59 protein-coding genes, 1 pseudogene and 2 riboswitches (2 of these 62 cut by a window edge) are annotated in these 57,671 nt (G+C 32.4%); of the genes and pseudogenes, 15 read left to right on the top strand and 45 right to left on the bottom strand.

The features are described from left to right. The 5 genes in view from OWK30_RS04375 to mraZ are tightly spaced (at most 2 nt apart) and all read right to left on the bottom strand, a layout consistent with a single transcriptional unit that may run on beyond the window. Window positions 1–901: the 5' portion of a UDP-N-acetylmuramoyl-L-alanyl-D-glutamate--2,6-diaminopimelate ligase gene (locus tag OWK30_RS04375; RefSeq protein ID WP_423323941.1), read on the bottom strand. 551 nt of this gene lie to the left of the window's left edge; only the first 901 of its 1,452 coding nucleotides appear in the window; its start codon is at window positions 899–901; its stop codon lies off the left edge, out of view. After that, on the bottom strand, window positions 879–2,555 hold the full coding sequence (locus OWK30_RS04370; protein WP_423323939.1) for a peptidoglycan D,D-transpeptidase FtsI family protein: 1,677 nt from the start codon (window positions 2,553–2,555) through the stop codon (window positions 879–881). The genes OWK30_RS04375 and OWK30_RS04370 overlap by 23 nt, the downstream gene beginning before the upstream one ends. After that, on the bottom strand, window positions 2,545–2,841 hold the full coding sequence (locus tag OWK30_RS04365; RefSeq protein ID WP_423323937.1) for a hypothetical protein: 297 nt from the start codon (window positions 2,839–2,841) through the stop codon (window positions 2,545–2,547). The genes OWK30_RS04370 and OWK30_RS04365 overlap by 11 nt, the downstream gene beginning before the upstream one ends. Continuing rightward, entirely contained in the window at window positions 2,838–3,758 is a 921-nt protein-coding gene (rsmH, locus tag OWK30_RS04360) for a 16S rRNA (cytosine(1402)-N(4))-methyltransferase RsmH (protein WP_423323935.1), read from the bottom strand. Before rsmH ends, OWK30_RS04365 begins: the two co-directional genes overlap by 4 nt. 2 nt (window positions 3,759–3,760) lie before the next feature. Continuing rightward, window positions 3,761–4,225, bottom strand: coding sequence for a division/cell wall cluster transcriptional repressor MraZ (gene mraZ, locus OWK30_RS04355; protein WP_423323933.1), 465 nt, complete (start codon window positions 4,223–4,225; stop codon window positions 3,761–3,763). 190 nt (window positions 4,226–4,415) lie between these two features. On the opposite strand from mraZ, the gene OWK30_RS04350 reads away from it, so the two are divergent. Continuing rightward, entirely contained in the window at window positions 4,416–6,584 is a 2,169-nt protein-coding gene (locus tag OWK30_RS04350; RefSeq protein WP_423323931.1) for a transporter substrate-binding domain-containing protein, read from the top strand. A 214-nt stretch (window positions 6,585–6,798) separates the two neighbouring features. Here OWK30_RS04350 and cobJ read toward each other — a convergent pair whose 3' ends face one another. The 27 genes and pseudogenes from cobJ to OWK30_RS04215 form a co-directional block, all read right to left on the bottom strand. After that, the gene (cobJ, locus tag OWK30_RS04345) at window positions 6,799–7,560 is read right to left on the bottom strand and encodes a precorrin-3B C(17)-methyltransferase (protein ID WP_423323929.1); all 762 of its coding nucleotides are present in this window, start codon (window positions 7,558–7,560) and stop codon (window positions 6,799–6,801) included. Continuing rightward, on the bottom strand, window positions 7,553–8,356 hold the full coding sequence (locus OWK30_RS04340) for a cobalamin biosynthesis protein (RefSeq protein WP_423323927.1): 804 nt from the start codon (window positions 8,354–8,356) through the stop codon (window positions 7,553–7,555). Before OWK30_RS04340 ends, cobJ begins: the two co-directional genes overlap by 8 nt. Next, entirely contained in the window at window positions 8,298–9,086 is a 789-nt protein-coding gene (cobM, locus tag OWK30_RS04335; protein ID WP_423323926.1) for a precorrin-4 C(11)-methyltransferase, read from the bottom strand. The genes OWK30_RS04340 and cobM overlap by 59 nt, the downstream gene beginning before the upstream one ends. Beyond that, window positions 9,083–9,721 (bottom strand): precorrin-6y C5,15-methyltransferase (decarboxylating) subunit CbiE, encoded by a 639-nt coding sequence (gene cbiE, locus OWK30_RS04330; RefSeq protein WP_423323925.1) that lies wholly within the window; start codon window positions 9,719–9,721, stop codon window positions 9,083–9,085. The genes cobM and cbiE overlap by 4 nt, the downstream gene beginning before the upstream one ends. Beyond that, entirely contained in the window at window positions 9,714–10,709 is a 996-nt protein-coding gene (gene cbiD / locus OWK30_RS04325; protein ID WP_423323923.1) for a cobalt-precorrin-5B (C(1))-methyltransferase CbiD, read from the bottom strand. The genes cbiE and cbiD overlap by 8 nt, the downstream gene beginning before the upstream one ends. Then, entirely contained in the window at window positions 10,688–11,131 is a 444-nt protein-coding gene (locus tag OWK30_RS04320) for a precorrin-2 dehydrogenase/sirohydrochlorin ferrochelatase family protein (RefSeq protein WP_423323921.1), read from the bottom strand. The genes cbiD and OWK30_RS04320 overlap by 22 nt, the downstream gene beginning before the upstream one ends. A gap of 57 nt (window positions 11,132–11,188) precedes the next feature. After that, window positions 11,189–12,118: an adenosylcobinamide-phosphate synthase CbiB gene (gene cbiB / locus OWK30_RS04315; protein WP_423323919.1), complete on the bottom strand. Its 930-nt coding sequence runs from the start codon at window positions 12,116–12,118 to the stop codon at window positions 11,189–11,191. Next, window positions 12,111–13,553 (bottom strand): cobyric acid synthase, encoded by a 1,443-nt coding sequence (locus OWK30_RS04310; protein WP_423323917.1) that lies wholly within the window; start codon window positions 13,551–13,553, stop codon window positions 12,111–12,113. Before OWK30_RS04310 ends, cbiB begins: the two co-directional genes overlap by 8 nt. Next, the gene (locus OWK30_RS04305) at window positions 13,546–14,601 is read right to left on the bottom strand and encodes a pyridoxal phosphate-dependent aminotransferase (RefSeq protein WP_423323915.1); all 1,056 of its coding nucleotides are present in this window, start codon (window positions 14,599–14,601) and stop codon (window positions 13,546–13,548) included. Before OWK30_RS04305 ends, OWK30_RS04310 begins: the two co-directional genes overlap by 8 nt. Further along, the gene (gene cobS, locus OWK30_RS04300; protein WP_423323913.1) at window positions 14,594–15,292 is read right to left on the bottom strand and encodes an adenosylcobinamide-GDP ribazoletransferase; all 699 of its coding nucleotides are present in this window, start codon (window positions 15,290–15,292) and stop codon (window positions 14,594–14,596) included. Before cobS ends, OWK30_RS04305 begins: the two co-directional genes overlap by 8 nt. A gap of 198 nt (window positions 15,293–15,490) precedes the next feature. Beyond that, window positions 15,491–16,564, bottom strand: coding sequence for a nicotinate-nucleotide--dimethylbenzimidazole phosphoribosyltransferase (gene cobT, locus OWK30_RS04295; protein ID WP_423323911.1), 1,074 nt, complete (start codon window positions 16,562–16,564; stop codon window positions 15,491–15,493). After that, on the bottom strand, window positions 16,561–17,067 hold the full coding sequence (gene cobU, locus OWK30_RS04290; RefSeq protein WP_423323909.1) for a bifunctional adenosylcobinamide kinase/adenosylcobinamide-phosphate guanylyltransferase: 507 nt from the start codon (window positions 17,065–17,067) through the stop codon (window positions 16,561–16,563). Before cobU ends, cobT begins: the two co-directional genes overlap by 4 nt. Further along, entirely contained in the window at window positions 17,030–17,743 is a 714-nt protein-coding gene (gene cbiR, locus OWK30_RS04285) for a cobamide remodeling phosphodiesterase CbiR (protein WP_423323907.1), read from the bottom strand. The genes cobU and cbiR overlap by 38 nt, the downstream gene beginning before the upstream one ends. Continuing rightward, entirely contained in the window at window positions 17,740–18,420 is a 681-nt protein-coding gene (locus tag OWK30_RS04280; RefSeq protein ID WP_423323905.1) for an anaerobic ribonucleoside-triphosphate reductase activating protein, read from the bottom strand. Before OWK30_RS04280 ends, cbiR begins: the two co-directional genes overlap by 4 nt. Before the next feature lie 2 nt (window positions 18,421–18,422). Next, a pseudogene (locus OWK30_RS04275) lies at window positions 18,423–20,652 on the bottom strand (ribonucleoside triphosphate reductase). A 74-nt stretch (window positions 20,653–20,726) separates the two neighbouring features. After that, a riboswitch (cobalamin riboswitch) is annotated at window positions 20,727–20,933 on the bottom strand. Between the two features lie 145 nt (window positions 20,934–21,078). Continuing rightward, window positions 21,079–22,386: an ammonium transporter gene (locus OWK30_RS04270; RefSeq protein WP_423323903.1), complete on the bottom strand. Its 1,308-nt coding sequence runs from the start codon at window positions 22,384–22,386 to the stop codon at window positions 21,079–21,081. A 9-nt stretch (window positions 22,387–22,395) separates the two neighbouring features. Continuing rightward, window positions 22,396–22,734 carry a P-II family nitrogen regulator gene (locus tag OWK30_RS04265; RefSeq protein WP_423323901.1) on the bottom strand — a complete coding sequence of 113 codons (339 nt, stop codon included), beginning with the start codon at window positions 22,732–22,734 and terminating at the stop codon, window positions 22,396–22,398. A 247-nt stretch (window positions 22,735–22,981) separates the two neighbouring features. Next, window positions 22,982–23,716, bottom strand: coding sequence for an ATP-dependent sacrificial sulfur transferase LarE (gene larE, locus OWK30_RS04260; RefSeq protein ID WP_423323899.1), 735 nt, complete (start codon window positions 23,714–23,716; stop codon window positions 22,982–22,984). Next, window positions 23,709–24,404, bottom strand: a complete 696-nt coding sequence (cobK, locus tag OWK30_RS04255; RefSeq protein WP_423323897.1) for a precorrin-6A reductase — start codon at window positions 24,402–24,404, stop codon at window positions 23,709–23,711. The genes larE and cobK overlap by 8 nt, the downstream gene beginning before the upstream one ends. Next, window positions 24,397–25,014, bottom strand: coding sequence for a precorrin-8X methylmutase (locus OWK30_RS04250; RefSeq protein ID WP_423323895.1), 618 nt, complete (start codon window positions 25,012–25,014; stop codon window positions 24,397–24,399). Before OWK30_RS04250 ends, cobK begins: the two co-directional genes overlap by 8 nt. Further along, window positions 25,011–25,712, bottom strand: a complete 702-nt coding sequence (gene cobI / locus OWK30_RS04245) for a precorrin-2 C(20)-methyltransferase (RefSeq protein WP_423323893.1) — start codon at window positions 25,710–25,712, stop codon at window positions 25,011–25,013. Before cobI ends, OWK30_RS04250 begins: the two co-directional genes overlap by 4 nt. After that, on the bottom strand, window positions 25,688–26,461 hold the full coding sequence (cobA, locus tag OWK30_RS04240; RefSeq protein ID WP_423323891.1) for a uroporphyrinogen-III C-methyltransferase: 774 nt from the start codon (window positions 26,459–26,461) through the stop codon (window positions 25,688–25,690). The genes cobI and cobA overlap by 25 nt, the downstream gene beginning before the upstream one ends. After that, window positions 26,458–27,255, bottom strand: a complete 798-nt coding sequence (locus tag OWK30_RS04235) for an ABC transporter substrate-binding protein (protein ID WP_423323889.1) — start codon at window positions 27,253–27,255, stop codon at window positions 26,458–26,460. Before OWK30_RS04235 ends, cobA begins: the two co-directional genes overlap by 4 nt. Further along, window positions 27,200–27,931 carry an ABC transporter ATP-binding protein gene (locus tag OWK30_RS04230; RefSeq protein WP_423323887.1) on the bottom strand — a complete coding sequence of 244 codons (732 nt, stop codon included), beginning with the start codon at window positions 27,929–27,931 and terminating at the stop codon, window positions 27,200–27,202. Before OWK30_RS04230 ends, OWK30_RS04235 begins: the two co-directional genes overlap by 56 nt. 16 nt (window positions 27,932–27,947) lie before the next feature. Continuing rightward, window positions 27,948–28,886, bottom strand: a complete 939-nt coding sequence (locus tag OWK30_RS04225; RefSeq protein ID WP_423323885.1) for a FecCD family ABC transporter permease — start codon at window positions 28,884–28,886, stop codon at window positions 27,948–27,950. Continuing rightward, entirely contained in the window at window positions 28,883–29,851 is a 969-nt protein-coding gene (locus OWK30_RS04220) for a sirohydrochlorin cobaltochelatase (RefSeq protein WP_423323883.1), read from the bottom strand. The genes OWK30_RS04225 and OWK30_RS04220 overlap by 4 nt, the downstream gene beginning before the upstream one ends. Before the next feature lie 4 nt (window positions 29,852–29,855). Continuing rightward, window positions 29,856–31,190, bottom strand: coding sequence for a cobyrinic acid a,c-diamide synthase CobB (locus tag OWK30_RS04215; RefSeq protein ID WP_423323881.1), 1,335 nt, complete (start codon window positions 31,188–31,190; stop codon window positions 29,856–29,858). A 90-nt stretch (window positions 31,191–31,280) separates the two neighbouring features. Continuing rightward, window positions 31,281–31,450: riboswitch (cobalamin riboswitch) on the bottom strand. Window positions 31,451–31,514: 64 nt separating this feature from the next. Here OWK30_RS04215 and OWK30_RS04210 point away from each other — a divergent pair. From OWK30_RS04210 to OWK30_RS04200, 3 genes are all read left to right on the top strand, one after another. Further along, a complete protein-coding gene (locus OWK30_RS04210) occupies window positions 31,515–32,366 on the top strand; it encodes an ABC transporter ATP-binding protein (RefSeq protein WP_423323879.1) in 852 nt (283 codons plus the stop codon). Continuing rightward, window positions 32,363–33,103, top strand: coding sequence for an ABC transporter permease (locus OWK30_RS04205; protein ID WP_423323877.1), 741 nt, complete (start codon window positions 32,363–32,365; stop codon window positions 33,101–33,103). Before OWK30_RS04210 ends, OWK30_RS04205 begins: the two co-directional genes overlap by 4 nt. Window positions 33,104–33,364: 261 nt before the next feature. Continuing rightward, window positions 33,365–35,287 (top strand): cytochrome c3 family protein, encoded by a 1,923-nt coding sequence (locus OWK30_RS04200; protein ID WP_423323875.1) that lies wholly within the window; start codon window positions 33,365–33,367, stop codon window positions 35,285–35,287. Window positions 35,288–35,311: 24 nt separating this feature from the next. Here OWK30_RS04200 and hcp read toward each other — a convergent pair whose 3' ends face one another. The 3 genes from hcp to OWK30_RS04185 all read right to left on the bottom strand — a co-directional run bounded on the left by hcp (window position 35,312) and on the right by OWK30_RS04185 (window position 39,235). Then, complete coding sequence (gene hcp, locus OWK30_RS04195) at window positions 35,312–36,943, bottom strand: hydroxylamine reductase (RefSeq protein ID WP_423323873.1); 1,632 nt, start codon at window positions 36,941–36,943, stop codon at window positions 35,312–35,314. A 132-nt stretch (window positions 36,944–37,075) separates the two neighbouring features. Then, entirely contained in the window at window positions 37,076–37,579 is a 504-nt protein-coding gene (locus tag OWK30_RS04190) for a hypothetical protein (RefSeq protein ID WP_423323871.1), read from the bottom strand. 60 nt (window positions 37,580–37,639) lie between these two features. Then, a complete protein-coding gene (locus OWK30_RS04185) occupies window positions 37,640–39,235 on the bottom strand; it encodes a multiheme c-type cytochrome (RefSeq protein WP_423323869.1) in 1,596 nt (531 codons plus the stop codon). A gap of 187 nt (window positions 39,236–39,422) precedes the next feature. On the opposite strand from OWK30_RS04185, the gene OWK30_RS04180 reads away from it, so the two are divergent. The 9 genes from OWK30_RS04180 to OWK30_RS04140 all read left to right on the top strand — a co-directional run bounded on the left by OWK30_RS04180 (window position 39,423) and on the right by OWK30_RS04140 (window position 48,133). Then, entirely contained in the window at window positions 39,423–39,776 is a 354-nt protein-coding gene (locus tag OWK30_RS04180) for a cytochrome c3 family protein (RefSeq protein ID WP_423323867.1), read from the top strand. Window positions 39,777–39,786: 10 nt separating this feature from the next. Continuing rightward, window positions 39,787–42,174, top strand: coding sequence for a molybdopterin oxidoreductase family protein (locus tag OWK30_RS04175; RefSeq protein ID WP_423323865.1), 2,388 nt, complete (start codon window positions 39,787–39,789; stop codon window positions 42,172–42,174). 51 nt (window positions 42,175–42,225) lie between these two features. After that, complete coding sequence (locus tag OWK30_RS04170) at window positions 42,226–42,546, top strand: chaperone NapD (RefSeq protein ID WP_423323863.1); 321 nt, start codon at window positions 42,226–42,228, stop codon at window positions 42,544–42,546. Next, on the top strand, window positions 42,536–43,300 hold the full coding sequence (locus tag OWK30_RS04165) for a 4Fe-4S dicluster domain-containing protein (RefSeq protein ID WP_423323861.1): 765 nt from the start codon (window positions 42,536–42,538) through the stop codon (window positions 43,298–43,300). Before OWK30_RS04170 ends, OWK30_RS04165 begins: the two co-directional genes overlap by 11 nt. Further along, window positions 43,297–44,100: a 4Fe-4S binding protein gene (locus OWK30_RS04160; RefSeq protein ID WP_423323859.1), complete on the top strand. Its 804-nt coding sequence runs from the start codon at window positions 43,297–43,299 to the stop codon at window positions 44,098–44,100. The genes OWK30_RS04165 and OWK30_RS04160 overlap by 4 nt, the downstream gene beginning before the upstream one ends. A 44-nt stretch (window positions 44,101–44,144) precedes the next feature. Further along, window positions 44,145–44,828, top strand: a complete 684-nt coding sequence (locus tag OWK30_RS04155; protein WP_423323857.1) for a response regulator transcription factor — start codon at window positions 44,145–44,147, stop codon at window positions 44,826–44,828. Window positions 44,829–44,840: 12 nt separating this feature from the next. After that, the gene (locus OWK30_RS04150; protein WP_423323855.1) at window positions 44,841–46,361 is read left to right on the top strand and encodes an ATP-binding protein; all 1,521 of its coding nucleotides are present in this window, start codon (window positions 44,841–44,843) and stop codon (window positions 46,359–46,361) included. 255 nt (window positions 46,362–46,616) lie between these two features. After that, on the top strand, window positions 46,617–47,414 hold the full coding sequence (locus tag OWK30_RS04145) for an enoyl-CoA hydratase-related protein (RefSeq protein WP_423323853.1): 798 nt from the start codon (window positions 46,617–46,619) through the stop codon (window positions 47,412–47,414). A gap of 2 nt (window positions 47,415–47,416) precedes the next feature. After that, window positions 47,417–48,133 (top strand): enoyl-CoA hydratase/isomerase family protein, encoded by a 717-nt coding sequence (locus OWK30_RS04140; protein WP_423323851.1) that lies wholly within the window; start codon window positions 47,417–47,419, stop codon window positions 48,131–48,133. Between the two features lie 320 nt (window positions 48,134–48,453). Here OWK30_RS04140 and OWK30_RS04135 read toward each other — a convergent pair whose 3' ends face one another. The 10 genes from OWK30_RS04135 to OWK30_RS04090 all read right to left on the bottom strand — a co-directional run bounded on the left by OWK30_RS04135 (window position 48,454) and on the right by OWK30_RS04090 (window position 57,020). Continuing rightward, on the bottom strand, window positions 48,454–48,897 hold the full coding sequence (locus tag OWK30_RS04135) for a hypothetical protein (RefSeq protein WP_423323849.1): 444 nt from the start codon (window positions 48,895–48,897) through the stop codon (window positions 48,454–48,456). Next, a complete protein-coding gene (locus OWK30_RS04130; protein ID WP_423323847.1) occupies window positions 48,894–49,730 on the bottom strand; it encodes an HDOD domain-containing protein in 837 nt (278 codons plus the stop codon). Before OWK30_RS04130 ends, OWK30_RS04135 begins: the two co-directional genes overlap by 4 nt. Beyond that, window positions 49,723–50,199 (bottom strand): hypothetical protein, encoded by a 477-nt coding sequence (locus tag OWK30_RS04125; protein ID WP_423323845.1) that lies wholly within the window; start codon window positions 50,197–50,199, stop codon window positions 49,723–49,725. The genes OWK30_RS04130 and OWK30_RS04125 overlap by 8 nt, the downstream gene beginning before the upstream one ends. Window positions 50,200–50,208: 9 nt before the next feature. After that, entirely contained in the window at window positions 50,209–50,610 is a 402-nt protein-coding gene (locus OWK30_RS04120; protein ID WP_423323843.1) for a hypothetical protein, read from the bottom strand. A 14-nt stretch (window positions 50,611–50,624) separates the two neighbouring features. Beyond that, on the bottom strand, window positions 50,625–51,206 hold the full coding sequence (locus OWK30_RS04115) for a UbiX family flavin prenyltransferase (protein WP_423323841.1): 582 nt from the start codon (window positions 51,204–51,206) through the stop codon (window positions 50,625–50,627). Continuing rightward, window positions 51,206–52,048, bottom strand: a complete 843-nt coding sequence (locus OWK30_RS04110; protein WP_423323980.1) for a UbiA-like polyprenyltransferase — start codon at window positions 52,046–52,048, stop codon at window positions 51,206–51,208. The genes OWK30_RS04115 and OWK30_RS04110 overlap by 1 nt, the downstream gene beginning before the upstream one ends. Before the next feature lie 11 nt (window positions 52,049–52,059). Continuing rightward, window positions 52,060–53,007, bottom strand: a complete 948-nt coding sequence (gene hemH / locus OWK30_RS04105) for a ferrochelatase (RefSeq protein WP_423323839.1) — start codon at window positions 53,005–53,007, stop codon at window positions 52,060–52,062. Next, window positions 53,007–54,014, bottom strand: a complete 1,008-nt coding sequence (hemE, locus tag OWK30_RS04100; protein WP_423323837.1) for a uroporphyrinogen decarboxylase — start codon at window positions 54,012–54,014, stop codon at window positions 53,007–53,009. Before hemE ends, hemH begins: the two co-directional genes overlap by 1 nt. 371 nt (window positions 54,015–54,385) lie before the next feature. Next, window positions 54,386–54,592: a copper chaperone CopZ gene (copZ, locus tag OWK30_RS04095; RefSeq protein WP_423323835.1), complete on the bottom strand. Its 207-nt coding sequence runs from the start codon at window positions 54,590–54,592 to the stop codon at window positions 54,386–54,388. 46 nt (window positions 54,593–54,638) lie between these two features. Continuing rightward, window positions 54,639–57,020, bottom strand: coding sequence for a heavy metal translocating P-type ATPase (locus OWK30_RS04090; protein WP_423323833.1), 2,382 nt, complete (start codon window positions 57,018–57,020; stop codon window positions 54,639–54,641). Between the two features lie 134 nt (window positions 57,021–57,154). Between OWK30_RS04090 and OWK30_RS04085 the strand changes: the two genes are divergently transcribed. Further along, complete coding sequence (locus OWK30_RS04085) at window positions 57,155–57,451, top strand: ArsR/SmtB family transcription factor (RefSeq protein ID WP_423323832.1); 297 nt, start codon at window positions 57,155–57,157, stop codon at window positions 57,449–57,451. Window positions 57,452–57,458: 7 nt separating this feature from the next. Then, window positions 57,459–57,671, top strand: the 5' portion of a protein-coding gene (locus OWK30_RS04080) for a heavy metal translocating P-type ATPase (protein ID WP_423323830.1). It continues 1,875 nt past the right edge of the window; only the first 213 of its 2,088 coding nucleotides appear in the window; its start codon is at window positions 57,459–57,461; its stop codon lies off the right edge, out of view.

Here is a 57,671-nt window from a genome sequence, read left to right as displayed (position 1 = left end):
CCAGTATATTGTAAATATTATGCTTACCTACCAACATTGATTTAAAAGCCAATGTTTTACCAAACAGATTTACTGTAAATACCGAACCACTAAGGCTTGATTCATAGCTCTCTATGTGAACATCCGCTTTCTTATTTTCAATAGCATAACTAATATGATCAAACTGCTCATTTATTAACTTTTTACTGTGATCATCATCAAAATTGACTACAGAAACCCCTTTCAAATATTTTTCAGTAAAAAGCTTTCTTTTGGAAGCAAAATAACTTTCCAGATCCTGATGATAATCAAGATGATCACCACTTAAATTCGTAAAAACTGCATAATCGAATTTTAATCCGTAAATTCTATCCTGATCAAGAGCATGAGAAGATACTTCTGTAACAACGCATTTACAACCTCTATTCAATCCCATTCCAATATATTTATAAAAATCATAAGGATTCGGAGTAGTATTGTCTGCCTCAAATAACTCATCATCAACTTTGTAATTTACTGTCCCAATCCTTATTGTTTTCAAACCAACATAATTCAATATATGATCGATAAGATATAAAGTGGTCGTTTTACCATTTGTTCCTGTAATACCAATAACTTTAAACTCACAATTTGAAACAAAAAAGTTTTTACATATTAGAGATAAAGATTTCCTTCCATCTTCTACTACAATAGAATCAACACCTTCTATCTTTCTTTCAGTAATAAATAATTTGATTTTTTCTTCTTGACTCAACTTTTGCACATCTTTGTGGCTATCATAATAGGTCCCCTTATATGCAATAAAGGCTGAATCATCTTTTATATTACGACTATCAAAAGATATATCTCTTACTTCAATATCAAGTAGTTTTTTATTTTCACACTTAAAGCTGATACCTTTAAGCAGCTCTTTTACTTTCATTACTCACCTTATAAATTCTTATTTTTTCACCAGTTAACAACATAATTTGTTCAGCAATTTTTCTAAAAGTTAAAGCAGCTGTCGAACCCCCATAAATACTTTTTTTTGGACTATCATAAATCACTATCATTGCATACTTTGGATTATTATAAGGGAAAAAACCTGCAAAACTTGCCACATAATTTTTTGTTGAATACCTACCTGTAAACTTATCAAATTTTTGAGCAGTACCAGTTTTGCCAGCTATAGCCACATATTCACTATTTGCATTACTTCCTGTTCCATCAGTTACAACCAACCTTAAAAGGTACTGTAGCTTTTTTGCAACTTTCTCGTCAAAAACTCTTACACTGTCATAATCCACTTTTAAAAATTTATCTCCATCATAAATTTCTTTGATAAATGAAGGTTTTATATAATATCCACCATTAGCTACTGCAGCATAAAATCTAAGCATCTGCATAGGTGTAACGTAAATTTCTTGTCCTATAGAGATTGAATATTTTGAAAGCTTAGACCATTTCTTATAATTTCTCAAAATTCCTTGTTCTTCAAGAGCTCCAACAACCCTAATTTTTTTACCAAAACCAAGTTTTCTTAAATAATTATAGAAATGTAAATCATTCACTTTTTCCATTAGCTTTATAGTTCCAATATTGCTAGAATGAATCATAACTTCTTGAATCTTAATTTTACCATATCTATGTACATCATTAAATACATGACCATAAACTCTATATTTCCCATTCTCACAATCAATTATATCATTCATATCTACCTTATAATTACTCAATAAATATGAAAAAGTAACAGGCTTGAAAATTGAACCAGGTTCAAAAGTGTATTGAGTTGCATAATTCTTCCATTCAACCTTGTCGTATTTTTTAAATTCATTTGGATCAAAATCAGGTTTAGAAACAGACACTACTATTTCACCACTTTGAACATCAATCACTAAAACAATACCTCTTTTTGCTCTAAATTTCTCTAAATCTTGAATAAGTATAGCTTCGCTAAGTCTCTGTAATTTTGAATTAACTGTAAGTTTAATATATCGGTTATTTTGAATATCACTTTTATAATCACTATTCATTATAACTCTATTTCTACTATCTTTTAAAAAGGTAAACGAAATATCCTTCCCTCTCAAATAGTTCTCGTAAATACCTTCTATGCCGACTAACCCCTGATTATCTACGCCAGTAAAACCTATAAGTTGTGAAAAACTTGAACCGTAAGGATAAAATCTATGCTTTGTTATCACATAATTAATATTTTTCGAAATTGCACTAATTTTTTTAGCAGTATCTACCCTGATATTTCTGGCTAACCAATGGAAATTTCCACTGATTACCTTCTTTTTAATCCCATATTTTTTCAATTTTCTTTTAACATATCTTTCCTCTTTTTTACTCAAACCATAAACGAAAACTGAAGCTACATTATTCTCTTTTGTTAATAACACACCATTTGCATCAAAAATCTTACCCCTTTCCGTTTTTATCTTAATCTCTTTAAAGGATTGTTTTTTTACAATATTATCATAATAATGGTGTTTATACACCTGCAAATAAATTAAACGCACAACAATTACTCCACTTAATAACACTATGACAAAACTAACAAATCCAATCTTACCTCTTTCACTCAACATAAAAAACCCTGTTAAATTCTGGCAATTTCAAATTTAACTCTTTACTCTTATTTAACAAATTATCCGTACTTTTAATTTTTGATAACTTTCTTTCAAGGCTCTCAATTCTTATTTCTTTTTCTAAACTTTCTTTTTTTAATCGATTTATCTCATAACCAAGCTCTATGTTTTTTACTTTTACTGTAATAACAGCAAACACAAGACTTATCACAAATACCCCTATCAAATACTTTTTCAAAAAAATCTCTTCAAATGCTTTATATGTTAGTACTATAATTTTACTCATACCCTTTCAGCCACTCTCAATTTTGCACTTCTACTTAAAGAGTTTTCTCCAACCTCCTTAACAGAAGGAATTATTGGTTTTTTTGTTAAGATTTTGAATTCTTTTATTTTATCGCATCTACAAACCGGATATTCTGAGGGGCATACACAATCTTTTTCATAATATTGCAAATACTCCTTAACCAACCTGTCTTCTAAAGAGTGAAAAGAAATAAAAGCAACTCTACCACCTTTTAATACAATTTTTGGTAATTTTTTCATCAATCCTTCTATAGATCCCAATTCATTGTTAACAAAAATACGAAGTGCCATAAAAGTCTTTGTTGCTGGATGAATGCCGCTTTTATGAAATTTTTTAGGTATAGCATCTTTAACTATTTCAGCTAATTCTAAAGTTCTTGTAATTTTTTTTATTGCTCTCTTTTGAACTATTAAGCTAGCAATTCTTTTCGCAAACCTTTCTTCACCATATTTTTGAAAAATATTTTTTAAAGTTTCCTGTGAATACTCATTAATAATCTTTTCAGCAGTAATTGGATTATCTTTATCCATTCTCATATCTAGAGGACCATCTTTCCTAAAAGAAAATCCTCTTGATGCATCAAAAACATGATAAAATGAAATACCAAAGTCAGCATACAAACCATCCACGCCATCTATACCGAGATTTAACAACACATCATCAATATCAGCAAAATCACTTTTCACAACTATAACTCTGTTATCATTTTTAAATTTTTCTTGTAGTCTCAAAACAGCATCCTTATCTTTATCCAAAATTATAAGTTTTTTTGGTTTAACTATATTTAAAATACCTGAGGCGTGTCCACCTCCACCACCAGTACAATCCACAAAAATTTTCCCCTCAAAACCTTTAAAAAAATCAATCAACTCGTTGTATAAAACAGGCCTATGCATATCTATAACGTTATTTCCGGATAAATATCACCCATTTCATCCATAAGAGAGCTCATATCCACATCTTCAACTTCTTTCTCCCATATCTCTTTTGGCCAAATCTCTATTTTATTCATCATTCCCACAATTACGCATTCCCCATTCAAACCTATGTTTTCTCTCAAATGGGGTGGTATTAATATCCTACCTAGTTTATCAAGAACACAATCTTCAGCTGTGGAAAAAAGTTTTCTCATCAATTTAGAAGCTTGTTTATTTTTAGGAGGATTTTCTTCAAACTTTTCTTCTACTTTCACCCATTCTTTTAAAGGATACACCGCTAAGTACTTTCCTAGATTAACTAAAACTAAAGAATCATCATTATATTTTAATTTCAAAACATCTCGAAACTTCGCAGGAATACTAACTCTCCCTGAGTTGTTTATAGTATGAACCGATTTTCCTTTGAAGCTACTAGCAACCTTCATAACATTTTATTCCAATATATACCATTTCATAACAAATAATACACGACCTATACCATAACTGTCAAGGAAATTTCATGGAAAAAGTTTTTAGAGATTTCATTGAAGTTATATTTATATTTGTTATATTTTATATATGAATATCAAACTGCTTTACTACTTAATCTCCTTGATAATTTTTTTCCCTTCCTTTGTGTTATCTAAAGAATTAAAAATATATTATGCAGATTATAAGCCTTTTATATTTAGAGATTATACAGGTGAGTTACGCGGACTAGAGTATGATATTATTTCAAATTTTTGCAAAACAAATAACTTTAATTGCACATTCATAGAAACCACCTTTACAGGATTAATTAACGCCGTAAAATACGGTTATTGTGATTTATCCGTAGGAGCACTTTACAAAACAAAAGAAAGAGAAAAAATTGGACTATTTACAATCCCCTATTTAAAAACAGGATTAGTAGCCGTTGTACCATACAATTTTGAAGGTAACATCAATGAATTATATAATAAAAAAGTGGGAGTTAAAAGAAATGCAACCGGGCATAAGTTTGTGTTAGAACTTTCCAAAAAACACCCTTTTCTTGAAATAAATATTTATGACAGTACAATTAAGTCATTTAAAGCACTTGAATATAGGCACATAGACTGGCTTCTTAATGACTATTTTAATTCTCTTGACCTAATATATACTCATTTCAGGGGGAAGTTTAAAATTATATCAATAAAGAATAAACCTTTATTCTTTCAAAATGCAGAAATAGCATTTCTAATCCCTAAAAACAACAAAAGTTTAAAGAAATTATTAGATTTATATATTATAAAACTTAAAACCTCTAAGGAATTAGATAATTTAATTGACAAATGGTTCTACATAACAAAACCTGTATCATTATCAGACTACATAAGTATTATCATAATAATAACAGTATTAATTACAGCAATTATCTTCTTGGTATTATTATTCTTTATAACTATCAAAACAAACAAAAAACTCAGAGGTTACAACTCACTATTAAAGGCAATGATAGATATTCCATCCTTTTTAATCTTTACAGTAAACAAAAACAAAGAAATTAAATTTTGGAATAAAGGTGCTGAAATTATCACAGGATTTAGTAAGTCAGATATCAACCACTTAAAATCTTTTATTAGTAATGATATTGAATCTATTTTAGACTTTTGCATAAAACACTTAAAACCCAAAGAAGATAATATTATTAACATAAAAACAAAACATGGGGAAAAAATTGTGCTCTTTAACATTTACCCCATTTTCAATCCAGAAACACAATGTCTATTTTTTGGTCTAGATCTTACAGAAACAATTCAGTCAATAAACTCTAAACTACTCTATGAAAATTTATACTTTACTGTAGTGGAACACTCTCCAAACGGTATACTTATGGTTGATGATAAAACTGTTTTTTTAAATAAAACACTTCAAAATTGGTTAATGTATAACTCTAAAGTCATACACATAAATGAATTAAATCCTAAAATAAAAGATTTAATAGTTAGTTTTATGCAAAGTACAAATATGTCAGAATCGTTTTTAGATGAAGAAAATCTGATTGAAAATAAAATCCTGGATGTTCACTTAAAAAAAATTATGTTAACTAACAAAACTTGTCATGTAGCAATATTTTTAGATAATACACTAAAAATTAAACAGCAAAAAGTCATCAATGAAATCCAAAGAGATGAAATTGTTTCAAATATTGTAAATAGTGTTGTTCATGATATGAACAATATTCTTAGTGTAATTATTAATTATGCTTCTATTCTGGAAATAGACAACACTTTAAAAGAGAACCACAAAGATATTATAAAAAAGATCATTAAAGTATCTGAAGAATCCTCTATATTTTTAAAATCGTTATTAAATATTTCCAAAACCTCAAGCGAAAAAAAGCTAGTCTTTATTGACAATTTCTTATTAAGTAAGAGAGAGTTTTTTTCTCAAATAATAGGAAAAAACATTAAATTCAACATGGTGCTAAATGATAAAGGTGTGGCAATAGAGTTAAATGAAGAAAGATTTACTCAAACTTTACTAAATCTCATTTTAAACGCAAAAGATGCCATAGAAGATAATGGTGAAATCATACTAAAAAAATATTTAGAGAATGATAATCTTATCATTGAAATATCAGATACAGGTAAAGGTATTCCTGAAGAAATACAGAGAAAAATTTTTGAGCCCTTTTTCACTACAAAGGGTGAAAAAGGGACTGGTTTAGGGCTCTATGCAGTAAAAATTTTTATGAATGAAATTGGCAGAAAAATCACTTTTAAATCAAAACTAGGTTTAGGAACTACGTTTAGATTATCATTTCCTATCAAAAAATTATAGATAGAGGGTGTTATATAATTTCATTTTAGTAAAACACAACTAATTCTTCGCTAACCCTCAGAATGATTAAAAGGTTGTTACTCTGAAGGTGCAAAAATTGAAAGTCTATTATCTATCAGTAAGTTTAAATTTAACAATCTCATTGTGCAACAACCTCAAGACGTGTAGATGTGGATGCAAGCTCACTTTCACCTACACCTCCACTTACACGAAATTAAACTTTGAACCCTGAACTTTGAACATTGAACTTTTTGTATTTATCCAAATAACCTCTGGAAGTGATCATTTTGTCGTTTTTAAGATAAGTTTTAGTGTTACCTACAATAATGATAGTTGACATATCGACAAAATCGTATTCAAATTCACTAATACGCCAAATTTTAACTTCTTCATCTTCTCTTTCACAATTTCTTATCACTCCACAAATCAAATCTCCTCTCTCTTGATAAAACTTTTCCAATACAAATTTTAAATAATCTTTTCGTTTTTTACTTCTGGGGTTGTAAATGGCAGTAACAAAGTCTCCAAAATTGATTGCATCCACTCTTCTTTCTATTACCTTCCAGGGGGTTAAGAGATCTGAAAGGGATAAAAACACAATATCTTCACAAATGGGTGCACCAAGCTTCGCACTGGCTGCCATTGCAGCAGTTATCCCCGGTATAACCTCAATATTTTCAAAATCATCACTCATCTCAAAAACAAGAGAAGCCAAAGAATACAAAGATGCATCACCACCACAAACAAGAGAAACGGTATCACCCCTTTTCGCTCTATTTATGGCAAATTTTACTCTTTCCATTTCACCTTTCATAATATTTGTGAAAATTTCCTTCCCATTAATTAAATCTGTAATCAACTCCACATATCTTTTGTAGCCACAAATCAAATTACTTTTCTTTATTGCAAGAACACCTCTTTCACTTATCAAATCAATACCGCCTGGTCCTATACCTACCACAAACAGCTTACCCATTTATCAACCTCTCTTTCACAATGGCCACTGTGACCTTATCAAAAATGGTCTTTCTCAAAACAAGCTCCGGATTTCTTGCTGATAGTAGTGCAGAAGGCTCTGCCACACCTTTTATCCCCAGATATTTATTTGCACTACTCTCTTTAAAATTGTATAGATCGTTCTCATATAAATGTTTAGGTAGAAAACGGATATAACACCCAAGCTCCTCTGCAGCTTCTAATAATCCCTCCTCATTTATCTTATACCAGCAGGATGCTATAACCCTTAAATCACTCAAGTTTATATTGGCAAGCTTTGCCGCTTCTTTAATGGAATCTATCACTTTTTCTTTGGATACCCCTTTTCTACACCCCACACCTGCCACATAAATCTTATTAGCCTCACTGGCTGTTGTTATCACAGGCTCAGCTCCCGTTATGGAACTAACCAGAAAAGTGAGTTCATTTGCTCCACCCTCATGTCCTGATAACATGCTGATAGCAAACCTGCCAACCTCATCACAAACAACCACCGCAGGATCACTGAATTTATCTTTTAATAAACCATCTATCATCCTGGAAACAATCCCCTGTGCCATAACAGCCACGACTCCCTCATAATAACTAAAACAGTGTGCAAATACCTCTTTTAGAGAATCAAAAGATTTATCACCAAATTCAGGGAAGAATTTTTCAGGCACAAAAAAATCTGCTTTAAGTTGTAAACTAATCAACCTTCCAAGAATACACCCTTTTTTAGTTATCGCTATTACGGCTACCTTTTTTTCTGTATTCATGTTCAAAATCCTTATCATAAAGTCTTGAATATTGTTTAATCAAAGATTTATCCAAAACATTTCCCACAATTATTAAGGCATGCTTACGAATACCTTCTTTATCCATTTTGTCAGGCAAATTCTCTATCGTGCAATTTATTATTTTTTCATCATTCCAGCTTACCTTGTAGCATATGGCCACAGGTGTATCATTACTCCACCCTTTTTCCAAAAACTTATTTTTAATCTTTTCCACATTTTTAGCTGAAAGATAAAACACAAAAGTTCCACCGTGAGAAAGAAGCCTGTCAAGAGCTTCATTTTCCGGTACTCCAGTTCTTCCTTCCACTCTACTAATAACAATAGTCTGAGATATATCTGGTGCTGTTAATTCGACTTTCAACTTAGCCGCAGCAGCAAAAAGAGAAGTAACTCCGGGTACTACTTCATACGGTACCCCCAATTTATCAAGCTCTATCATTTGCTCGTAAGTAGCACCATATATGGATGGATCACCGGTATGCAAACGAACAACAATTTTACCGGTTTTAAAAGATTTATACATTTTATCCACAATTTCATCCAGATTCATGGATGAAGAGTCAAAAAACTCGGCATTAGCAGGGGCATATTTCAAAATCTCTTTATTCACAAGAGAACCTGCATAAATCACAACATCTACATGTTTCAATATATTATACCCCTTTAATGTAATCAGCTCTGCATCCCCCGGGCCTGCTCCGATGAAATATACCTTTTTATCTATCATTTTACCTCCAAATATAGTGCATGAAGATTCAAGGATTCTTGTTCAATTCTCTCCAAAGAAACCACTTCTACAATCTTCTCCGTATCCATCCCTACATCATTAACAACAAATACTCTAAATTTATCAATAAGATATATATTTTTCTTCAATATTTCCAAAGCGGAATTGCTGTTATCACAAAGGATGTAAAGGTTGTGATTAAAATTTAGGCAAAATGATATTTTCTCCTTCAACAATTCTAGGGTATCATTGTCTCTCCCATGTATAGAAAAAAACTCCATATTCTCATAGGATTTGCAAAGTTTTGCCATGGCTGCTTGCATACTGGATATCCCAGGCACTACCTCAGCAATACGTCCACTAAATTTTTTATATAAAATTTTTGCTAAGGAAAAAAAACCTGCATCACCAGACACTATTACACCAATAAGGTTTTCTACATCATTTTCTATAATTTTAACAGTATGTTCCACAACTTTTTTGGTAATAATATATTTTTTCTGTGGAAAAAAATCTTTAAACCTTTCAGGCCCTATAAGATAATCCATTTTTTCTACAGTTCTAACCGCCTTCAAAGTAAGATATTCCTTATTTCCACATCCGGCAGAAATGATATAAATATTTTTTTTAATCATAGAATTTCCCTACCAACCTACATTTCATATCAAAAAGTATCACATTCACTTTTGAAAACCCATAACGCTCTTTCACTTTTTTACTAACTTCTTCAGCTATTTTATCAAAACAGTACTTGTCACAAATCTCTTCCACAGTATTAAAATCGTCGTCTACATTTAAAACATTTTTTATATAACTATTTGCCTGAGGAGAATTTTTTGAATGAGTATTGAAATAACCCATGGCAAGTTTTGCAATTTTCCCTGGATGACCTGCTATACCAACTTTTTCAACCTGCCTCTCTCTTAAATAACTTAATGCATCCTCAAAATAATTGCTTACAATAACTGTCTCTATATCCATAAAAACTTTTAAACACTTTTCCCCAATATTTCCAGGCACCAACCAGATATCCTTTACTTTTGAGGCAAGCAAAACATCTATCTCGCATTTTATTGTCTGGATTAAAGCTTCTAAACTCATAGGTTTTACAATACCTGTAGTACCTATTATCGAAATCCCACCCACAATTCCCAGTCTGCTATTAAATGTCTTCTCTGCTATTTTGAGACCATCAGGTACTATGATGGTTACTTTTACCCCAACCCCTTCTGGTAAAAGAGGCTTCAAATTTTCTTCAATCATTCGCCTAGGTGCAGGGTTTATGGCAGCCTCTCCAACTTTTATCTGCAAACCCGGTTTAGTTGCCACCCCTACACCTTCTCCACCTTTTATCTGAACCACACCATCATCTTTAGTGAAATCCACCTTTGCAAATATTTCAATTCCATCCGTCACATCAGGATCATCCCCACTCCACTTCTTTACACCTACCATATCATTCTTCAAAATCAACGGAATTTCCAAAATTCTTTTATCAGGCAAAACAACATCCACCTTATCAGGAATCACACCTTTCAAAATTTTTATTAAAGCTCCTTTTGCTGCTGCTGTGGCAGCCGTGCCTGTTGTAATCCCAGTTTTCAACTTCTTTTCTTCAGACAATTTTTTAATAGCTCCTTTACTTCTTTAGAATCAGTAGGGGATTTACCTTTTGTAGAAATCGCAACTACAAAATCTTTCTCTTCAAACACTGCAGGCATGAAAAATGTTGAAAGTTCCTTATCATCACAGACATTTACAGGAATTCCTTTTTTTATAAAAAAATCAGCTGCCCTTTCATTAGTCTCTTTATCATTTGTACAAATAAAGGCAAAATCAAATTTTTCATCTATAACATTTTCATCAAATTTCGACCTAATCCAGTAAATCTTACCTTCATCACAGAGTTTTTTTAAACTATCATCAATCCTATCAGAAACAACCGTAATTGCAGGCATTGAGAGTGTAAGCAGAGATCTGATTTTTCTACTGGCCACCTTTCCCCCGCCCACAGAAACCACTTTTTTCCCAGTTAATTTAAACATCAACGGATACATACAAGCACATACCTACATATTTAATTCAGAATGCAACTTTTTCCATCAAATATACAGTAATTTGATGGCTTCATAAAATATTAAAGTCAATATTGCAGCGGAAAAATACAATTCAGTAGCATCTAAAATTTTAAAAGGAATTATTTTCTCATCTCCTCCTGCAATATTAGGCTTTTTAACGAGTTTTCCAAAATAACGTGTATCTCCACCTAAGGTTATGTTTAGAGCACCGGCAAATATGGAAATACCACACCCTGCATTTGGACTTGATAACGTATTCTTAAATTTTAAAAAAGTACCAAACGCCTCCTTACCCCTTTTAAAAAGTAATTCTGCCGATAAAATGAGTGGTACAATCTGCATTCTTGCCGGAATATAATTTAAGATATCATCTGCTTTTGCTGAAAATTTACCGAATTTTTCATACTTTTCATTTCTATATCCTACCATCGCATCAAGTGTATTGGCTACTCTATAAAATGCAATGCCATAAACTCCAAAAACAGCTGCATATATAATTGGAGCAAAAAAGGCATCATTAAAATTTTCACCAACAGATTCCACCACTGATTTTACTATCTTTTCCTCGTCCATCCCATCCACATCCCTGCTCACAATATATTTCAATCTCTTTTTTGCTTCTTCTACATCATGAAACAAGAGATAAAAAATTTCCATTGCATGATCTTTCATCCCCTTTATTGATAAAAATGAGTAAAAAACAAATGTCTTGAAAGAAAAAAGAAGAAACTGATTCCCTTTAAACATCTTTGAAAGCAAATATATCACTGACAAAACGGTTAATTGGGATGCAATGAAAAGAAAAACACCGCCAAAAACTTTATTTCCTACTTTATAAAAAATCTTTTCATAATATGAGATCATTTTTCCGATTAAAGCCACAGGGTGAAACCTGTTTGGTAATTCTCCGAAAATAATATCTATTAATACTGCTAAAGTTAAAGGTTCAATCATTTTTTATATTGTTCCATAGCGTTTCTTCTAATATTGATGCGAGCCTCTCAAGAGACTCCTCTTTCATCTCAAAATATGTTTTGGAAATTTCCACATTTTTGTTTAAAAGCTTAAAAAAGAACTTTATAAAATCTGCATTTTCAAAAATCCCATGCAGATAAGTGCCGATAACTCTATTTTCCCTATCATAAATAAGCAACCCATTTTCGATTAATAAATTTTCCACACGATCATCATGTATTATACTTCTACCATGGTGAATTTCATAACCCGAAATCTTCCCAGTGAAATAATCACCTGATGCTATATACTCTTTTCTTCTCAAAATCTTTTCTCTATCAAATAAAGTTTTCATATGCACGAATCCGAAACCATCCATATTCCCAGAATCTTCTACACCATCTTCATCAATAATCTCATCTCCCAACATCTGAAATCCACCACAAATCCCCATAATCAGTTTCTTCCCGTATAATGATTTTATCTTCTCAAAAAGCCCTTTTTCTTTTAAAAAGCTCATATCAAGGATACTATTTTTCGAGCCAGGAATTATGATGGCATCGAAGCTGTCAAGCTCATCAGGATCATCCGTATATTTCAACATTACGTTATCTACAATTTGTAAAGGTAAAAAATCAGTGAAATTTGATAAATATTTCAATTTTATGACACCAATCTTTATTTCGGCACTTTTCTTATCAACACTATTTTTCAACCCTTGAGAATCTTCATCCTCTAAACAATGCTCAAAATAAGGAATTACCCCTTTAATCGGTATGGGACAATATGATTTAAAAAGCTCAAATGCTGGCGCAAGAAGGGACAAATCTCCTCTAAATTTATTGATAATAAATCCTTTAACATAACTTTTATACTTTTCTTCAATTAAATCATAAGTACCTTTGAGAGAAGCAAAAACCCCTCCTCTATCAATGTCACCCACAATATAAACCTTTGCATCAGCAATCTCTGCCATTTTCATATTCACAATATCATATTTTTGAAGATTTATTTCAGCAGGTGAACCTGCCCCTTCAATGATTAAAAAGTCGTTTTCACTTTCCAATGATTCAAATGCTTCTTTTACAACCTGCAAATTCTCATTATGAAATTTGTAATAATCCCTATAAGAAACAGTTTTGTAAGGTTTACCTAATCTAATGATCTGAGACATTCCAATACCTGTTGGCTTCAAAAGGATAGGATTCATTCTAACATCAGGCAACATTTTACACGCTTCAGCCTGCAAAATTTGTGCTCTTCCCATTTCAAGCCCGTCAAAAGTTACTCCAGAATTGAGCGCCATATTTTGAGCTTTAAAAGGTGCTGTCTTGTACCCTTTATTTGTAAGCAGTCTGCAAAGCCCTGCGACCAAAACAGTTTTACCTACTCCAGAGCCTGTCCCTTGAATCATTATATGCTTCTTCTTACCCATTTAAAATCCTTTCAAAAACCTTGATAAAATAATCCATCTTTTTCTTTTCCTTTATCGATATGCGGATAAAAGTATTATTAAGTCCTCTGATATTTTTACAGTTTCTAACAAGAATTTTTTCCTTTAATAATTCATTGACAACATAATCGCTATCTTTTTCTAACAGTTTAATAAGTAAAAAATTTGTATCTGAAGGATAAACTTTGATACCATCAATCTGCATCAATCTCTCAAAAGATTTACATTTTATCTCATCTATCTGTTTAGCAATCTTTTTTGTATCTATCGACAAAAGCTTTACCCCTATCTGTTCTGAAATGGAGCTTATCCCCCACTCAAGATTATATCGCTCAATATTTTTAATTAACCTGGTGTTTTTAGAATACGCAAATCCCAATCGAATTCCTGCCATACCATAAATCTTTGAAAAAGACCTTAGAACTAACAAATTGTTATATTCCATGCCCAACAGAGTCATTTCATCTTCATTCATCAAAAAAGGAAGATAAGACTCATCTACCACAAACAAAGTATCAGGATACAAACTCACTACTTTAATTAGCTCATCTTTGCGAATAACTTTTCCTGTGGGATTGTTAGGATTACATATAAAAACTATTTCATATTTTGAAAAATCTATTTTCTCCCAATGTAATTCAAATTCATCCTCTTCTTTCTGATAATAAAAATTAACATCCAAGGAATAAATGGTAGCGTACTTTTCATAATCGATGTAAGTGGGTGGGAATATCAAGCATTTCCTGTTTTTATACAGAAAACAAATATTTTTTATTAACTCACTCGTTCCAACTCCTAAAACCACCTGGCTCAATGATATGCCATATCGCCTTGCCACTTCTTTTTTTAGTAAATATCCGTGAGAACTTGGAAGGAGCTTGAAAAATTTAAGATAGCTTTGAGCTTCCTTTAAAATAATTTCATCGATAAAAGGTGAAATATTACTACTTAAATCAATTATATCTTCAGGCTTACATCCTAATTTTTCTGCAAAAAGATACACATTTCCACCATGAGAAAAATCAAGCAATGAGCACTCCTGTTAAAAGTAAAACCGTTTCAATTACTTCACATGATGCTCCGATAATATCACCGGTTGCACCACCTATTTTTTTCAAGTGATAACTCTTCAGCAGAGTAAGCAATATAAAATAAACAGTGTTGAAGATAATGAAAAATCCAAATCCTCCAAAAATTGATAGAAAATAAATAATGTATGCTAAAGTGAAATCTTTTGTTTCTAACCTGCCAAAAAAGGTTTTTCCTGTACCATCATCTCTTAAATATTTTAAATCACGAATAAGATAAAGCATACTAATTCTTGAGTAGGCAAAAGGTAGTATGATAGCCATACTCTCTTTAATATTTTCAAAAGCATACAGTTTTGATATTAATATGAGTATTAAAGCAAGCACTCCCATCGTTCCAATTCTGCTATCTTTCATAATTTCAAGCATTACATCTTTGGAGCGTCCTGAAAAATAGGCATCAGCTGTATCAGCAACCCCATCCAGATGAAGTCCACCTGTGATAATCACACTAAATATCAGCATTAACAACGGAGTAATAGCGGTATCAAGTAAGCTTATTAAAAACACAAAAGAGCCAATCAAAAGACCAACAACAGGGAAAAAGCGCAAAGCTTCTTTTGCATCGAAATTATCACTTTTCAATCTTACAATTGTCAAAAAGGATATTGCATTTTTAAAACCAGTTAGCATTATCTTTCATAACCTCTCTCGTTATACATATGGAATCACCCTATCTTTTTAAAATCTGTTTTATTAAATTTGTGGAAAAATATTTTCTACAAACAAACCAAAATAACCCATTAACACATAAATAATATTCAAATCGGCACTCATTTTTACTACCTGTTACTCATCACTTGTTACTTGTCACTTAACACTTGTTTACTATTACACTTTGCCTTCACTTACCCCTGCCTCACTAAAAGTTGCCACCTCTTTTATAATTCTTGCTGCAGCATCAAGAATATGTATAGCAAGAACTGCTCCAGTCCCTTCACCTAATCTCATATTTAGTTGTAATAACGGTTTCAAACCTAAATAATCAAGCATTTTTATATGGCCAGGTTCCTCCGATTTATGCCCTGCAAACATATATTCTATTACGGTAGGACAAAGTTTGTAAGCAATTAGAGCACCGGCTGTAGATATAATACCATCGATTATAACAGGGATTTTGTGGTATGCTGCAGCAAGTATAACTCCTGCTATTGCCCCAATCTCAATACCGCCTACTTTTGAGAGCACATCTATCGGATCTTCTGGGTTCGGTTTGTTAAACTCAATACCCTTTTTTATTACTCCTATTTTCTTTTTTAACATTTCAGAAGGGATACCTGTACCTTTACCTGTCATTATCTCCACACTGTTTCCCGTTATCACAGATCCAATTGCTGAAGATGGAGTAGTGTTGCCAATACCCATATCGCCAGTTGCAACTAAGTTAAGCTTTTGTTCTTTAATTTCTTTAGATGCAATTTCAAAGCCAGCTAAAATTGATTGAATAGCTTCATCCCTTGTCATAGCAGGCTCTTTTGCAAAATTGTTTGTGCCATATTTTACTTTCTTCACAATAAACTTATTTTTTCCGGATAGTTCTTTTTCATCTATCTCACACTTAGACCCCACATCAGCCACAACCACAGCACAGTTGTTTTGTCTTGCAAGAACAGTTATTGTAGCAATGCCATTTACAAAAGCCTTGATCATCTCACAGGTAACCTGCTGTGGAAATGCACTTACCCCTTCCTCTACAACTCCATGGTCACCTGCCATTACAAATACAGCTCTTTTGTCCACTTCTGGTTTCATATTTGATGTTATAGCACAAAGCCTCTCAGAAATATCGTTCAACATCCCCATTGCCCTTGGCGGCATAATTAACTGTGAAGTTCTCTCTTTTGCTTTCTCGAAAGTTTCCTTATCAATCGGTTCGATTTTTGAAATAATTTCTTGTAGTGTCATTTCTCCTCCTTTATCTTTACTGGAATTCCTGATACCATCAAAAGACAACTGTTTGCAGCAGCTGCCACTTTTTGATTAATAACGCCTAAAAAATTTACATATTTTCTTGTTTCATAATTAACAGGCACAATTCCCAACCCTACTTCATTTGTAATTATTATTAAATTATAAGAAACTTTAGGCAGTAAGTTTGTTAATTCTTCAAAATAGCTATCAAGATCTTTCTTGTAGTACATTAAATTGTTAACCCAAGTTGTTATACAATCTAAAACAACTACATCATAATTTTTAATATTTTTAAGCACCCTTACAATCTCAACAGGCTCTTCAATTGTATAAAATCTGTTTTCCCTTTCTGCCCTATGTCTTTCAATCTTCTTCTTCATCTCCTCATCAAAGGGCTCTGCCGTGGCAAGATAAATCCTCTTCTCATGAGTCAATGCGAGCTTTATTGCATAAGAAGTTTTACCACTTTTGATACCACCTGTAATAAGAGTAACCATACTTTTCAAAAACCTCCAATAAATAGTTTAAGCTTCTAAGTAGCTTTTTAAAACCAAAGAGTTCTATGCTGAGGCCAATCTTTTTTTCTATGGCAAAATCGATAATATACAGTAGTAATTTTTTATCTAAGTGATAAAGCTCTAAATGATCAATTCCATTTTTAACTCCATGTAAATGGATATACTTAATTTTCTTCTCATACTTTTTGAGAATTTCAAAGGGGTTTTCACCATTTGTAAGTAAATGTCCAATATCTACACAGTAATTAACTTTAGTTTCAAACAAATCATCAAACACCTTACTGCTTTTAATATTTTCAACCAATACTGATGGAAATTTTTCCACTAAACATTCAATTTTTTGATAATCCCTTTCGTTCGAGTGCAAAAAGAAAAAAGAAGTTGGTAGTTTTGTAAGATTTGATACAAAGTTACTCATTATTTTATAATCTTTTTTTATATTTAAATCTCTATCGTAGGGAAGGTGAGGACAATATTTAATGTTCAACTTACTTAGCAGTAAGAGCTCGTTTTCAGCGACTTTATCATATATCCTTCTGCTTTCAAAATATAATAGCTCTATTTCATCAAAGAGATGCATTAGTCTTAACACGTTCATCACTCTTGTATCGTAATAAATAAATGAGGTTGTTGCCAAAATCGGTATTTCTTTCACAACATGTTTCTCACTTTCGTTTTTGGAAAAAAGGAGATAAAAGTTTCTACATTTTTTTCAAAATCTACTTTTGATAGCTGAGATGCAAATCTTTTATCAAGCAACGGTTTATCGATTAAAGGCTTCTGTAAAATAATTTTGTCATTTTCATCAATCAATGCAAAAAAATTTTCTAAATTTTTTTTGTGAAAATCTTTCCAGACAGTTATTCTCAACTCAAACGGTACACCATATTGTTTCAGCAATCTGTAAGTATCAGCAAAATACTCAAATTTTAAATTACATCTTGTAATATATTTTATCTCTTCATCCGAAAAACCCTTAACATCCACAGCTACGTAATCTAACAGTTTTTCTTTTAAGGCTATTTGTAATTTTTTCGAAGAAAAACCGTTTGTATCAATTTTTATTTCTATTCCATTACTTTTTAGCTCGTGTAAAAATTCAAAAATATTTGGGTGAGACAGCGGCTCTCCCCCCGTTATAGCCACATTTTTAACACCGTTTTTTTTTATAAATTCGAAAAATTGCTTCGTTTTGTCTATGTAAACGTAATTCTTTAATACAAGCTCTCTGTTATAACAGAATCTACAAAGCAGGTTGCAACCGTGTGTAAATACCACAGTTGCAACCCTACCAGGAAAATCATTCAATGAGATAGGCTCAAAATCTGCCACAATCACTGTTCAAATCCGTACTCAAACCTTTCTCCAAACTCTTCTTGCTTACCGTCGTTCCAATTTTGAACTGGTCTATGATACCCCACTACCCTTGAATAAACTTCACATTTTTCCCCTTTAACATTTTTAAGCTCATCTTCCAATTTAGCTATTTTTTCTAAAATCTCTTCCTTTTTCATAAAAACCTCCTATAATTTAGTTTGTTATCAATGACTTTAATTGCTCTATTTCATTCATTATTTCGTACCTTTTTTCCTCTATACACTTAGGACACTCAAAATGTCTTCCAGATATATATCCGTGCACGGGGCATACTGAGAAAGTTGGTGTAATTGTAAAATAAGGCAATCTAAACTGAGAAGCTATCCTTTTAACAAGCTGCTTCAAAGAGTCAGGCTCTTCAACAGATTCACCCAAGAAAAGATGAAATACCGTTCCACCTGTATAGAGAGTTTGTAATCTATCCTGATGTTTTAATGCTGCAAACATATCTAATTTACAGTTTACAGGTAGTTGTGTAGAGTTTGTATAATAAGGTTTCTCTTTGCCACTTGTGATGATATCTATAAAATTGCTTTTATCTATTTTAGCAAGACGATAACTTGTGCTTTCAGCTGGAGTTGCCTCTAAGTTGTAAAGCATATCATCTTCCATTTGAAATTCTGAAATCTTTTCATTGATGAAATTTAGCACCTTGATGGCAAACTCCACCCCTTCCTCATGAACAATATCTACACCAATAAAATTTAACAAAGATTCATTCATCCCTACAATTCCTATGGTATTAAAATGATTTTTCCAGTATTGGCCAAATCTCTCTTTTATTTCTGTGAGATAAAACTTAGCGTATGGATAAAGCCCTTTTTCTGTTAAATTTTCTAAAGTTTTTCTCTTAATTTTTAAACTTTCTCTTGCCAATTCAAGTAATACACTTAATCGCTTGAAGTAATCAGCCTCATCTGAGGCAAGGTATCCAATTCGTGGTAGATTTATGGTTACTACCCCAATGGAGCCTGTTAAAGGGTTTGCTCCAAATAAACCACCCCCTCTTTTTCTCAATTCCCTGTTATCAAGTCTAAGCCTACAACACATGCTTCTTGCATCGTCTGGACTCATATCGCTATTTACAAAATTTGCAAAATAAGGGATGCCATATTTTCCTGTCATTTTCATCAACTCTGTAACTATCTCGTTGTCCCAATCAAAATCCTTTGTGATATTATAAGTTGGAATAGGAAAAGTAAAAATTCTCCCTTTAGCATCCCCTTCACACATTACCTCGATAAATGCTTTGTTTATCATATCCATTTCTTTCTGAAATTCGGCATAAGTTTTATCTTTTAACTGTCCTCCTACTACCACAGCTTCATTTTTATAGATTGATGGTACTTTTAAATCAAAAGTTAAGTTGGTAAAAGGTGTTTGAAATCCTACCCTTGTAGGGATATTGAGGTTAAACACAAATTCCTGAATACATTGTTTTACATCTTTGTAATTTAGTTTATCATAATATACGAATGGAGCTAAGAGAGTATCAAAATTTGCAAATGCTTGAGCACCGGCAGCTTCCCCTTGTAATGTATAAAAAAAGTTTACAATCTGTCCAAGTACACTTCTAAAATGTTTAGGTGGTGCACTTTCAACTTTTCCTTCCACTCCTTTAAACCCTTTTAACAATAAATCTCTCAAGTCCCAACCACAACAATAAACCGAAAGTATCCCCAAATCATGAATATGGAAATCACCATTTTCGTGAGCTACTTTTATCTCTTCCGGATAAATTTTATTGAGCCAATATTTTGCAGTAATTGTGGATGAAATATAGTTGTTTAACCCCTGTAAAGAATATGTCGTATTGCTATTTTCTTTTACTCGCCAATCCACATTACCAATGTACTCATCTATTAGGTCAAAAGCATCATCTAAAGCATTTTTTAACTCACGCATATCTGATCTTTTTTTACGATACAAGATGTAAGCCTTTGCAGTTTTAGCATGGCCATTTTCAATTAATATTTTTTCTACTATATCCTGAATCTCTTCTACTGTTGCCACACCTATTTTGCCATACTTTTCTTCGACAACTTTTGCTACTTCGATAGCCAACCTGTTAGCTGTATTCCTATCTTCGCCACCTACTGCTTTGGCAGCTTTAAAAATGGCATTTGCAATTCTCTCATAGTCAAAGGGCACAACACGCCCATCACGCTTTACAACCTTTTCAATCACATTAACCTCCAACTAAAATTTCAAGGAGAAAAATAGGTTTTAGTAGATTATATAGATGATATTCATCCTACCCTCCGTAGGTTTTTTAGCAGGCCGGTCTCCTGGCTCGCCTTCATCCTACTCACCCGCCTTCCCACCTAACACCTAATTAGTTTTTAGGCGCTCGGCAGTGGCATAATGGGCTTTCGTCAGGCTCACAGTTGCGGGGGCAGCGCCGGACTTTCACCGGACTTCCCGTATCCTGCAATTAACATATTAGCACAAAATTTAAAATTTTGGAAGTAATATGATTTCTGGAGTCACAATATTTTTTACTAACATTAACAGTTATATGAATTTTTTGAATGAAAAACTGCTATATATCCATCCCGTGTTTTATAGCTTATGAAGATTTAAAGAAAAGGGGAAAACTCCCCTTCTAATATTCTATTTTATATGGCTAATAGGAAATTCTGGATATGCTTTTATTCCGTGTTCATATAAGTCGAGTCCTGTAAACTCCTCCTCTTCTGAAACTCTAAATTTTATCACTTTATTTATCAATTTAAAAAGAATAAAGCTTATTACAAAACCCCATATGAAAGCCACCACAACTCCTACAATTTGAGATAAAAATACCGGCTCCCATGCTCTTTGTTCAAAGTTATAATTACACAGTCCGGCTGCAATTGTTCCCCAAGCTCCGCAAACACCATGCACAGATATAGCTCCCACAGGGTCATCAATCTTGATTTTTTCAAAAAAGAGTACTGAGTATACAACAAGAATGCCAGAAACAACCCCTATTAAAATAGCAGCAAAGGGAGTTACATTTGCACAACCAGCTGTTATCCCAACAAGTCCAGATAAAACACCATTTAAAGCCATACCTGCATCAAACTTTTTATACATATTATACGTAACCACAAGCGCTGTAATAGAGCTAGCTGCAGGTGCTAATGTTGTATTAAGAGCAATTAACGGTAATGCAGCATCAGCAGCAGTTTCACTACCCACATTAAAACCATACCATCCAAACCAAAGAATAAAAACCCCAATAGTAGCAAGTGGTATGTTGTGTCCTGGAATCGCTCTGACTTTACCATCCGCTGAATATTTTCCAACTCTTGGTCCTAAAACAATGGCTCCAGCAAGAGCTGCCCAACCACCTATCGAGTGAACTACAGTAGAACCAGCAAAGTCTATAAATCCTAATTTTTCAAGCCATCCATTACCATGAAACAAACTCCCCCAAGCCCAGCCACCAAAAATAGGATAAACAATCGCCGACATAAGAAAACTAAAAATAAGATATGCTTTAAAATTTGCTCTTTCTGCAATTGCTCCAGAAACTATTGTTGCAGCTGTAGCACAAAACATTGCTTGAAACAAAAAAAATGCAAGTGTCCAATTGTCACCATAACCCCAGTTTAGTAGAAAAAAACCCTCTGTACCAATAAAGCCACCATAACTTTTGCCAAACATTAAAGCAAATCCAACAGCAAAAAATCCTAATACTCCCATTGAAAAATCCATCAGGTTTTTCATAATAATATTCACGGCATTTTTAGCTCTTGTAAAACCTGTTTCTACCATTGCAAACCCAAGCTGCATAAAAAAAACAAGAAACGCAGCTATTAAAGTCCACAACCAGTCAAGATTAATTTGCACCTGTTTAGCACTTATTGCATTATCCGCACTAAATAAAATACTGCTCGTGAGAATAAAAAATATTGATAAAAATATTTTTTTCATTGATACCTCCTATAAACACCTTTCATCAATCTCACCTGTTCTAATTCTCACACATCTTGAAACATCCATAATAAATATCTTTCCATCACCAATTTTCCCTGTACGAGCCGTCTGCATTATCTTTTCAACAACCTGTTCTTCCATATCGTCAGTAACCACTACTTCCACCACCACCTTTGGCACAAAATCCACCTCGTATTCTGCTCCTCTGTAAAGCTCAAAATGCCCCTTCTGTCTTCCAAAACCTTTGACCTCATAAATTGTCATCCCTTTAACACCAAGATTAACAAGAGCTTCTTTAACATCATCAAGTTTAAACGGTTTAATAACTGCTTTAACAAGTTTCATACGCCACCTCCTTAAAAATCAATATGCAATACACATGCCACAATTTTAAGATTCACTAAAACGATTTAACAACAAATAGTTAACGATCTTATTTATTACCATAGGCTATTTTTATTATTAGTTTTTTTAATAATATGTCTATTTTTTAATCTAATAATGGTGCTTTTTTATACATAGCTGACCATTTTTAAAATGTGTGATTTAAAACTGAAATATTTGAATTGTTTTTGAAAAAGTTTTTAATTAATCAAATTATTATCTTTACTTTTTCGTCAAAATTTTTTTCTAAAATTTCAAAAATGAAACGCCTATCAACCTCATCAACTATACGATCTCTTTTAAATTCCACCTTCAAAGAATCACCGAAATATCTCACTCTTATATCTGGAAACTTATCTCTTAACATATCCTCAGCAAGTTCAATCTTTCTTATATCCTCTACCGTGGCATTTTTTGTTTTAACTCTCGTAGCAATACATGATTGAGTATGAAATGAGAGTGTGTTCAAAACAGAATCTTTAATAACTTCAGAAACATATTCTTTCCCAAGCTCATTTTCCAACAACGGGGATTTAATATTAAACATCTCTATTGCTTTCATTCCAGGTCTATAATCAGCTAAATCATCGATATTCGAACCATCAAAAATAACATCAATCCCGAATTCCTTTTTTATTTTGACCAGTTCTCCCAAGATATTTTTTTTACAATAAAAACATTTATCCCTATCATCTGTAAAAAGCTCATTGGCAAGTTTTGCATAAAAAGGTTTCCATGCCACATTCAGCAGATCGGCTACTTTATAGGCAAAATTTATCTCATAAACAAACATATTAAAATTAACACAAGTTGCCGCTAGAACATTCTCTTTTCCTAAGTAATCTGTAGCCAATTTTAAAACCGCAGAACTATCGGCACCACCACTTAAGGCAACAATAGCAGTTTTAAAATTTTTAAAATATTCCTTTAGCTTATTATTCATTATCAATTACAATACAATAAATTCCGGTTTCTTCGCAAGCCTCTATTTTCTCTTTAAAACCACCGGCCTTTCCACTCTTTTTCGTAATAAGAAGATCTATTTTAAGCTCTTTAATCAGTGCCACATTAAAATCCTTTGAAAACGGTCCCTGCATGGCAATAATTTTATCATAATCAAATCCATATTTTCTCACTTCGTAGATGGAATTTTCAAAAGGTAAAACACGCACATAAGCTTTATCTTTTAAAAATGCAAAATCTTTCATCATTTTACTTCCAATTGTAAATAAAATTCTCCTAAAATCCTTTTCTTTTAAAAAAGTTATCACTTCTTCTCTGTTGCTAAAAAAAATAGCTTTTTCATAATCAACATTAATATCATCATCTCTAACATACGAAAGATACTCTATATTCAAATTCTTTGATACATTCAAAGCTGTTTCTGTTATCACTTTTGCGTAAGGATGCGTGGTATCAATAATTTTAGTAATTTTATTTTCTTTGATAAACTTCTCTAAACTTGCCTCATCAAATTTTATAAACAATACCTTATCTTTACCATATTTTTTTGAAAACTGCTCATATCCATATTCGGTTGCCACAGTTATAATGAAATTGTCACTTTCTAATGAATTTAAAAACCTATGAGTATCAGAAGTTCCACCTAAAATCAGTAATTTATCAAACATGATAGCATACTTTTATCAAAGCGTTGAATGCAGCAGCGGCAATACCGCTACCACCCTTTGTCCCAAAATTTGTAATGCAAGGAATCGGAGATTCTGCAAGCATTTTTTTAAATTCTGCAGCTTTTACAAACCCCACAGGCATACCGACCACAAATACAGCTTTATCATCTCTATCTTTGCTCATCTCAATTACTTTCAACAAAGCGGTAGGAGCATTGCCGATAACAAAAATTATATTTTCAAACCTATCAAAAGCATATTCCATTGAAATCTCAGCCTGAGTTTTATTAAGCTCCTTAGCCCTCCTAATAACTTCGTCATCAGAAATAAAGCAATAAGTTTTCAGTCCGCTAACTCTTAGATACTTTTCAGTAATACCTGATTTTACCATATTCACATCACAAATCACAGAAGGCTTTTTTCCCAAAATATCTTTAAAATCTTTTAACCATTCTTTTGAAAAATGTATCAATTTTGCAAACTCAAAGTCGCCAGAAGCATGTATAACTCTTTTTACTACCACTTTCTCTTCTTCACTAAAATTTGAAAGATCCACATTCTGTTCTATAATATCAAAACTCTCCTTCTCAATCATTTCCCCTTTTTTCATCCTTTTCTCCTGTACAAAATAGCTGTGGATAAATATCCCGCATTTTCAGGGACCTCATCAGTTAAAAGATCAAAAACCCTTTCACCATCCAAAGTACATCGCTCCACAAGATAAGCTTTTTCCACCATTTTATTTTCTCGTGCAAACTCGATTAAACTTTTCAATCTTTTATGCACTTTCATAACAATCACTGTGTCAAAAAGACTCAAAACTTTTCCCAGCATCCTCCCATCTTTCTCCATTTCAACAACGCAAAAAGACTCCCCTTTAATCACAATATTTTCATCTATCCTGTTTGCCGCTGCAATAAAAGAAGGGATGCCCGCTATTTTTTCAACTTTAATCTCTTTTTCTTTCAGCTTTTCATAAAGATAATTAAAAGTACTGTAAATGGATAAGTCACCGATTGTCACATAACATACTTTTTTGCCCTCATTCAAAAACTGCTCTATCTTTTCAGCCAATTCAGAATATCTTCTATCAAGAAGCTCTTTATCATTATTCATCGGAAAGAAATACATAAAAATCTTCTCATCACTTACATATTGCTTCACAATCTCCTTTGCAACACTTCTACCCGTTTTATCTGATTGTGGCACCACCACCAAATCGCATGATTTTAAAACATTTACCCCTTTGACACTGATGTATTCGGAATCTCCGGGCCCCAATCCTATGGCATAAATCCTTCTTTGCATTTGTTACACACCTCACCTTTTCGCCTCATTTCTTTTAAAAACCGGTTGGAATAACCTACTACTTCTCCAATAAGCATTATGGAGGGATAGCTTATTTTGAACCCACCCTTTAAAACATCACCCACTGTGGAAATTAAAATCTTCTCATCGGGATATTCAAGCTTTTCACCTATGGCAATAGGGGTAGTTTCTTTCAATCCGTTTTCAACAAGTTTTTTCAATATAATCAAAAAGTTTTTTACCCCCATATATACCACAATACTCATGTTTAAATCTACCAATGCCTTCCAGTTGTAAGCCTGCTCAAGCTCACCCTCTTTTTTATGTCCTGTGATAAAAATCACTCCAGATGAAACATCTCTTGCAGTAAGAGCAGTCTCAATTTTTGCTACCAGATGAGAAACAGTCGTTACTCCAGGAATGATCTCAATAGCAGCCTCACACCTCCTTGCCACATCAATCTCTTCAAGGCTTCTTGAATATATGGACGCATCACCACTTTTTATACGTAAAACGGTTTTATCTTCCATCAGATACTTTTCAATCAAACTATTAATCTGACATTGACTACAGCTCGGTTTATATGGAGTTTTACCCACAAAAATCTTTTTACAATTCAAATCTTGCAGAATCTTCTCATCCACAAGTCTATCATATAAAATCACATCAGCTTCTTTTAGCTTCTCTAACCCCTTTACCGTAATTAAATCTTTGCCTACTCCCGCTCCTTCAATTACCAATTTTCTCATTCATTACTCCATCTATAAAAAATTTGGTTTAACTGCAAAATGGCATCTATAGTGTGGCTGTTCCCCCTAGAAAAAAGGAGCTCATCCACTTCCACAAATTTGGATTTCAAACTTTTAAACTCCAACCTTTTTTCAGGTGCCACGGCCTTTTTATTCATAGGTCCAACTTGATATATGTATATATCTGGATTTAAAGCCAACACCTTCTCTAAAGAATACCTCACAAGTTTTCTATTAATTTTTACAAGATTGATACCACCTGCTTTCCTGATCACATCCGAGACAATATTCTTTTCACCTGCCACCATATATGGCACATACATAACTTCATAAACAACCTTCGGTATCTTTCTTAACTTTTTAACCTTCTTCAATTTTACTTTAAGGTCATCAACTAACCGTACCCCTTTTTGGGGCACATCCATCATCTTTGAAATTTCCAGAATTTTTTCAAAAATCTCTTCCACGGTTCTTGGATCATATCTATAAAATTTTGCATCTACTTTTGATTTGAGCAGCTTTGGAAAATATTTTTCATTAGAATAGACTATCAAATCAGGATTTAATGATGCAATAATCTCAATATTAGGTTTTATATGAGAACCAACTTTCCTCGCTTTTTTAAACTCTTTTATATGTCTCGTAACTCCGACTATACTGTCATCCAATCCGAGTTTTGAAAAGATATCAACAGCAGCCGGAGACAAAATGACAACTCTATCATAGGCAAAACTGTATTTACACAGCCAGAAAATAACCGTTAATATTATTAAAATCGACTTCAAAAATCTCATTCAAGACCTCCCTGGTTACTTCATCCATCTTCAAAAATTTGGCTATTTCACCTTTTTTCAAAAACACCACTCTATCGCAAACGCCCCTCACCTGATTTATGTCATGGACAGAACAAATTACTGTCTTGTCCAATTCATCAAGTAATCCCCTGATAGTTTTAATAAACTTGACATCAATCATTGAGAAAGGCTCATCGAGAACAACCACATTACTATCCTGATTAAAAACCCTTGCCAGCATTACTCTTCTCTTTTCCCCACCCGAAAGTTCTCTAAACTTTCTATTTCTCAAATCCGTCAATTCTAACTTTTCTAACCATTGCTCCGTTAGTTCATAATCTTTTTTGCCGTAATTCCCCCCTGTTTTCGGATATCTCCCAAATAAAACCGTCTCAAATACACTAAATCCGAAAATTATCTCTGAAAACTGAGGTAAATAGGAAATCGCTTTTGCAAGCCCCAAATTAGAATAATCTTTAATATTTTTACCGTTTATATCAATTTCACCTTCGTAATTATCATAAATACCTGAAATAAGATTAAAAAAAGTACTTTTACCCGCTCCGTTTTCACCAAGTAAAGCCACTTTTTCACCCTTTTTAATCTCCAAGTGCTTAATTTTAAGATAAAATTCATCTTGTACAAAATTCAAATTCTTAACTTCAATAATATTCATCTTTATCTACACTCATCTAGTACCAAACCCGCTTCAATTTATATTTGAGTAGAAATATGAAAAAAAGTCCGCCAAGAAATGAAGTCACCACCCCCACAGGCAATTCGGCACCTGAAGGGATAATTATCCTGCTAATTGTATCTGCAAAAAGCAGAAAATTTGCTCCAAACAGCGTGGAATACAAAATATTGGTTTTCATATCTCCACCGAAAATACCTCTTACGATATGAGGTACAATTAATCCCACAAAACCTATGATACCGCTAAAACTAACTGCCACTGCAGTCAACATGGCTGCAACTACAAAAAACTTTTTTCTCATCCTTTTCACATTTACCCCAAGGGAATTTGCCGTAAGATCGTCAAAAGCAAGAATATTCAATTTATAAGCACTTTTATAGCTCAAAAAGAAAAGAACAATCGTAACAAAAGCTAGAATAGTTATTTTAGAATATGTTACACCGTAAAAACCACCCATCAACCAAAAAACCACTGTACCTATAGAATCATTAAAATAGTATTTCAAAAAGCTGATAAATGAAGAACATATGATATTCAACACAATCCCTGCCAGAATAATTGTAGTAAAATGAAAAGATTTGTCACTGCTGCCCACCTTAAAAACAATCATTAAACCAAGGGTAGCAAAAAAGAGAGAAACAAAAGGGATAAAAAAATAGTTAAATCCTAACGTTATGGCTATAACTGCACCCAATGCTGCCGCCGATGAAATACCTGTGGTAAATCCGTCGGCAAGAGGATTTCTCAATAATAGTTGCAAAAGGGAACCGCTTTGCGCAAGCATGGCTCCCACCAAAAATGCCATTAAAACTCTCGGCAATCTTATATTTAACATTAAATTAAGATTCATATCATTAAGCTTAACAGCCCCATTTGTAAGGGCAAAAATAACAATTACAACTGTCAAAAACAGAGTAACCAATGTTCTTCTCATTTAAGAATAATTCCACCATCCCTTGCAGCATCTTTAAGATGCTCTACAAAAATTCTTGCAAAGGCATCATTAGAACCAAGCCCTTCAATAACAGGTATCACTTTATACCCTTCTCTCTGCAATATATTTTTCCAGGAATCAGGCTCGTCTCCTGCCATATCATTGCTGGCATGATCACCTGCCACCACCATAAAAGGCTTTAAAACCACCTTCTTTTTGCCACTCTGTCTCAATTTTTTAAGAACAATCTCCAGAGAAGGATATCCTTCAACAACCCCAATAAAAGTTTTCATATCAGGATACATCTCATTAAACATCTCTTCTGTTTCAATATATGCACCTGTGGAATAATATTCATTCCCATGCCCCATATACACAAGGGCGGCATCATACTTTCTTGCAAGCTCGATATCCGGTCTCAATGCTTTTACAACTTCTTTAATATCCTCATGATAATCATACTTATCACCATAAGTACCTAAAGCAGGTCTACCCACTACAATTTTATTAAAAGGTTTCCATCTCTCTTTAATTGTTTTAATGGAATTTAACCCTCTTGCATATTCAAGAACATCTGAAAACTCTTCTCCATGGAATATGTGTGTAGTTTGAATAACTATATTTTTATATCCTTCATCAGATAGTTGTCCCAATGTTGCCACAATTCCTTTTACATTTATGATTTCTGTAGGCACTCCCTGCTCAAGCCACTTTTTAGGATTTTTACTTCTTTCTTGCCATTTTTTTCTGATAATATTGGACGTAAAAGTTACTCTCAGTTCGGTATTTGGAAATTCTTCCCTTACCATGTCTAAGATATTGATAATAGACTTAAGTCCTGATGGATAAGTGGTGCCAAAACTTGCAATTACAATGGCTGTTTTGTTCTCTTTCTTTGCCATCATACCTGCCATACAAACTCCTGAAAAGAAAATTAATAACATAAAAAGCAAAAACTTTCTCATACAACTACCCCCTTATTAAATTTTTTACTATACTGTTTTCACTTAAGAAGTGAAAATGTGTATAACATGCAAGGGCATTACCCCTGTAAAATCCGTCAAAAGACCTCTCTTCCCCTGTCAGTTTGTAAACTTCAAACACAAAATCCTCTTTACTCTCTTTAATTCTGGAATAATGAAATTCATGCCCAACAAACTCTTCCCCTTGTTCAAAGTAATAGGTATCAATCATTGCTTTTACTTTTACGTAACCAAGGGATTGTCTTTTCTTTGTCATCTCCACAGTAAAATCAAACAGATTACACATTTCATAAAAACCGTCAGCCGTAAAAATCCCTTTTGATAAATACATCATCCCACCACACTCAGCTAAAATGGGAACACCTCTTTTTGCAAATAATCTAATAGCTTCTTTCACTTCTATACATTTTGCCAACTTTTTAGCAAAAAGTTCGGGATATCCACCGCCAATATAGATAAAATCCGGATTGTCAGGGACTTCGTTCTCTAAAGGTGAAAAAAACTTAATTTTAAATCCATTATTTTCCAAATAATCAAGATTGTCATGATAATAAAAATTAAAAGCTTCATCATAAGCAACATAGGCAACTTTCTTTTGCTTGTTATAGGTAAAATCATGAATATTAATTTGTTCAGGAATATAACTAATTTTATCAACTATCTTATCCACATTTGCATATTTAATGTATTCTTCCATAAGTTTTTCATAAAAATCTTTCTCCATCTCTATGGCAGTTTTTATACCAAGATGTCTCGATGCTATTTCTATCTCTTTTAGTTTAGGAACAGCACCTATTACTTCCACACCTGTATGATATTCGACAGCATTTCTAACCATTGATTCATGCTTTGTGGAACCTACTTTATTTAAAATAACGCCGACTACATTTATATCATCTACCAGTGAAATAAGTCCCTTTAATCTTGCTGCAACAGTATACGAAGATGATGAAACATCCAATATAAAAATTACAGGCAAACATAGTGTTTTACTTATGTCATATGTACTTCCGTAAAAACTTTTAAAATCCACACCATCATAAAAACCCATGACCCCTTCAACAATGGCCACGTTATTTTCAAGTAATTTTTTGGTAAAATTGTACTTCAGCTTTTCACGATTCATCAAAACCGTATCAAGATTATAAGCATAGTTTTTTGAAGCATACTTTAAATGCAACGTATCAATATAATCCGGTCCACATTTAAAAGGGATAACTTTTAATTGTTGATTGGAAAAAAATCTGGATAAAAATATGGAAAAACTACTTTTACCGGAACCACTTCTATCAGATGATATAACAACTGCTTTTTTATCCATCACTCTCCAGTCTCATAAATTGAGACCGGAGAGCCGCTAACAGGAAAGTTCAAGCGCTCCGGTCCCAATACCCGGGGACGCTCACACCCGACTATGGCCGGGTGAGGCACAGGTCTTCTGGCTCGCCTTCATCCTACTCGCCCGCCTTCCCACCAGCCCACGGACCGGCAGTGGCATAAAGGGCTTTCGTCCAGCTCACAGCTGCGGGTACAGCGCCGGATTTTCACCGGACTTCCCTTGTGCCTAAAAAAATCATAAAATAAAATGGTGGTTTTTGCAATTATTTTCTTGCAACTTAGAATTATTTTATTTATTTTCAACCCTATGCAAATAGAAGTGATAAATCTTGAAAAAAATTTTGGAAACACCAAAGCATTAAAAGGTGTTAGCTTCACTGTAAAACATAACTCCATCACAGCCTTACTTGGACCAAATGGAGCAGGTAAGACTACAGCAATAAACATTCTTACAGGATTGTTAAAGCAAGATAGAGGAGAGATATTCTACGATAAAACCCCTTTTACCCCTAAAAATAACAAAATCAAAAAATTGATTGGTATTGTTCCTCAGCACAACAATGTGGATAGAGACCTCACAGTGGTTGAAAACTGGCTAGTACACTCAATCCTTTATGGGATAAACAAGGAAAAAAGAATAAATAAAATAAACGAAATGCTTCATTTTACCGGGCTTTCTAAACATAAAGATAAAAAGGCAGGAAAGCTTTCAGGAGGGATGAAGCGGAGACTTGTAATTGGAAGAGCGCTCCTGCATGAACCAAAAATTCTGTTTCTTGATGAGCCGACTGTGGGATTAGATCCTGCCACGCGAAGGCATTTGTGGGATTTTATAAAAAGTATTAATATAAAACTAGGTTGCACCATTATTTTAACGACCCACTACATTGAAGAAGCCGAAACTTTATCAAACTATGTATATTTCATTGACAACGGTAAAATAATAAAAGAAGGTGAGCCTGAATCGTTGAAAAACGAAGTTGGAAAATACACCCTTGAAATCTTCAAAGATAACAAAACAGTGGAAGAGTATTTTAACAGTAAAAAAGAAGCTCTTGAAAGATTAAACAGTTTAAACGGCGTCTACTCTGCAAAAATTAGAGAAGTAAACCTTGAAGATGTATACTTAAAGCTAACCGGGAGAAAAATAAAAATATGATAAATGGGGTCATAGGAGTTTACTTAAGAGAACTTTTTATCTTAAAATCCAGATTTTGGAAAGTGATTCTTTCAAGCTCCATATCACCCCTTTTGTTCCTTCTAGCATTCGGTTTTGGTGTAGGCAAAAATTCTCAAATTGATGGTTATAATTATATCACTTTTTTAATACCCGGTCTTATTACAATGAGCTCTATGAACCAAGCTTATGGAATTTCTACAGAAATCAATATTTCAAGATTCTACTTTAAAGTATTTGATGAATATCTGCTTGCTCCAATCCCCAAATGGCAAATTGTTGCAGGTGAAACCTTATATGGCATTACAAAAGGATTAATCCCGACGGTGATAGTAATCATCTATGGGTTTGTAATTGGCGTGAATCTGAATATAAACATTCTGTTTATGATCTCAATTTTACTTCATCTCACTGCATTTTCCCTTTTAGGATTTATCGTAGCTTTAATTGTTAAGAACCATGGTGACCAATTTAGTGTAAATACCTTTGTAATCACTCCAATGATATTTCTCTCAGGTACATTTTACCCTGTGGATAAAATGCCTTTGTTTGTAAAATATATTGCTTATATCTTCCCTCTTACTTATTCCACAAAACTGATTAGAAGCTCACTTTTACAAGGCTCTATCAATATATCTAACTTATTATATGTGTTCCTAATTATATTAATATTAATTTATCTATCGAAAAAGATTATTCATCATATTGAAACCGTTTAAAAATAAATCTGGAGTTACTTAATTTTTACATTTCTAGCATATACTTATATTCCAAAAAACAACGCTTTATTGTAGCATGTCCATCTACCAATATTCCGTAATAAATAGAAAGAAAAACATGCTAGTTTTCAGGAGAATAAAAGTTTTACTCAAAATTAATTGCACTTTGGATACCATACTTGTATAATAAAATTTAAGAATAAATTTATAGCTACTAATTTGTATTAGCATAAAATATAACTATTCGTAGGAGGTAAAAAAATGAAAAAGCATTTGTTACTTTCAGTTTTCATTTTGATATTTTCAACAGTCTTATCATATGGGTATGATCCAGATTCTACCTGTGTAAAATGCCATTCGAACAAAAAATTATTAGAAAAACTTGGCTTTCCTCAAATGTATCTTGATCCAGCAGAGGTAGATAAAGAAGTTAACATGGACGGCGCTCCTACTTGTGTTGACTGTCACCTTGGTAACAACCAAACAATGGATAAAAATGAAGCCCATAAAGGTATGCCAAGACCATTTTATGCTGCAATCGGAAAAAAACACAAATATGAAGCAATAGGAAGAGAAGTAACAAATTATGATCCAATCCAACCAAAAGGTAAAAATAGAGCAAAACTTTTGCTTAGAAAACCTACCAAAGAAGCTAAACAAAAATATGGTATAAAAAAATTAATGCAATTATTTTATCACGATCACGATCCAAAAACTTTTGCTTATTCACCTAAAATTGCTAAAGAAACTTGTGGAAAATGCCATGAACAGGAATTTACTGACTATAATAAATCTGGAATGGGATTAAATAAATATCAGAGAGCTTTTACAAACTGGAGAAAAAACCCTCCTGGCCCACAAAACTGTGGTGTCTGGTGGGGTGATAACTTCAATAAAATAAAAAGTGAGTGCACAAAAGATTTTACCAAATTAATGAACGATGGTAAAAATAGAGGTTGTAATAAATGCCATGCTAGTTGTAACGACTGCCATTACGAAGGCTTTAAAAAATCAAAAACTAGACACCTCTTTACCAAAAAAGTTGAAAACTTAAGCTGTTACGGTAGCGGAAAAGGTACTATTTGTCATGCTGGGCCTATGGATCGAAGAAGGGGAGCTGGGTATATGCGTGAAGAATTTGCATTCCCATACGGAGAATTACCAGCTGATGTTCATTCTGAAAATAATATAAATTGTACAGATTGTCATCAAATGAAAAATCATAGTTTTGGACATTTGGCTTCAAATGATGCCAAAGAATCGTGTTCAAAATGCCACGCTGAAATTGTTGAGGCAGTAAAAACAAGCAACAACCATAAAAATGTTGACTGTTCATCCTGCCATATTCAAGAAGTAGGTGCTTATCAATTTACTTTCTGGGGTCCCGGTATTTCAGAAGGCCAATTCAATTACTTCGCAAAACATAAACAATACTATGGCGTAAGAAGCATGCCAACTTTAGTTAAACATCCAAGTACTGGAAAATGGATCCCTATCAAACCATACCCTATGGCCGTTATGAACATTAAAGGTAATGTAGAAAAAACTGGACTGATGGTCAGAAAAATCAATAAAACTATTGTTAAAGGTAAAACAGAAATTGGTGAACCTAAAGAATTTGTAATAGAAAGAAAACCTGATGAAGTTAATGATATGTATATAATAACAGGAATTTTTAAGGGATTAAAAAACAACGATAATATGCTTGCTTGGATTCAAATGGATAAAATGTCACATGCTATAGGTAAAGGGAGGAACTGCAACAGCTGTCACTCAAGCCATGAGCAAATTGCAACAAGTTGGTTTGCCTACACTGTAAAAACAGATGTTAAAAAACCTTTCTATGGCTCTTATGTTATCAAAGCTGGTAAAAATGGGCTAGAATTTAGCGATTTTAAATACAGCGAAATTATTCCTGTAAAAGGTAGACATATAGATGATTTTGCACCTTTTGTTTATGTAAAAAATGCTTGGGATGTAAAAGGAATAGATTTTTCAATACCTTTTGATGAACAAAAATATGAAAATACTCTCAATGAATATAATCTACTATATGCAAAAATTCACACATTAAAAATGAAATTCAAGAAAGATAAAACCAAAGTCTCTGAATTAGAGAAAATTAGAAAAATTCTTCCTCACAATATTGAAACGGCAAAAAAATTGTTAGAAACATTCAAATAAAAAGCGGGGGATTTCCCCGCTTTTTTATTTTCCTTGAAGCATAGCTTCAATATCTGAATCTACATCACCTATTGGTTTGATATCAAAGTTTTCCACAAGTACCTTAGCTACATTTGGTGAAAGGAACGCAGGAAGAACTGGTCCAAGTCTAATCCCTTTTACCCCAAGAGCAAGAAGAGCAAGAAGCACAGCCACAGCCTTCTGTTCATACCATGCAATATCGTACGAAATTGGTAAATCATTTATATCATCAAGTCCAAAAGCTTCTTTTAATTTCAGTGCAATATAAGCCAAAGAATAACTATCATTACACTGGCCCGCATCAAGAATTCTTGGAATACCATCAATATCACCGAGATCCAGCATATTATATCTGTACTTAGCACAACCAGCTGTCAAAATAACAGTATCTTGAGGCAATTTTTTAGCAACTTCAGTGTAATACTCACGCTTTTTAAGTCTACCATCACAACCTGCCATAACTATAAATCTCTTAATCTTACCAGATTTAACTGCTTCAATTACTTTATCAGCAACTTGCATTACCTGTTCATGAGCAAAACCAATTGTTATATATTTACCTTCTTTTGGCTTCAATCCACCAAGAGCTTTTGCTTTTTCAATTACAGGAGTGAAATCTTTAGGTTTTCCATCTATTCTGTTTGGAATGTGTGGCACACCAGGCCAACCCACAAGCCCTGTTGTGAAAAGTCTGTCAAAATAAGAATCCTTTGGAGGAACTATACAGTTTGTTGTAAAAAGAATAGCACCATTAAATTCAGGAAACTCATGAATTTGATTATACCAAGCTGTTCCAAAATTCCCTTTTAAATGTTTATATTTTTTAAACTCAGGATAAGCATGAGCTGGCAACATTTCACCATGAGTATAAATATTAACCCCAGTTCCTTCCGTTTGCTTAAGCAAATCTTCAAGGTCAAGCAAATCATGACCACTTACAAGAATAGCTGGACCTTCTTCAAGCCCTGTATACACTTTTGTAACTTCAGGGTTGCCGTATCTTGAAGTATTTGCTTTATCAAGCAACTCCATCGTCTTAACTGCTACATCACCTGCTTTCAAAACAAGATTGATAAGTTCATCAGCAGAGATATCTTTTCTCAACGTTTCAGCAAGAGCAAAATCTACGAACTCAAAAATCTCTTCGCTTTTGTGATTCAACACATAAGCATGATCTGCATAAGCAGCAATCCCTTTCAAACCATAAATGAGAAGTTCTTTTAAAGATCTAATATCTTCATTCTCCTCTGAAAGTACTCCTACTGCTGCCGCTTTAGCAAGCATCTCCTTTTTACCATCTACTTTGAATGAAGCTGCATCTGGCAAATTACCCTCAGGTTTAATTTGATCAATTAATTCATTTCTAACCTCAATAGATTGATTGATATAATCAACAAATCTTTGTGCATCAAAATTTACATTAGTTATTGTTGCAAAAAGAGCCTCTAATACAAATAAGTCTGCATTTTCATTTTTAATCCCTTTTTTTCTTCCCTCATTTAGAAGATAACCTAATCCTTTAGTTGAATAAATTAAAAGGTCTTGCAAAACAGCAACCTCATCATCCTTCCCGCAAACACCTCTTACAGTACAACCATGATTTTTCAAAGCTTCACTACATTGATAACAAAACATACTTTTACCTCCTTTTTTAGTTTTGATGATCTTATATAATCGGATTATATCACAATTTAATTGATTTGAGTCAAAAAAAGATAAAATTTATCCAGAATTAGAAAAAAAGCCGGAAACTCCCGGCTTTATAAATTATTTTATATAGAAAACTATATTATATTCTTGCTTAAGCTTATTTAACAAATCATCTAATAGTTTTTTTCTTTTGATAGTTAATAAATTTGCATAAGCACTGTTTTTATTGCCTATGCCGTTAGATTTCATAAATTTTTCCAGTTCTTTATCATCAATTTTTATTTGTTTGTTAATCTTTTCATCTATAAGATATAATAAGTAAAGTGTATCAGTATCAAGTTCTGGATGAGATTTCTTTAATTTCCTTAAATCTTCCTCTTTGTAAATCTCCTTTGCATATTTTAATAACACATATCTATTGATATAATATTCTGCCAACTTTCTTTTACCAGAATCAGACTTCAAATAATTCTTATATTTTCTCCCTGCAACTTCATCTACATATTTTTTCAAAATATCATCGGTAATCTTAAAACCATTAATTTCCGCCACTACCTGAGCAAATAAATTAACACTAAAAATTAAAAGAACTAAAGAAATATAAATAAACATTTTTTTCATTTTCACACCTTTATCAGTTAATCCTAAAATTAGGGAGAGCTTATGCCCTCCCTAATATTCTTACTTTATATCAGTTATTATTGGTGAAGGTAAACCAATTTTTATTGTTTTGTAAAGAGCAGAATTTTTATCTTTCAAATTAAGCTCTTTAGCCTTTCTCTTTTTGTAATCTTCGAATATTTTATGCTTACCAAATTTCTTACCAAGATATTTATCTCTATTGTTATACCTTTCAAGCCATCTTTCCCACTCAGCTTTAGTCAAAAATCCTTTCTTATACGCTTGCTCAACATTAGCCTTCACCATTTTCCAATAATTTGGAATAATTTTGTAAAGTGCAGGAACAGAATATTGCTCTTCTGTATAAAGTCCGTATAATCCACCAGGAAAATCATAGAGTTTGTACGGATAGAATTTAGTTGGGCTATCACTTTCGTAGATTTTCTTAGCTTCTTCTACACCATGCTCAGCACCCCAAGCAATCATCTCTTGTAAATTATGTTGCAGCTCCCAGATACCATGCCACTGAACATAGTCAGCACCTTGCATAGCTGCACCCATTCTAAATCTTCTACCTTCATGATGCCATGAATTGTACATAATTTCAGATGCAGTTGTATACCAACTAGCGTTTATTACAGTGTTAGAGAATTTTTTCATACTACCGTTAGCTGTTTTAGCCTTAAGAGGTTTTATTAAACCTTTCTTTTCATAAAGTTTTACCCAATAAACAAAAGCTCTTCTGATTTCGTTGTACTGAAGATTTACAAGGTCATATACAAGGAAGTAATCTTCCACAAAGTTTGGAGCGTGACATGCTTTACATGCAGTTTTCATTCTTTCCTGCTTATCTTTCCAACTACCAAGTTCTTCTTCAAACCAAATTGTTCTGTAACTCCATGGTGCTTGAGATTCCCAAGACAATCTTTCACTTACGTTGTGAGTACTTTTTAATCCATTAATAGCATCCATGTGACATGTTGTACATACAGGAAAATCTAACGGAGTATCACCTGTTTTCTTAGTGTTAAAATCCAAATTCAACTTACCCTGAGCCATTTTAGTGGTAAAAATATTACCATGCTTTGACTCAATATAAATCTCAATTTGTGGATGGTCAGGACCTAAATGACACTCACCACAAGTATACGGATTGTGTGCCTGAGCTAAATCAAATGTGTGTTTAGAGTGACAAACATCACACTCTCCCACACTACCATCTGGCCAAAATGCTGAAACATTATGACACTGTTCACACCCTTGTTTTGTTCCAATAATTGGCTCGAAAACGGCCCTATCAGCTGGAGCATAAAGCCAAAAAGGATACGCGTGCTTACTCTTCGTATTCTGCTCAACCTCTTCTTCATGACACTTTGCACAATCTTTTGGAGTAGGATGAGTTCCTACAAACTGTCCATAATGGTTGATAGCATCAAACTCACCCTGCTCAGCTTCGTGACAATCAAGACACCCAACACCATTTTTTGCATGTGCACTTTCTGCCCATTGATCATGAACTTTTGTGGCAACATTCATGTCTTGGTGACAAGTAATACATTTTGCACTTTCAGCGTCCACAGAAATACCTTTAATATCAAGGGCAAAAGCGCTAATGGAAAATAAAAAAAACAAACAAAAAACTATTGACTTACGCATACACACCTCCTGAAAATATTATATAAAGAATATACAACTGGCTTTATAAAAAAAATGTTAAAGTTCTCATTTAATTGTAAAATATTTAAACATAATTCTTTACATTTTTTACAACACCTTTACCACTTTTTACCCTTTTTTACTTCATTTAGAACATAATTTATAAAACATTAATTTGGAGGTGCCCATGAAAACAAAAATATTTATTTTAACTTTTTTACTTTTTACTGTTTCACTTGCTTTTAATGCTTACTCTGACCTTCATCCGGAAGATATGGGTGATTCTACCTGTTTAAATTGCCATACTGATGTAACTCCAGATGTGGTTAAACAGTGGAAAGAGAGTGCTCACGGACTTATCGATGTTGAATGTGGTGTCTGTCACGGCGATGAAAAAAACTTCAAAGCTAAACCTGCAGATGAAACCTGTATTGGCTGTCACTCTATTCAAGTTGAAAATAACATTGCTAAAGACAAATCATGCTCAAGTTGTCATATAGCTCACAGTTTTACAATTCATAAAATTCATCAGTATAAATAGGAGGTAAACCATGTCTTTAAGTAGAAGAGATTTTATTAAGTTATCAGTAGCTTCAGCTACAGCTGCATCTATAGGTATTTCATTACCAAAAAAGGCTGAATCAAAAGAAATTGTGGATAAATGGGTCAAAGGTACATGCCGGTTCTGTGGAACTGGTTGTGGAGTTTATGTTGGTGTTAAAAACGGTAAGGTAGTAGCAATAAAGGGAAATCCGGAAGCTAAGACAAACTTCGGTTTCCTTTGTGTTAAAGGTTTCTTAGCTTACAAATGTATGTACCATCCAGACAGACTTAAATATCCAATGATTAGGCAAAAAGATGGAAAATTCAAAAGAGTATCATGGGATGAAGCTCTTGACTATGTAACTAAAAAATTCAAATATTTCCATAGAAAATATGGTAAAGATTCTGTAGCTTATTATGGTTCTGGTCAATGTACTACAGAAGAAAGTTACACATTTAATAAACTCTGGAAAGGTGGTTTTAGAAGCAATATGGTAGAGGGAAACCCAAGGCTCTGTATGGCAAGTGCAGTGGGTGGATATATCACAACCTTTGGTTCTGATGAACCTGTCGGTAGTTATGCAGATATAGAAAGTGCTAAATGTATATTCCTTGTTGGATCAAATACCAGTGAATGTCATCCTATTATTTTTAGACGTATAATGAGACATAAATTTAGAAATCCTGATGTAAAAATCATAGTATGTGAACCAAGAAAAACTAATACAGCAAAAATTGCGGACCTTTGGCTACCAGTAGACCCTGGAACAGATCTCGCAGTATTCCACTCAATGGCAAGAGAAATTATTAAAAACAACTGGCATGACAAAAAATTCATAGATGCTCATACACGTATTACAGATGGTAAAAATGTCTACTCATTCGACAAATATGTTGAGTTTGTTGAACAGTTTAAACCTGAAGTTGTTGAAAAACTTACAAGATGTCCTGCTGAAAACATCAGAAAAGCTGCAAAGTGGTTTGCCACAAGTGGTGCCACAATGACTCTCTGGACAATGGGACTTAATCAAAGAACCAGAGGTGTTTGGGCAAATAATTTGATACACAATCTACATTTAATTACAGGTAATATTTGTAAACCTGGAGCAGATTCATTCTCCCTTACTGGTCAACCAAACGCTTGTGGTGGTGTTAGAGAAACCGGTTCTCTCTGTCACCTATTACCTGGAACTAAACCTGTCAAAAATAAAAAATGGCGTACTCATGTTGAAAAGGTTTGGGGTCTCAAACCAGGAACCATTGATCCAAAACCTGGGTTTCACACAATGAAAATGTTTGATTCTCTAGGTGGAGAAAATGATCCCAAAAAACCTATTAAAGCAATGCTAACATCCACTACAAACCCAGCTCAATCGTTACCAAACCTTAATAGATACATAAAAGGTATGAAAGATGCTTTTTTAGTTGTACTAGACATTTTTCCTACTAAAACAACACAGCTTGCAGATGTAGTTCTTCCTGCTGCGTTCCTTTATGAAAAAGGTGGTGTTTACGGATGTAGTGAAAGAAGAAGCCAGCTTACAGAGAAAGCAGTTAATCCTCCTGGGGAAGCAAAACCTGATATATGGATAGCAGCACAAATCGCAAAAAGAATGGGATTTGAGAAACTTATCCCATGGAATATGGATGATACAATGAAAGCAAATGAAATGGCGTGGACTGATTATATCACAGTTACAAAAGATAGTGACCATTCTCTATGGGGCGCAACCTACGATAGACTTAAAAAAGAAAAAGCTGGAATTCAATGGCCATGTCCATATCCAGGACATCCTGGTACTTATAAAAGATATGTTCGCGGTATAGATCCAATGTTTGAACATGAAGAATTCAAAAGATTTTTTGGTAAAAAGATACCAGATGACGCCAAAATTTACTTCTATATGGACAAAAAAGGTGAAGGAAGAGCAAATATCTGGCTAAGACCTTACAAAGGACCAGCTGAGGTGCCTGATGCAGAATATCCTTTCTATCTCACAACAGGTAGAGTTATTGCTCATTGGCATACAGGTACAATGACAATGAGAATACCTGAGATAGCAAGGAGCTATCCTTATGCTTACATTGAAATACACCCTGATGATGCTAGAAAATACAATATCTTCGAAGGTGACTTAGTTGAGGTAATCAGTAGAAGAGGAAAAGCAGTATTACCAGCCAGAATAACTAAAAACTCAATGCCTGGTATACTCTTTGTACCTTGGTTCGATCAGGAAATCAGTAGAATGATTAACTTTGTATGTAACGATGCCGTTGACCCTGGATCAAAAGAACCAGAGTTTAAAATTGCTGCAGTTAAAATCAGAAAATATTCCGGCTCAACAAAAATGAATGAAAAAGTAACAATCACTGATATCAACTCTAATTATTACTAAGCAAAAAGGGCTCCTATAGGAGCCCTTTTTCATCTATTAGGAGGTATTAAAATGCTCTATTGCGGATGTATTATTTTTGTTAAAGATAAACAGTTTAAGAAAGTGGAAGAAGTTGTATTAAAATACAAAGAAATAACAGTATATACAAAATCTGAAGATAATCAACTTTTGGTCGTCACAATTGAGGCCGAAACAGATAAACAAATAGAAAAACTTATTAATGAACTAAAACAATACGAATATATAATTGATATTTCACCTCATTACCTACATTTCGAAGAAGAGGTAGAAAGAATTTTGAAAACAGGAGAGAAACCTGATCTCACAGGTTTTTCTAAAAGCGAACGAAGAAAAGCTACCCATGAAAATTGACGATTTAAAAAATTTCCTAAACCGAAATCCGTTTAAAGGTTTTTTTAAAAAAAACAGGATGCGCCCACCAGGCGCACAAGAAGAATCTAAATTTATGGAATTATGTATTAGGTGTGCACGTTGTATTGAAGTATGCCCTTACGATTCTATTAAAAGAGCAGACGTTTTTGAGAGATTACAAATCGGTACACCTTATATTTTCGCTGAAGAAAAAGGCTGCTATCTCTGTATGAAATGTCCATCTGTTTGCCCAACTGGTGCTTTAGATAACGATATAACAAAACCTGAACAAGTAGAAATAGGGATTGCAATAATAAATCAAAAATCCTGTTTAAATTTCAAGTATTTTGCTGATGAAATAAAAGGTATAAGTGAAAATGCACTTCTATGTAGTATTTGCTATGATGTATGTCCACTTAGAGATACAGCAATAATTATGGAACAATTTATTTTACCTGTCATTACAGATTCTTGTACGGGCTGCGGCGTCTGTACAGAAAAATGCCCAACAACTCCAAAATCTATAAATATTATCCCAAAAGGAATGGAAGAAAAAGAATTAGCCGGATTTTACTATAGAAAACTAAAAATTAAAGCTCAAAGAAAATCTAAAAACCTAAAAGATACCTTACTAGAAAAAACAGAAAAAGAAGTAAGAAAAAAAGAAAGTATCTCATCTTTCGGTAAAAAACCTACCTTTGAATACAACTTCGACGTTCAGGAAACAATTGATGAGTGGGACGAACAAGAATGAAATACAAAATTACTAAATATAGACGATTAACCCAAACAATTGTTTTTATTATAATGTTTTTAACCCCTCTATTAAATATTGTGGGGATCAATTTTATAAAGGGAACTTTCTATTCTTTAGATGTAGGAGATATAGCTATAGCCGATCCACTGGCTATTTTTCAAGCTTTTCTAGTTTCAAAACTTTTTGTTCTTACCATGTTTATCTCTATCATAATTCCTATACTTTTGATGCTTATTCTAGGTAGAGTTTGGTGTAGTTGGATGTGCCCTTATCATTTTTTAGTTGAACTTTTATATTCTTTAAGAGCTAGACTTAAAATAAAAAACACATTAAAAAGTTTTAATAAAACCAATAAAGTTAATATTTTTAGGTTTACTTTTCTTATATGCGGACTTTTTATAACAGGTGTCGCTGGAATCCCCTTATTAAACCTAATATCCGCACCAGGTATCATCTCATCACAAGCTCTTGTTTTAATAAAATTTCATTATTTTACTTACGAGATTGTTTTTGTTATTTTCTTGTTAATCATTGAAGCTATACTAGGAAGCTTTTTTTGGTGTAGATATTTCTGTCCTACTGGATCTTTTTTATCTATATTTCGTACAAAAAAAGGGCTTCATATTAAAAAAATAAAAGAAGATTGCAGTAATTGTTTAAGATGTATTAAAAGTTGTCCTATGGGTATCAATCCTATGACCGAAGGGAGTAACTACCTTTGTCATAATTGCGGTAAATGCGTAGACGTATGTCCTGATAATAAAAAAGAAGACACATTAACATTTAGATTTTTCTAGATTTAATCTTGATTAGTAATCTTTAATTTACTAAAATATATCTTATGAAGAGAAAGATTTTGATTATAGATGATGATATTGAAATCCTTGAGATCTTAAAACTTTTTCTTGAAATAGAGGATTTCAAAGTTGTTACTGCTCAAAACGGAATTACAGGCTTTAATTTACTTCAGAATAACTGCTACGACTTAATTTTATTAGACTTAGGTTTACCAGATATTGACGGTGAACATATATGTAAAAAGATTAGAGAAAAATATGATACTCCTATAATCGTTTTAACAGCTAAAGAAACAGTATCGAATAAAGTTCTTTGTTTTGAATACGGTTGCGATGATTATATTACTAAACCGTTCGAAAAAATTGAATTATTAGCAAGAATAAAAGCAGTACTGAGAAGAACAAAAAATACAAATATTAATGATAAAGTAATTTCGTTCCCTCCATTTGAAATAAATTTAGAAGAAGGGTTATGCTACAAAAATGGAAAGCATATTGATTTAACTAAAAAAGAATTAGAGATTTTAAGTTTTCTAATAAGAAATGCAGGTAAAAACATAAAACGAGATGAAATAATAAAAGAAATTTGGGGTGATGATTCCCTATATCGCTGGTCTAGAACCCTTGATGTACATATTCAACATTTGAGACAAAAGATAGAAAAAAACCCAAAAAAACCATATTTTATCAAAACAGTTCCCGGTGTTGGTTATAAATTTGAATGTTAGCATAAACATAAAATGAAAATTACTATAAAAATTATTATTTTACTAAATATTGCAATATTGCTTATTTTAACCCCTTTTTATTTAATTTTATGGAACAATCAAAAACAACTAATCATGAAACAGGCAAAAATCCAGGCTAAAACACTATTCAACATGATACTGATCACAAGACAATGGGTTGCAGAAAATAGGGATAAAATTAAACCTGTTCCAGCAGTGGCAACAAAAGAGCTTTCAAAATATGCATTAATAATGTCTAATTTTAGATTTCATATTACTAGCGACAAATTGGTTAATCCAGAAAACAAGCCAGACGAATTTGAAAAATATGCTCTAAAACTCTTTAGAGAAGGGAAAAAAGAAGTTGAAAAGATTGAATTAGATGAAAAATACGGAAAAGTATATCGGTATATGGCCCCTCTTTATATTAATAAATCATGTATACAATGCCACCATTACCAAGGATACAAAATAGGTGAGCTACGTGGAGGAATATCCGTTTTTATCCCTTTGAAAGATATAATACATAATCTTAGGCAGCAACTTATTCTTTTCATTATTTCAGGAATAACAATGTATTTATTTCTTAATATTATGCTTATTGTATTATTAAAGAAAAGTGTCCTTAACCCATTGAAATCACTCGAATCAGCCACAAAAGAAATAGAAAAACGTAACTTCAACATCTATGTTGATTTAAAAACAAAAGATGAGTTTGAAGATCTTGCTAATGCATTCAACATGATGATAAAAGAGCTAAGAATACATGAAAGCGAGTTAAAAAACAAAATAAACCATGCAGTAGGCAAATATGCTATAGCTTTAGAAGAACTGAAAAAAACTAACGAAAATCTAAAAAAAATGAATCAATTCAAATCAGATATCATTGATTCATTAGCCCATGAAGTAAGAACCCCTCTTACAAAACTAATTTCCTGTACAGACATTATCCAAAGCAGTAATAACCGTACACAAATAGAAAGATGTTTAGAAATAATCCTAAGAAACTCCAGAATTTTAAAAGACCTTTTTGATAAAATTATCCTCTTAAACAAATTAGAATATTCAACTTACGATTTTACAGATGATGAAGTTGATATAAAAAATCTTATAGATTATGTTTTATCAAAATATAAACTCGAAATTGAAAATAAACATATAAAAATTATTCAAAATATAGATGTCAAAACCTTTTACTCAGATCATACATTGATGGAATTTCTTCTATCAAATCTCATATCTAATGCTATAAAATATAATAAAGATAACGGTTTAATAGAAATAGAAACAAAATTTAAGGACAACTATTTAGTTCTTTCAATAAAAGATACCGGCATAGGCATTCCTGAAAAAGAACTTGAAAATATTTTCAAAAGATTCTACAGAATATCAGACATAAAAAAACAATATCCTGGATTAGGACTCGGATTAAGTATAGTTAAAAGAATCGTAGATCACCTTGGAGGTGAACTATTTGTAAAATCGGAAGAAAATAAATATACTCACTTTATTATTAAGCTGCCTATAAAATAGTACCAAACTCTTTCGCAAGATATGAATCTAAAATTACTCTTGGAAATACAAAAAATACCGAATAAAAGATAATTTTTGCAAAATAACATCATTTATAGTTGCTCAAATACACAATAAGCCAATTTATATTGTGTATTGTCAATAAAAAAATATCGACATTTACCTTTTCGTAAAAGAAAATACTCGTTGACATATTGTGTTGTTTGTAATAAAACATAGTTATTAAAAAATTAAACTACTATTCAGGGGTTATTGATGGAATTTAAGTTTTTCAAATATGAAAAAAATAATGCAATTCTAAAAGTACGGTTTAATAATGATAAAAATATGAACGCCCTTACATGGGACTTCTTCGAAGAATTGCCACAAATTGTAAATATGGCCGAAAATGATCCTACAATTGCAGTAATTGTTTTTTACTCCACAGAAAAACACTTTTCAATAGGACTCGATATTTATAATTTTGCATCAACGTTTCCAGAACTAATGAACACTGACAACAAATCAAAAAGAGAAAAGCTTTACAACTTAATAAAAGAAATGCAACTTGGAATGAATTTGATGGAAAACGGTAAAAAAATATACATAGCTGCAATAAGCGGTTACTGTATAGGCGGAGCCCTTGATTTCATTGCTGCATGTGATTTGAGATTTGCTTCCAAAAATGCTATTTTCTCACTTCGTGAAACAAAATTAGGTATTATTGCAGATTTAGGAAGTCTTCAAAGACTTCCGTATATCATCGGCTTTGGAAATACAAAGTATCTTGCCTATACCGGCATGGATATAGATGCTACAAAAGCAAAAAATATACAGCTGTTAAATGAAGTATTTAATTCCAAAGAAGAATTGCTTGAAGAAGTTCTAAATATAGCAAAATCTATTGCTAATAATCCAATAGATGCAGTTTCAGGGTCCAAGAAATTCATAAACAACCTTAATAAAAGCATAATTGAAAGAGAGCTTGATACAGTTGCAACTCATAATTCAGCATTTTTAGATTTTCTTGACGTAAACAATAACTTACAAAAAATGTTGAAAAATAGGGGGTAAAGATGGGACGATTTAAAATAGAAAAAAAAGAGACTGTTGCATATATAATTATGGACAGCGGCGAAAATAAACAAGACTTAGAATTTGCTTCTCAACTTTTACAAGCATTAGAAGAAATTGAAAATGATATAAATGTAAAAGCGTTAATAATAACCTCAAGTGACGAAAAAAACTGGTCTCAAGGAGTTCATGTAGAATGGATACAAAAAAAATTTTTCTCAAAAAACTATAACTCTGTAAAAAAATTTTTATATACGATGAACAATGTATTTAAAAAAATAATCTTTTATCCTGTTCCTACTATTGCTGAGATTACAGGTCATGCATTTGGAAATGGCGCCCTTCTTTCATGTTGTTGTGATTTTAGATTTATGAGAAATGATAGAGGTTTTTTCTGTTTTCCTGAAGTAGATGTAAAAATTCCATTTTTACCTTCTATGATAGCTTTTGCAAAAAAGGCTATCCCCTATCAGAAGTTTCAAGAAATGGTTTTTACAGGTAAAAGATACACTGCAAAAGAACTTGAAGGAATGGGTGTTATTCATAAAGCTACAGATGACTTGGAACAACTAAAAACATTTTCTTTTGAATTTGCAAAATCCTTTAATAAAGCAAGAGGAATTTATGCTGAATTAAAAAGAAGAATGTTTGTGGATATAGAAACAGCCTTTGAAAAAGACAAAAAAGTTATTGAATCTTTAAATATTTTTGTACCATAAATGAGTAACACTGAAAATAAAACAGGTAAATAGAAATTGAAAATTTTGCATGTTTAAAAGGTTAGAGTTCTTAAAATAGTTTAGAATAAAGTAGAGAAGAATAAACAGTTAGGGTATTGCACAATAAGCAACTTTTCAACGTGTAACATCATAATAAACAATATATTGTTGTGCTCATGCTCACAATGTTAAGTCATCACAAAGAGCATAAGCAACTAAGCAATCTTATTATATTTAGCTGTATTCTGTGCAATATACTAAATCGATAGATTTTGAACCATTCCAATTTAATATATTTTCTTTCATCTTCACTTTAATAGCTATTTTATAAATAATTCAAAATTACCTTTATAAATGTATTCTTGTCTATCTACTACACGATAAGAAGGATTAATAAAACTATCGTCATGTTCTAAATTGTATTCATATTCAAAATCTATATATTTCACATCTGCAGGTATTTTTAATTCTATTTTTTTTATATTTGAAGATTTGAGTCTGTTTATATAAAAGTATCTATCAGAAATATTCTTAACTCTTACTCTCAATTTCAAATTACCCATAACATAGTTTCTGTTATTTTTTAACACAATCTCAATAGTCTTTATTCCATCAGTTTTTTTTACATTGTAATAAACTAAAAAATCATTATTCTTCTGAGAATAATCATAATTTCTGGTCAAGTTTTTATTACTTTTAAAGTTAAAGCTGACCATACAGCCAAATACTGAAATAGACAAAAGTATTAAAACTACTTTTTTCATTTTAATGCAAATATCTCCTTTTCACTATTATAAACTTCTTCAAAAATACTTTCTATTTCTTGTGCAGTTTCTTCATCTATATTTAAAAACTTTTCAATTTCTTTTATTTTATTCTCATCATAATAATTAGAAACATTTATCCCCTTTCTGCTAATAACATTATCAGCATAGTCTATCAAAATACAATAATCTTTATGTGCTGATTTTGTATAATCATGATGATGAAGTATCGTATCTTTATAAATTTCTGGTAGTTTCCAAATCTCTGCTAGCTTTGCCCCAACTTCAGAATGAGTAAGTGCAAAAAGCTCCTTCTCTTTTTTGTACAACGATTCATTACTGCCATAAATTTCACTTATCATTATCTCATAGTTTTCAATATACAAATTCATTATAATCACACCAATATCATGCAACATCCCCATTAAAAATGTTTCTTCGCTTACTTTTTTATTTATTTTTAAAGATACAATCCTAGCATAAATAGCCACAGCTACAGAATGCTCCCACACTTTATGAATAAGTAAACTTGCTTTAAAGTTTTCAAATAACACCTTTGTAGACAATGCCACTACTAAATTTTTTATATTATTTGCACCTAAAAAACTAAGAGCTTGAGTTAAATTTTGAATTTCATTCCTTGGAGAATAAAGAGCAGAATTTGCAAGGCGCAAAATAGATGCTGTAATATTCATATCTTTTGAAATTACCGACACTAACTCTGCAAAAGAAAAATCTGGTCTATTTAAAATATCCAACACTTTTTTTGCAGTCTGTGGCATAGTCGGTAAATCTTCAATCGTCTCTAACTTTTCCAATAACTCTCTACTCATTGTCCTTACTTCCCTTTACCTCCTTATCTTCCATTTCTTCATTAGTTACCACGGTTGTTTTTGGTTCATCTTCATTAACTTGTGATTTCTCAACTATCTCCCTTTCTTCTTCAACTTTATCTACAGCCTCTGACGCAGAAACAGTTTCTTCTTCTAAATCTTCAATATCTTCCCTCTTCCATTCATATTTTTCAGCTTTTATATTATCTATCAATTCATTAAGCTCATCAATTTTTGCATCAATATCTTTAATAATTTCATACTCTCCCATTAATTCTTCTTCTACCAAACCCCCTTCATCTAACAGCGCCACTACTTTTTTACCTAATAATTTCAATCTCTCATCTCTTTTTTTAATTAACGATGCTATTTCTATCTTTATCTTACTGATCTTCGTCAATTTTGTTACTTCTAATTTTCCTTTTTCAAAAGTTTCTTTTAACCACTCAAATGTTTTATCATTCTTCATAATATCCTCCTAATTTCCTAAAAACTTTATTTTAAATAAATACAATACTGCCAACATTCCAATATTCAAAAAAAATGAAACAAAAAATAAAACTTTCCAAAAAACAGTATTCTGTTTATCAGAAAATTTTGACAAATCTTTGATAAAAATATTAAATAATGAGTCTTTAATTCTAATCCATGGGCTTGACTCATAAGCCACATAGTCTATTGAAAGAAATTTACTGCTTAAAATACCATCTTTAACATCATTAAAAGATAATTTTTCAAGTAACAAACCATTCAACAGCTTTACATCAAAAATTTTTGGTTTTTTGATGTATTTGTATTCTGCGCCACAAGATTTGCAGACAGTTTTACCCTTTTCTTTAAAGTCAATAAAAGTATTACATGATTTACAAATAGCACGCATAATTTCCCCCTAGTTTAAGACCATCTTTTAAAGAGGTTAGTATCAATATCCATTATATCAAAAATTTTACCGATGATAAAGAGAATTAAGTCTTCTATTGTTTTAGGATTATGATAAAAAGCAGGAGAAGCAGGAATAGTAATTGCTCCATTTTTTGATAACTTTAATAAGTTTTCAAGATGGATACTGTTTAAAGGGGCTTCTCTAAAAACTATAATTAACCTTCTTCTCTCTTTTAAAGCTACATCACCACATCTTTCTACCAAGTTTGAACTTATCCCTCCAGCAATCCTTCCTACACATCCCATAGAAGCAGGAATAATAATATAATCTGTCACTTTAAACGAACCACTAGAAATAGGTGCAGCCATATTTTTATAATCATGTAAAACCACATTCCCTATATTAACCTCATAAGACCTTAAAAAATCATTAATATTAGAAATACCATTATTTTCATATACTATATTCTTTAATCCATCATCTGTAATAGTTAGGTGTATTTCAGTATCATTCATTCTTGAAAGATATTTCAAAAAATATCCTGCATAAATACTGCCACTTGCTCCTGTTATTCCAACAAATACTTTCCTCATCAAATCACCACTATATCTAAAAATGTAAAAAGAAAAATAGTAAGACTAATGTATGCATTTAAATTAAAAAATGCCATATTAAGTTTTGAAAGATCATGTGGCTTAATCAATATATGTTCATAAACCATAAATACACCACAAATAACCACACCAAATAAATATACAACTCCCAAATTAAAAAGATATTTTGCAGATAAAAAAAGAATAAAAGCTATTGAATGAAAAAACCTTGCAAGATAAATTGTTTTTGTCACCCCTAAGAATCTAGGAATTGAAAAAAGATTATGTTCTTTATCAAACTCTATATCTTGAATAGCATAAATAAGGTCAAAACCCGCAACCCAGAACATAACCCCTATTCCCAACCAAATTATCCTATAATCAATATTACCAGTGATTGCTACCCATGCTCCCATAGGAGCAAGTCCTAGGGCAATACCTAAAACAATATGACATAAAAATGTAAAACGCTTAGTATAAGAATATATTATAAAAATAACTATTGGTATAAGTGAAAGCTTAAAACATAAAGGATTCAATTTATATGTGGCAATTTCATAAATTATAAAAGCTATGAATATATAAAAAATAGCCTCCCATTTTTTTATTTTACCCGCTGGTATTTCTCTATTTGCAGTTCGTGGATTTTTCGCATCTATCTCTGCATCTGCAACTCTATTAAATCCCATTGCCACAGTTCTTGCTCCAAACATTGCCACAGCTATCCAAAATATCTTGTCCAAAGATGGTAAACCTTTTGCAGCAATGATTGCTCCAGTAAAAGCAAATGGTAGGGCAAAAATAGTATGCTCTATTTTTATCATTCTAAAAAAAGCCAACACCTTATCCAACTCTACTCCTCCAAAATACTTATAATGGCTTCAGCAAAATCATCAGAATCATTCAAACTATTTGTTCTAACAATATTTATCCCCTTCTCTCTAGCTTTTTTTATATATTGTTCATCGAGTTCAATCAAGGTTTCAATATGATCTGATACAAAAGAGAGCGGTACAACAATTACATTATCAATCCCTTTCTCAGGGAATTTCTCAATTACATCTTTTGTTTCTGGACCTAGCCACTTTATTGGACCAGTTCTGCTTTGAAATGCAAGTTCGTACCCTTTAATTTCTAGATTTTTCAAAACTATATCGATTTGTTCATGAATTTGTCTGACATAAACATCCCCTCTTTTCAAGGTGTACTCAGGCAAAGAATGGGCTGAAAATAAAACAAAGCACTCTTTTAAATCCTTTTTGAGTTCTTTCGCGGCATTTTTTATTCTTTTCTCAATACATTTGTTGTAATTTTCATTTTTATACCAGTACGGAATTATTTTAAAATTTCCATTTGGTGGTATAACATTTATTGCTGAGTAAAAACGCTTAAAACAAACTCCACTTGTTGTATAAGAATATTGAGGATACATTGTCATCACAAAAATTTTATCAAAATTTTTATATTGCAGAGTCTCAACTGTGTCCTCAATTAAAGGGCTATAATAGCACATCCCCACTTCCGTAAAAAGCTCTCGCTGATAATATTTTTTGTATTTATCTTTAACTTTTTTGAGCAAACCTTGTAAATGCTTTATCTGGGGAGAGCTTCCCCCCATTTTGATATAATCAGGCATTACTTTCTTACTTCTTGTTTTAGCGATAATTTTAGCAACAAAATTTTGTAGTTTACCTATTTTAAAATCTATTATGTCTCTATCAGAAAAAAGATTATAAAGAAATTCCTCTATACCTTTTAAAGAATCTGGTCCCCCCATATACATTACATAAAGTAAATCCATCAAATTTCACCTTTAATCACATCCACCAAGAACTTTACATTTTCAACAGGAGTAGTAGGCAAAATACCATGCCCTAAATTAAAAATATGCCCCTTAATTTTACGCCCTTCATTAATAATTTTTAAAATATTTTCCATTATAACATCCTTTTTTGCAAAAAGAATAGTCGGATCCATATTCCCCTGTAAAACAAATTTATCCTCTGTAAGCACAGAAAAATCTTCAAGGGTTATTGTCCAATCCACCCCTAAAGCATCACAGTTTAACTTCTTTAAAGATTTAAAAAATGTAGCTCCATTTTTCGCAAAATATATTGTTTTTGCCCCCTTTAAATTCTTTAAAATATAATCCACATATGGGAATATATACTTATCATAATCATAAGGAGTTACAACTCCAGCCCACGTATCAAACATCTGTACTATTTTACATCCATTATCTATTTGAGATTGTAGATATTTTAATGTACTAACCGATAATTTTTCCATCAAAATTTCGAAACCCTTCTCATCATTCCTCATAAAATTTTTAATATATTCAAAATTTTTAGAACCACCACCTTCAACCATGTAACATGCAAGTGTAAATGGTGCGCCAGAAAAACCGATTAATGGAACATTCAGTTTTTCCACTAATAACTTAACTGTTTCAATTACAAAGGGTAGATCTTTTTCAGGCTCTACAACTCTTAAACTTTCAGCATCTTCCTTAGTCCTTATCGGATTTGAGATTACAGGCGCAGGATTGAAATCAAGATCAATCCCCATGGGCTCAATAGGAACTAAGATATCAGAAAAAAGAATAGCCGCATCCATTCCAAAAGCTCTAATAGGCTGCAAAGTAACTTCACAAGCAAGCTCAGGAGTCTTGCATAACTCAAGAAAAGTTACCTTACCTCGAACTTCTCTATATTCTGCCATATACCTACCAGCTTGTCTCATCAACCATACTGGAGGTCTCTCCACTTTTTCGCCATTTAATGCTCTTAAAATCAAATCGTTAAACATCCTTCCTCCTAAACATTAATTTTTTTATAAATTACCAAATTATTTTAAATATCGCAATAAAATAAATTAATGGAACTCCCCCATTTTTCTAAATTTTGTTTTAATGAATTTATGGATGTCAAACTATGTATGAAACATAATTTAAACGAATTATCATATAGTTATAACATATTAATAATAAATAGACAACTTCATGGTTCGCGATCCTCGCAATACGATGACGAAGAAGGGAGCTATCATCGTATTGCGAGCAAAACCAAGCAATTTCAACACTATCAGAAAATCATTATCATAGCAAATAACTGTGCAATACCCTTAATTGTTTATCTTGGTCTTTTTATCAAAAAGATGCTAGCACTTATAATAGGGATCTATTTTGGTTCATATCCTGCTTCTTCAATTGCCTCTTTTAACTGTTCAATTGTAACTTTTTTATCATCATATTCTACTTCTACATTTTTATCTTCAAGACTAACAACTGCATTCAGCACACCTTCAAGAGACTTTAGTTCTTTTTCCACTGACATCTTACAATGATTACAGCTCATTCCTTCAATATCAATTACAATTCTTGCCATAATATTTTCCTCCTTTTATCTTTATGATAAAAATTCTTCAGTTAACTTAAAACTTAAACTCCCATTTTTTCAAACGCAAAGCATTAGTAACTACAGAAACAGAGCTAAATGCCATTGCAGCTCCAGCAATGATAGGACTTAAAAAACCTGCTGCTGCCACTGGAATACCAATGATATTGTAAATCAATGCCCAAAATAAGTTTTGCCTGATATTCCTCATTGTAGCCCTACTCAGCATCAATGCAGCAACAATTTTTCTCAAATCATCTGCTACAAGAGTAATATCAGCTGCTTCTATTGCAACATCTGTACCTGTTCCCATAGCAATTCCTACATCAGCAGTGGCAAGAGCAGGAGCATCATTTATCCCATCTCCTACCATCGCAACTATCTTACCCGCACTTTTTAGCTCATTTACCTTATCTGCTTTTTCATTAGGAAGAACCTCTGCAAATATATTATCAATATTAAGTTTCTTTGCTATGGCTTTTGCAGTAATCTCATTATCACCAGTGAGCATATAAACAGAAATACCCATATGTTGAAGTTTTTCAATTGTTTCTCTTGCATATTCTTTTTCACTATCTGCAACTGATACAATTCCTAAAAGCTTTTCATTCTCAGCTACATAAAAAGTAGTTTTCCCCTCACTATCAAGTTCTTCTTTAACTTTTTTAAGTTCAGAACAGTCTATTCCTATAGTTTGCATTAACTTTTCATTACCTACTAATACCTTTTTACCATCAATTTCTGCAGCGACACCTAAACCACTAAGTACTTCAAAATGGGTAGTATCTTTAAACCGCACATTATTACTTTCTGCTTTACCAACTATAGCCTGAGCTAGCGGGTGTTCACTCATTTTCTCAGCAGAAGCTGCCATCATAATAAGATACTCCTCATCTACTCCATCAGCACACACAACATCTGTTACCTCAAACTCCCCTTTTGTAAGGGTCCCAGTTTTATCAAAAACAATAGCATTTACTTTGTGAGCCAGTTCAAGATATTCACCGCCTTTGAAAAGAATACCTAATTGAGCTCCTTTACCTGTACCTACCATTATAGATGTAGGTGTAGCAAGTCCAAGTGCACATGGACAAGCTATAACCATAACAGCTGTAAAATTTATGAGAGCTTTTGTAAAATTACCTGCATCTAACCAAAAATACCATATAAGAAATGTAAAAATGGCTATAGCTATAACTGCTGGTACAAAATATGCTGAAACTACATCTGCAAACCTTTGAATAGGAGCTTTTGAAGATTGAGCCTCTTCCACAATCTTTATTATTTGAGACAAAAAAGTATCCTTACCTGTTTTAGTTACTTTTAATTTCAAATAACCATTTTTATTGATCGTTGCACCAATTACTTCATCCCCAACTTTTTTCTCTACAGGAACACTTTCACCCGTCATCATAGATTCATCCACAAAGGATGCACCTTCAACTACTTCACCATCAAGAGGAATTTTTTCTCCAGGTTTAACAATCACAATTTCTCCGACTTTAACATCATCCACTGAAATCTCAATTTCCTCTCCATCCCTCACTACCCTTGCATTTGCAGGTTTCAATTCCATTAGCTTTTTAATTGCTTCAGAAGTGCGACCTTTTGCCACTGTTTCAAGATATTTACCCAAAAGAATCAGTGTTATCAAAATAGCAGAAGTTTCAAAATAAAGATCTCCTCCCCTAAATACATTAACAACACTGAAGATATAAGCCGCACTAGTACCCAACGCTACAAGCACATCCATATTGGCTGATTTATCTTTAAGACTTAAATATGAACCTTTGTAAAACTGTAAACCAGGGTAAAATTGTACCACCGAGGCAAGTACCAATTGCAGATACGAGTTAATCAAAAAAGACAAACTTTCTATTTTGAAAAAATGAACAAACATCCCTATCAATAAAGGAAGGGAAAAAAGTGTAGAAATAATAAGCATTTTTCTTTTTGAAGCAATCTCATCCTCTTTAGAAAAAGATTCTAAAGAATCTTTTCTTATTTCAGCATCATATCCAACCTTTCTAATTACATCTATTATTTCAGACTCATCTATAATTGTACTTATAAAACTCACTTTACCTTTTTCTGTAGCTAGATTGATAACAACATCTACAACTCCTTCTGTTTTTTTAAGCTTTTTCTCAATTCTATTTGCACAGGTAGCACATGTCATACCAATTATATCAAGTTCTACTTCTGACAGGGGCACACTATAACCTGTATCTTCAATAACTTTTATCACATCAGCTATATTTAACTTTTGAGGATCAAATTTAACTTTTGCCCTTTCCATGCTTAAATTAACATTTGCAAAAACAACCCCTTCTTTTTTATTTAATTTTTTCTCAATCCTACTAGCGCATGCAGCACACGTCATACCTGAAACAGGCAAAATTATCTCTCTCATAGACATCTCCTACTCATACCATGTATTAGTATTATAATCCTAAAACTTAGGATATCAAGTCTTTAAATTTACTACTTGACAAATTAACCCAAAAACACTACCTTACATTTGAACAATTGAGCAAACATAAAGAGGAAATAATGAAAGAAATTATCAGCGAAAAAGATATTGAAGCACTTTCCGGACTTTTTAAAGTCTTAGGTGATCAAACAAGGATTAAAATATTGAGCGTTTTAAAGGATAATGAACTCTGTGTTAATGAAATTTCAGAAAAATTGAATCTCTCAGTATCTGCCATATCTCATCAGCTAAATACTCTAAAAATAGCAAAGCTTGTTAAAAGTCGTAGAGAAGGGAAAAATATATACTATTCTTTAGATGATGATCACGTCAATATTCTTTTTAAAAATGCGTTAGAACATATTAAACATAGGTAGGTTGAATATGAAAAAGTATTTTTTAAAAGGGCTTGATTGTCCCGCATGTGCAGCAAAAATTGAAAACGGTCTAAAATCAGCTCTTTCTGATGAATCAATATCAGTTAATTTCACCAACAAAACAGTCAGCATTAAAAGTGAACAATATAAGGATGCAAAAACAATTATAAAAAAATTGGACCCAGATGTTGAATTAATCGACCTATCAAAAAAGGATACA

Source organism: Deferribacter abyssi (assembly GCF_049472655.1).
GTDB classification, from domain to species: Bacteria; Chrysiogenota; Deferribacteres; order Deferribacterales; family Deferribacteraceae; genus Deferribacter; species Deferribacter abyssi.
Note: the sequence above shows the minus strand (reverse complement) of the source record. Positions and strands in the feature narration are given on the sequence as shown.

Coding starts and splice junctions, on each gene's coding strand:
- OWK30_RS04370 (WP_423323939.1), bottom strand. CDS start 2,555: ATGTTGAGTGAAAGAGGTAAGATTGGATTTGTTAGTTTTGTCATAGTG.
- OWK30_RS04365 (WP_423323937.1), bottom strand. CDS start 2,841: ATGAGTAAAATTATAGTACTAACATATAAAGCATTTGAAGAGATTTTT.
- rsmH (WP_423323935.1), bottom strand. CDS start 3,758: ATGCATAGGCCTGTTTTATACAACGAGTTGATTGATTTTTTTAAAGGT.
- mraZ (WP_423323933.1), bottom strand. CDS start 4,225: ATGAAGGTTGCTAGTAGCTTCAAAGGAAAATCGGTTCATACTATAAAC.
- cobJ (WP_423323929.1), bottom strand. CDS start 7,560: ATGGGTAAGCTGTTTGTGGTAGGTATAGGACCAGGCGGTATTGATTTG.
- OWK30_RS04340 (WP_423323927.1), bottom strand. CDS start 8,356: ATGATAAGGATTTTGAACATGAATACAGAAAAAAAGGTAGCCGTAATA.
- cobM (WP_423323926.1), bottom strand. CDS start 9,086: ATGATAGATAAAAAGGTATATTTCATCGGAGCAGGCCCGGGGGATGCA.
- cbiE (WP_423323925.1), bottom strand. CDS start 9,721: ATGATTAAAAAAAATATTTATATCATTTCTGCCGGATGTGGAAATAAG.
- OWK30_RS04320 (WP_423323921.1), bottom strand. CDS start 11,131: ATGTTTAAATTAACTGGGAAAAAAGTGGTTTCTGTGGGCGGGGGAAAG.
- cbiB (WP_423323919.1), bottom strand. CDS start 12,118: ATGATTGAACCTTTAACTTTAGCAGTATTAATAGATATTATTTTCGGA.
- OWK30_RS04310 (WP_423323917.1), bottom strand. CDS start 13,553: ATGGGTAAGAAGAAGCATATAATGATTCAAGGGACAGGCTCTGGAGTA.
- cobS (WP_423323913.1), bottom strand. CDS start 15,292: ATGCTAACTGGTTTTAAAAATGCAATATCCTTTTTGACAATTGTAAGA.
- cobT (WP_423323911.1), bottom strand. CDS start 16,564: ATGACACTACAAGAAATTATTTCAAAAATCGAACCGATTGATAAGGAA.
- cobU (WP_423323909.1), bottom strand. CDS start 17,067: ATGGTTACTCTTATTACAGGTGGTATCAAAAGTGGTAAAACTTCTTAT.
- OWK30_RS04270 (WP_423323903.1), bottom strand. CDS start 22,386: ATGAAAAAAATATTTTTATCAATATTTTTTATTCTCACGAGCAGTATT.
- OWK30_RS04265 (WP_423323901.1), bottom strand. CDS start 22,734: ATGAAACTTGTTAAAGCAGTTATTAAACCGTTTAAACTTGATGATGTT.
- larE (WP_423323899.1), bottom strand. CDS start 23,716: ATGAATAATAAGCTAAAGGAATATTTTAAAAATTTTAAAACTGCTATT.
- cobK (WP_423323897.1), bottom strand. CDS start 24,404: ATGTTTGATAAATTACTGATTTTAGGTGGAACTTCTGATACTCATAGG.
- OWK30_RS04250 (WP_423323895.1), bottom strand. CDS start 25,014: ATGAAAAAAGGGGAAATGATTGAGAAGGAGAGTTTTGATATTATAGAA.
- cobI (WP_423323893.1), bottom strand. CDS start 25,712: ATGCAAAGAAGGATTTATGCCATAGGATTGGGGCCCGGAGATTCCGAA.
- cobA (WP_423323891.1), bottom strand. CDS start 26,461: ATGAGAAAATTGGTAATTGAAGGAGCGGGAGTAGGCAAAGATTTAATT.
- OWK30_RS04235 (WP_423323889.1), bottom strand. CDS start 27,255: ATGAGATTTTTGAAGTCGATTTTAATAATATTAACGGTTATTTTCTGG.
- OWK30_RS04230 (WP_423323887.1), bottom strand. CDS start 27,931: ATGAATATTATTGAAGTTAAGAATTTGAATTTTGTACAAGATGAATTT.
- OWK30_RS04225 (WP_423323885.1), bottom strand. CDS start 28,886: ATGAGAAGAACATTGGTTACTCTGTTTTTGACAGTTGTAATTGTTATT.
- OWK30_RS04220 (WP_423323883.1), bottom strand. CDS start 29,851: ATGAGAAAGTTTTTGCTTTTTATGTTATTAATTTTCTTTTCAGGAGTT.
- OWK30_RS04215 (WP_423323881.1), bottom strand. CDS start 31,190: ATGGATAAAAAAGCAGTTGTTATATCATCTGATAGAAGTGGTTCCGGT.
- OWK30_RS04210 (WP_423323879.1), top strand. CDS start 31,515: ATGCAAATAGAAGTGATAAATCTTGAAAAAAATTTTGGAAACACCAAA.
- OWK30_RS04205 (WP_423323877.1), top strand. CDS start 32,363: ATGATAAATGGGGTCATAGGAGTTTACTTAAGAGAACTTTTTATCTTA.
- OWK30_RS04200 (WP_423323875.1), top strand. CDS start 33,365: ATGAAAAAGCATTTGTTACTTTCAGTTTTCATTTTGATATTTTCAACA.
- hcp (WP_423323873.1), bottom strand. CDS start 36,943: ATGTTTTGTTATCAATGTAGTGAAGCTTTGAAAAATCATGGTTGTACT.
- OWK30_RS04190 (WP_423323871.1), bottom strand. CDS start 37,579: ATGAAAAAAATGTTTATTTATATTTCTTTAGTTCTTTTAATTTTTAGT.
- OWK30_RS04185 (WP_423323869.1), bottom strand. CDS start 39,235: ATGCGTAAGTCAATAGTTTTTTGTTTGTTTTTTTTATTTTCCATTAGC.
- OWK30_RS04180 (WP_423323867.1), top strand. CDS start 39,423: ATGAAAACAAAAATATTTATTTTAACTTTTTTACTTTTTACTGTTTCA.
- OWK30_RS04175 (WP_423323865.1), top strand. CDS start 39,787: ATGTCTTTAAGTAGAAGAGATTTTATTAAGTTATCAGTAGCTTCAGCT.
- OWK30_RS04170 (WP_423323863.1), top strand. CDS start 42,226: ATGCTCTATTGCGGATGTATTATTTTTGTTAAAGATAAACAGTTTAAG.
- OWK30_RS04165 (WP_423323861.1), top strand. CDS start 42,536: ATGAAAATTGACGATTTAAAAAATTTCCTAAACCGAAATCCGTTTAAA.
- OWK30_RS04160 (WP_423323859.1), top strand. CDS start 43,297: ATGAAATACAAAATTACTAAATATAGACGATTAACCCAAACAATTGTT.
- OWK30_RS04155 (WP_423323857.1), top strand. CDS start 44,145: ATGAAGAGAAAGATTTTGATTATAGATGATGATATTGAAATCCTTGAG.
- OWK30_RS04150 (WP_423323855.1), top strand. CDS start 44,841: ATGAAAATTACTATAAAAATTATTATTTTACTAAATATTGCAATATTG.
- OWK30_RS04145 (WP_423323853.1), top strand. CDS start 46,617: ATGGAATTTAAGTTTTTCAAATATGAAAAAAATAATGCAATTCTAAAA.
- OWK30_RS04140 (WP_423323851.1), top strand. CDS start 47,417: ATGGGACGATTTAAAATAGAAAAAAAAGAGACTGTTGCATATATAATT.
- OWK30_RS04135 (WP_423323849.1), bottom strand. CDS start 48,897: ATGAAAAAAGTAGTTTTAATACTTTTGTCTATTTCAGTATTTGGCTGT.
- OWK30_RS04130 (WP_423323847.1), bottom strand. CDS start 49,730: ATGAGTAGAGAGTTATTGGAAAAGTTAGAGACGATTGAAGATTTACCG.
- OWK30_RS04125 (WP_423323845.1), bottom strand. CDS start 50,199: ATGAAGAATGATAAAACATTTGAGTGGTTAAAAGAAACTTTTGAAAAA.
- OWK30_RS04120 (WP_423323843.1), bottom strand. CDS start 50,610: ATGCGTGCTATTTGTAAATCATGTAATACTTTTATTGACTTTAAAGAA.
- OWK30_RS04115 (WP_423323841.1), bottom strand. CDS start 51,206: ATGAGGAAAGTATTTGTTGGAATAACAGGAGCAAGTGGCAGTATTTAT.
- hemH (WP_423323839.1), bottom strand. CDS start 53,007: ATGGATTTACTTTATGTAATGTATATGGGGGGACCAGATTCTTTAAAA.
- hemE (WP_423323837.1), bottom strand. CDS start 54,014: ATGTTTAACGATTTGATTTTAAGAGCATTAAATGGCGAAAAAGTGGAG.
- copZ (WP_423323835.1), bottom strand. CDS start 54,592: ATGGCAAGAATTGTAATTGATATTGAAGGAATGAGCTGTAATCATTGT.
- OWK30_RS04090 (WP_423323833.1), bottom strand. CDS start 57,020: ATGTCTATGAGAGAGATAATTTTGCCTGTTTCAGGTATGACGTGTGCT.
- OWK30_RS04085 (WP_423323832.1), top strand. CDS start 57,155: ATGAAAGAAATTATCAGCGAAAAAGATATTGAAGCACTTTCCGGACTT.